Origin of the sequence: Clostridium sp. UBA4548, from assembly GCF_002387895.1 — a bacterium.
GTDB lineage: Bacteria > Bacillota > Clostridia > Clostridiales > Clostridiaceae > Clostridium_J.
The window spans coordinates 1-57671 of record NZ_DGLI01000014.1 but is presented as its reverse complement, the minus strand read 5'-3'; the positions used below and the strand labels follow the sequence as shown (position 1 = coordinate 57671).

The window sequence follows — 57671 nt, the reverse complement described above, 5'->3', positions numbered from 1 at the left end:
ACCCTAAAAAATTCTCTGCAAATTTAACCATTTGCTTTTTTCTTTCAATTTCTTTTTTTAGCATTTCTGTACCCTTGTCTGTAATTTTGTATACTTTTTTACTTTCATCAGTGTCGGCACTTAATTCCACTAACTCCGCTGCTAAAAGTTTTTTTAACGTGGTGTAAAGTGATGCAGGGCCAATACTAACCTCATTATTAGTAAACTTTTCAATAGTTTTCATAATTAGATAGCCATGCTTTTCTTCAATAACACTAGATAAAATGTAAAAAGCTGAATCTGTTAATTCCCCAATATCAATTGAATCTTTTCTTGGCATAAAATTCTCCTTAATCTTTTTATATCATTAAATGATATATCCTTAAATATAATATATCATTTAATGATATATTTGTCAATTGCTTGCATACTTGTCTTATTATTATAATTAAAGATTTTTTACAAAGATTTATTTATTTTTATAGGTTAAAAAACATTCATATGATACTTTGGTTTTTTACAGAAAGTTTATCTATAAATTCAATCTACATTGAATTTATATGAGTTTTTAAATCCAAAGTAATTTCATCCAGGTATTTGTATCCCCTAGAGTCACTTTATAGCAATTTACCTCCACCCCTTTGTTCCCTTGCATTTATTACTAACTTTTTTCATGTTATAAATTTATAAAAACTAAATTCAATACTTACCTATACCTAATCCTGTCTTAGTTTTCTTAAAACTTTTTGAGGATGAAGAAAATATTTTTTTCCCGTGGAAGGCTTTACAGCTGAAAAAAAAATGTGGTAAAATTAAATTAGATATCTAACTATTAGATACTTAACTATTTGAAGTCTAAGTATTAAATATTATTTTTGGAGGTAATTATGAAAGAATTACATAAAGCAATTATAAAACTATCAAAAACTCATAGAAAGCTTGCTTTCAGGGAGTTTGCTAAGATTGACTTAACTGAAGGACAGCCTAAAATACTTAGTTTTCTTGCAAAGAATAATGGATGCATTCAAAAGGATATTGCGGACAATTGTAGGATTAAACCAGCAACTGTAACTAGTGTGCTTGCTAACATGGAAAAAGCAGAACTTATTTATAGAAGTCAAAATAGCGAAAACCGAAGAATTTTAAACGTCTTTTTAACTGATAAGGGAGTAAAGGCTCAAAAACAGGTAGGAGTCATATTTAACAAAATAGATGATCTTTGTTTTAAGGGTTTTTCAGAAGAAGAAAAGCTTCAGGCTATTGAATTATTAGATAGAATTCAAAGTAACTTAGATGGAAAGGAAGATGATAATGCTTAAGCTATTAAGATTTTTAAAAGGTAGTGCAATTCTTTGCGCAATTATTGCACCTTTAATGATGCTCCTAGAGGTTTCTATGGATTTAATGCAGCCAACTTTTATGTCCCAAATAATAGATGTTGGTGTAGCTGGTGGCAACACACCCTATATTTTATCTATAGGAGGTAAAATGCTTTTAGCTGCATTTCTTGGATTAATAGGTGGCAGTGGCTGCTCCTTTTTTGCCTCCATTGCTACCATGAAGCTAGGTGAAAATTTAAGACAAGGATTATTTAATAAAATCCAAACCTTATCCTTTCATGAAATTGATGCCTTAAAAACTTCCTCACTAATTACAATGTTAACTAATGATGTAACACAAGTTCAAAACATGATGCTCACTGCCTTAAGAATAATGGTTAGAGCCCCCTTCCTTTGCATAGGCAGTATTATAATGTCCTATTACCTTAGCCCAAAACTTGCAACCATATATTTAATTGCCTTACCTATAATAATTCTTGCAATAATTTTCATACTAAAGTATTCTTACCCCCTTTTTCTACTGCTTCAAAGCAAACTTGATAACATAAATCTTGTTATGAGGGAAAATATCTTAGGAGTAAAGGTAATAAAAGTATTCAATATTATAGATAAACAGCTTCATAGGTTTAACCTAGCTAATGAGGAGCTAAAAAATGCAAACATTAAAGCACAAAATGTAAATATGATTCTTTGGCCAATAGTGTCTTTTGTAATGAACCTTACTGTAATAGCTGTTATTTGGTTTGGGGGTATTATGGTGAGTAAAGACCTTCTTCAAGTAGGTATTATAATGGCTTTTATAAATTATATTACTCAAACCATGAATTCTCTTATAGCCTTAATAACCATAGTAATTAACTATTCTCGTGCAAAGGCCTCTGCAGATAGAATCAATAAAGTGTTTTCTATGGTTCCCTCTATTGAGAATAAGGAACAAGCTAGAAACTTTGATAACTATGAAATAGAATTTAAAAATGTTTCCTTTAAGTATAACGAGACCAGTGAATACGTATTAAAACACATTAACTTTAACATTAACCAAGGAGAAAAGGTTGGTATAATTGGAAGCACAGGTTCTGGTAAAAGCACTTTAGTAAGCCTCATTGCAAGGTTATACGATGCTACAGAGGGGGAAGTACTAATAGGTGGAATGAATATAAAAGATATAAACCTAAAACAACTTAGAGAAAATATAAGTCTAGTTTCTCAGGAAAACACTATCTTCTCTGGAACCATAGAGGATAACATAAAGTTTGGTAACTTATCAGCTGATGAAAATATGCTCATTGAAACTTCCAAGGATGCAGAAGCTTATGACTTTATAATGAAGAAAGAAAAGGATTTTCAAAGTAATATTGAACAAAGAGGTCACAATCTTTCAGGTGGTCAAAAGCAGCGTATTTGCATAGCTAGAGCATTGATAAAAAATAGTAAAATCTTCATCATGGATGATTCAACTAGTGCACTAGACATGGCAACAGAAGCAAGACTTCAAAACTCCATAAAGAAAAGACTTAAGAATAAAACTATGATTGTTATTGCTCAAAGGATTTCAGGAGTTATGGATGCAGATAAAATTATTGTAATTGATAATGGTGAAATTAGTGCCATTGGTGCCCATGACTATTTAATGAATAACAATGAAATTTATAGAAGTATAGCTATTTCACAGCTAGGAGAGGATGTGAAGAAAATTGGCTAGTCAAAAGGAATTTTCAATACAAAGACCTGGAGTTGACCACAGCAGTAGATTCAATAGAAAAAAAGAAAAACTAAAGGATCCTGTAGGAACTACCTGGCGAATTCTTCGATATTTAGGTAGTAAAAAGTGGGCTCTAGCTATTATCTTTACCCTTTCTTTCATAGTAACCATAACTTCCATTGTGGGAACAAGGATTAATGGCTATGCCATAGACAAATATATTCAAAATAAAGATTTAACTGGTCTTGCCTATATTTGCTTGGTTTTAGGTATCATATACCTTATAAACATTGCAGCTACCTTCTTCCAAAATAGATTAATGGTTTATATTTCTCAACTTACCTCTTCAAATATTAGAAAGGATTTATTTGTAAGTATTCAAAGTCTTCCTTTAAAATATTTTGATACCCATTCTAGTGGGGATATTATGAGTAGGTTAACTAATGATGTAGACAATATTAGTATGACCCTATCCCAAAGTGTAACTCAATTTTTCTCAGGGATTATAAATATAGTGGGCATGCTTATTGCTATGCTTATACTAAGTCCTTCTCTTACTGTGGTTACCCTTATTACCACTCCACTTATGCTGATTATTACAAAAGTTCTTGTAACAAAAACTCAACCTTTCTTTGTAAAACAGCAAAGGGAGCTAGGTAATCTTAATGGCTATATTGAAGAAATAATTTCAGCACAAAAAACTGTAATTTTATTTTCAGAAGAGGAAAGAGTAAAGGATCAATTTGCAGAGATAAATAAAAGGCTGACTAATAGTGCAATTTTTGCTCAAGGCTTTTCTGGATTTATGGGGCCAGTAAATAACTTTATAAATAATTTATCCTATCTTATAGTAGCAGTTTTTGGTGGATACCTAGCTATCTCTGGTAAGGGTGGTTTAACTGTAGGAATCATTCTAACCTTTATTATTTATATGAGAAGCTTTACTAGACCAATCAATGAAATATTAAACTTGTTTAATACTATACAAAGTGCCTTAGCCGGTGGGGAAAGAGTTTTTGACATTATAGATGAGGACAAGGAAAAAGATGCTTTAAATGCTGAAGACATTAAATCTCTTGAAGGTAATGTGAAATTTGAAAAGGTAAATTTCTCTTATACTAAGGATAAAAAAATCTTAGAAAACTTGAGCTTAGAAGCAGAAAAAGGCATCTTAGTTGCGGTGGTAGGACCTACTGGTTCTGGTAAAACCACTATAATAAACTTATTAACCAACTTTTATCACATCGATAGCGGAAGAATATCTATTGATGGTAAGGATATAAACACTATAAAAAAGGAAAGCCTACGACAAAACGTATCCATGGTACTCCAAGACACTTTCCTATTTTCAGAAACTGTTATGGAAAACATAAGATATGGAAATATTACAGCAAGTGATGAACAGGTTATAGAAGCAGCCAAGCTAGCAAATGCTCATAATTTTATTATGCAGCTGCCTAATGGATATAACACCGTCTTATCTGACAATGGTAATGATTTATCCCATGGCCAAAGACAGCTTTTAGCTATTGCAAGAGCAAGTCTAGCTAAGTCCTCTATATTAATATTAGATGAAGCCACCTCTTCCATCGACACTCGTACAGAGATGGAAATTCAAAAGGCTTTACTAAATCTAATGAAGGGGAAAACTACTTTTGTTATAGCTCATAGGTTGAGTACTATTAAAAGTGCTAATAAGATAATAGTTTTAATGGATGGAAAAATTGTTGAAATAGGAACTCATAATGTGCTTATTGAAAAGGGTGGTTTCTATGCAGATTTATATAATAGTCAGTTTAGAACAGGGTTAGCATAGAAAGTAGCCACACTTATATTCAGAATAAACTCTATATACTAGTGAAAACTTCTGCACTACTTAGTGTAAATAAACTTAAAGGAGAAATATGTATGACTGAATTTTGGGAAGCAAGTTTTATAGAAAAACAAATGATGTGGGGCCTTGAGCCTTCACACTCAGCTATCTTAGCAAAAGACCTTTTTCTTAAGGAAAATGCTAAAGATATATTAATACCAGGCATTGGTTATGGAAGAAATGCAAAGATTTTCTCTGACAATGGAATTAATGTAACTGGTATTGAAATATCAAAAACAGCCATTGATTTAGCAGAACAAAATGGACTTGACGCTAAGATTTATCATGGTTCAGTAACAGATATGCCTTTTGATGACAAACTTTATGATGGCATCTTCTGTTATGGGCTTATCCACTTATTAAATGAAGATGAAAGAAGCAAATTAATAAAAGACTGCTTTAACCAGCTAAAACCAAATGGGTATATGATATTCACAGCAGTTTCAAAAAAAGCTCCAATGTACGGAAAAGGTACACAATTAGCTAAAGATTATTTTGAGACCACCTATGGGGTAAAACTATTTTTTTATGATGCTGACTCAGTAAAACAAGAATTTGAAAAGTATGGATTAGTAGAAGTTTCAGAAATTGACGAGCAGGATGGCCATAAAAATGATAAGCCTCCAATGACTTTTACTTTTATAAAATGTAAAAAATAATATTAAAGATAGTTAAATAAAAACTAATAGCAATATTAATGAGTATTGCTGTTAGTTTTTTTAATACTTCTGATATTCTACTAACTTATCAGTAAATCTCTTATCTCAAATTCTGTACCTTCTGGTGCTTTAATTTTAAATAGATAACCGTCTTCAACTTTATACACTATTTCTCCATCTTTTATCTTGAAGCTGTTGTATCCTAATTTCTTTATTCTATCAAGCTCCTCTAAAACATTATCCACTAAAAAACACATATGTACTATTCCTTCATTTGATGAACTCCAGCTATTTAATTTCTCTTCTTTTTTACCAGTCTGCAACTCAATCATAAATTCTCCTAGCCTTAACCAGGTATTAAACGCTCGGTTATGAAAATTTGGTGTTTCTGAAACTAATTCAAATCCCAAAATTTTAGTGTAAAATTCAAGTGATTCATTATATTTTTCAGTTTGGATACAAACATGATGCATCATCTTTATGCTCATAATAATCCCTCCTAAAATAAATTAATAGATAAATATTTTGCTTATTTATTGTAAATGCACCCTAGCATTATACTTCAATGACATTACAAATACAATTTACCAAAGCAAATAAAAAGTAGCAGTAATCCTCAACGAATATATTCTGACAGTGCTACACTACTGATAAAAGAAAACATTCTCTGAAAGTGATATACCAACCACTTTCTTATTACCTCTTTATTGCAGATACAAGCAACATCATTGGTCTGCGTAATTCATCCAACATTCCAGGAATAGTATAAATCAAATCCTCAGTTGGTTTTGGTTCAATAATCCTTGTTATTTCAAATCCTGCTTTTATAAGGCTATTTAAGTATGTTGTCAAAGTTCTATGATATTTTATAACGTCCTCACCTAAGAAATTTGCATTACGGACACCTTCAGTAAAATATTTGTCAACTGGCCAATGCATGATATTACCTTTGTCATCATAATACCAATCTTGTGTCCCTTGTGCAGTAAAAATCGGATGTTCCACAGAGAAAATAATTTCTCCGCCATTTGAAATGCACTTGCTTATTTTGCTTAAAACATCATCAAAGGATTGAATATAATGAAGTGCTAATGAACTTATAATAACATCAAAGGAACTGTCCGGAAAATCAATATTCTCTATTGGCATACATATATACTGGATTTTTTCTGATTTTGTTTTGCTTCTTGCCTCATTTAACATCTTTTGTGAAATATCAATTCCAATGACCGACTTTGCACCATTTTCTATTGCATATCTGCAATGCCATCCAAAACCACAACCTAAATCTAAAACTCTTTTGCCTTGAAAATCTGGTAGCATTTTCTTAAGCTCATGCCACTCTCCAGCACCTTCAAGTCCACTTTTTGAACGCTCCATATTACTATATTTATCAAAAAAACTTTTATCATCATATTTGTTTTGTTTCATTTTTATAACCTCCATTCTTACTCTATTCTATTGTTTTAATATAGCTCATTCAAGATCAAACATGTTTCTGTATCATTTATAGAAATAGGGTTACCAATTGGTAACCCTATTTAATCACTTTTTATAAATTATATGTTTTATTGAATGAATAGGAATATAATATTCATCTTCTATCTCTTAAAAGTCAACTAATATATATGCTATTTCTTATACTATTTTAGTCGTCCATTTCTTATACCTTTATGACAGAATAATAAGCAAAAAAATTAATCAAGATTATATACAGCTTTAATATCTTTTTTTCCACCTATCAATATTTTTTCTACTTTATCTAGCCATTCTGTACGAGTTAATTCCTTGTCATGAGCCATTAGTAATTCACCTTTTAATTTTGAAATTTTATGGTTGATATCCCTAATGTGCTTTTCCTTATCTGTATTTATAAGTTTTAATCTTTCTATTTCTTCATCTTTTGATTGAATCCTTACCTCAAGTTCTTTTATTTTCTTTTCTATAACACTTTGCATAGTTTTAGATGTTGAAATGAAGTTCTCAATTAAGCTTTCTAATTTAGACTTTAGCCTTTCCAGTTCCATTTCTTCCTCTTGGATTTTAAAGACTATATTAGAATTGTTATCATCATTTAAATTGCTTAATTCATCTTGTAGACTTATAATTTTTAGCTGAATTTGTAGTTGTATATTCTTGTAGTAAACTTTCCTTTGTTTCTCAATATAGTTATCTAGGACTTCTATATTAATGTTTTCAGCACTACAATATGTCTTAGTATATTTTTTCTTATGAGAACAGATAAGATAATGCAGTTGATTAGCCTTATCAGATACTTTAGTTTCTACACATCTAACATATGATGCTCCACATTTTGCACATTTGAGCTTACCCCTAGTATCATAAATTCTAGCATTTTGTCCTTTATTACCTGCAATACATCTATTGGATAAAGCTTTTTGAACATCTTCCCATAATTCCGCTGTAACCAAGGGTTCTATTCTATCATTTTGCTGAACTATCCAATTTTCCTTTTTAACATACTTAGTTTTACTTTCAGTAAATAAATTTACATTATTAAATTTATTTCTTACATTATGCCCTTTGTACTTTGGGTTCACAATCATCGTTTTTATTGTGCTATCTGTCCATAGGTTACCTTTCTTTGTTCTGTAACCCATTTGATTAGCTAGTTTTGCAGTCATTTTTAGTCCATTATTTAAAGATGCCTTAAAGATAAATTCAACTACTTTTGCTTCATTTTCATTCCTTAGGAGTGAATTTGTTTTCCTATCGAAATCCCACCCAAATATAGAATTATTTCTAATCCTATTTTGAAGAATAGTCGTTTTATTACCTCTTTTAGTTCTTACTGATGTTTCTTTAACTTCATTCTCTGCCATAGCAAAGAACATTTGAAGCAAAATCATATCATTAACATCACTACTATTTTTTTGAACATCAAGAAATTTAACATTAACTTTTTTATGATTCCATAGAACCCTTAAAACATCAATAATAGCAATATTTCTAGCAAATCTTGAAGTATTAATAACTACAATTTCATTAAATAAAGGTTCTCTTTCAGAATCAACTTCAAATACCATTCTGCTATCTTTTAATTGCCTTGAGTTAAGTCCAGCATCATACATAAGTTGCTGAAATCCTGCTCTTTTAAAGCTTGTTCCAGTTCCTGTATCAGAATAGATTAATATTTCTCTATCCTTATATTGTTCTTCTAATAAAACTCTTTGTTGTTCTAAAGACTTTTGTTGGTCACTTTTTTCCGTACTTACGCGAATATAACAAGCAATTTTATTACTCATTATGCCACCTCTCTTAATTCTCTTAAAATTTTATTTAAGATATTAAGTTGATAAGCATCTTGAATAAGTCTTATAGCTTTTTCTAACAGTCGATTTATTTCATTATAGCAGTTACCCTCAATTATTAAAACTCCATCATTGTAGACTTTTATTTTTCCTTCAACTTTTATGTCAATCACAGAACAACACCTCATATCTTTTCATTTACTTATTCTTATATAAATAAAATTTGAAAAGTACACGAGGTATTGCTATAATTTAATTAGTAATCACTGGGATATGTAGATTCTAAATATTCTATTAGTGATTTACTATGTTCTGAAAGCTTTCCAGTGTTTTCGTCTATGGGGATAGTGAACACCACTGGTGAAGCTTTTTCTTTTGTTTTATGAGAATATTTTCTCTGAACATAAATATACCCTTTATCCTCTAAGCCTTGCATTAATTTTCTTAATGTTGGTTTGCTTATTGATAATTCATCACATATCGTAGCTTGATTTTGAAAACATTTCTCTCCAAATCCTTGAAGATAAATAAAGAAAGTTTTTTCTTGGATATTTAATTCTGCATTTCTCATAAAAGCATTGAAAACTGGAGTATAGAAATTGTCTTTGTTATATTCCTTCTTTTTCTTATATAGTGCAAAATCCGTTAAATTATCCGTCATTTAATCACCTCCTTATATGTAGGTTTTAAAACCATATATTATGGTTTATATTACCATTATATCAAATAAATGGAAGTAAGTAAATTAACGTATGAAACAGATTTTCCAACGTTTAAAAAAGTTTTTTATACCATTAACTATCTTTTTTAATGGTAGTAAACAGAATTTTTAAGGATTAAAACAGAGTTTCAAGATAAAAATACAACTATAAACTACAACATAAGAACTACAAAACTATAACTACAAAGAAAGAGATAGAGCATTCCACTCTATCCCCCTTTTATTAAAAAGAACTTGTCTTTAAATATTAAATACTTTACTAATCAATAATAATTTTTCTGACTTACTAAAAAGCTCATTATTTCCAATTAAATAGTCTTCATCAAAAATAATATCACTAATAAGTCCATTAATTTTATTGTACTCATGCTTGGTGCGGTTAATTCCACCTTTTATGAAATTTAACTCATCTAAAAGTTCTCTTTGCCCTAAATACTTCAGTTGCAAGACTTCAACATAACGGTCAAGCTTAGATAATCTTTCTTCAATATTTTTAAATGAATATACATAGCTATCACTCTCTGTTCCATCAATTGAAATCATTTTTCTTGATAAAATTTCCATAATCATTTCTGTTGCTCTCTGCTTTCTATTTACTTCTTTCCTTGATATTGGTTGTTTTTCCATTCCTAGATTCCTCCTAAAATTACGATTTAATTTTCATGCTTACACTTATGGTTATATAAATGAATTTTAGGAAGTACACTTTTAAATAAAATTTTATTTTTATTTAAGTAATTACTTCTTATAATAGATATTGTCAGATAGAATAATACTATATATTTTGTAAGGAGAGTTTATATGAATTTATTATTGGATAAAGTAATAGAGCTAAATAGTTGTAATGATAGAGATTCACTTCTCTCATTAGGTAAAAAAAATATAAAAAAAGTAGCGAACCCGTTCTATATTGGCCCTAATTTAAATGTGATTTATATTTATAGTCTTGTAGATATTACTATACCCTACCCCAAGAAAAATGGTAAAGTTCTTTATATCGGTGAAGCTAAAAGAGCTGATGCAACTGGGAAGAGATTTTCTCAACACATCTCTAATAGTTCATCTACTGGCTCAAATAATAATGGTAACTACTGTTTAAATTGTTATTATTGGGGTGGATATAAATTAAATCTTAAAATCTATGATATTGGTAATATTACAAAGTCCCAAAGAAAAGATTATGAATCTTTTTTAATTAAGTGCCATGTGAAAAAATATGGGTCAACTCCAATTGCTCAAGGCACAAGTGGTAAGCACTATAGAGTTAGCCACATAAATGAACTAGATGAAACTGAAATCAACTCCATATTTTAGTAAATCTATTCTGCTGTAATATTCTGCAGAACTAAAATATATACTTTTCATTTAATTAAAAAATAAACTATAAAAGTAACCAATTGTATTGTTTATATATATAATAGTGGTTTTTTATCGATTATATATAATAAATATATTATTTATATATTCAATACAAAAGGTTACTTTTTGATATCGCAATTATTTAATCTCTGTAATGTACTGCTATGTAGAGATTTATATAATTAAAATATATACACTAAATGATTCTAAAATTTTTTCAAAAATATTATGTATTATATATACAATTGTATATATATAAATTATAGGTTAATAAAACATATCAAAAGGAGTACGATAACATGCAACAAAATGAAATGATACAATTACAAAGAGTTTTTAATATTCAAATTGCCAGTAAATTATTGTCAGAAGGATTTAAACTTTATGATACTCACCCTAATAGAAAAAATCCTCAAGTAACAGTTTTTAGGTTTTATGATAATAGTAAACTTCAAAATAGATTAACTGAATTAAGAACACCTTATAAAAAAGTAGCTAATTAAAAGATAGTTACTTTTTTTTATATCAACAAAATAAATCTTTTGCAAAAGGAGACTTTTATATGTCAACAATTTTAGAATCAAGAAAATATAAGAAAAAAGAACTACATATATTATTTAATTACCCCTCCCCAATAAAAAGCACAGGAACTAGGAAATCTTTTGAAAGAAAGTTATCAGAGTGTTGTAATTGGAATACTGAAAACTGCAAGACAACAGAAATCAATGTTGTTGAAGTCTATAAACAACCATTAGTAACAAATTTTGAACATGGTAACAAGGGTAATAAAAATGCAGAAGGTTGGAATGAAAACTCTAATTCTAAATTTGTTGGAGCTGTACTTTTAAACAAACTTTCTTACTTTAACAGACTTGAAAAGAATGAGTTTATTACAATAAAAACACTTTCAGAAAGATGTGGTTTTAAAACTGAAAGTTCAGAAACTGCCAATAGCATTTATATTGAAATAAAGAGAAACATTGAAAAGTTAGAAAAATTAAAGCTTATTAAAATTGAAAAGAGATATAATGCTTACATAAATAAAAACTATGTAGACATATCGGAAGAAAGATTCAATGACTTCAAAGAAACTTCTAAAAAAGTTTGGAGTAACTTACAATTGCCACAAACTAAAAAGTTTAAAAGCTTCTCCCAATTTAAGGCATTAATCAATGATTCTTATATTGAAAGTATATTTTTAGAGGAACTTTCAAAAGAAACATCAATACAATTTGTATTTGAAAGCTATAAAATTGAAACAGTTGAGAATGATGAAAACTCCGAAAAATTAACTGATTTTGCTGGAATGCTTTTAGATGAAGATATAACTATTCAAGAAAAAATCTTTAACTATATTGATGAAAAGGAAGAATACTTTAGATTAAGATTTGAAGAAAAGCAAGAAAAGGAACAACATAATCCTACTGGATTTGGTAAAGGGTTCTTATTCTTTACAGAAAAAATATATCAAAGACTTTATTCAGCTACAAATAATGTAGCTGTTTTTTAATGTGAAAAAATAGGAGGAATTTAATATGTCAATAAATAAATGCAATAAATTAGTATACTTTAACTTAAGTAATGAGGAAGATGTTGAAATACTCAACTACTTCAAAAATAAGAACTTCAGTAAATGGGTTAAACGAAAAGCAGAAGAAGAAATAAGAAAAGTTAAGAATGAGGAAAAGTGATATGAAACTTGAGATAATAAAAAACTATGAAATGAAAAAATTCATATGTAAATTAATTGACTCAAAAACTGGTGTGCTAATATCAATTGAGCATGGTAAAACCCCTACTGAGGTTATTAAGAAAATCAATACTAATATTGAAAATTGTACAAATCTTAAAGCTAAATATATATGGACTCAATTTAAAAAATTAGTGCTTAATGTTCCAATTTCACTATGGTTCGAATAGGAGGATATTTAATATGACAGATAAAGAAAGAATTAATCAAATAGACATTATACTAAAACAAATTAAAGAACATGGCTCATCTACCTGTGTTAATGTATATGAAAATAATCCTTCAATCGGTGTTCTATATTATAGTAATGCTGATATAAAAAGTCTCAAAGGGTTAAAGAAAAACCTAATAGCTTTTCAAAACTTAGAAAAACTCAATACAGTTAAAACTGTAACTGGACAATCTACAGACAATAGATTGGAAATAGATAAACCTAGAAGACCAACATTAAAGCACATTGATTTAAACTCAATTATTTAATAATAAAATAATTTAAAAATTATTATGTACAACTTTTAATGAAGTGTATATATCTTATAGGTACAAATAAACTTAATAAAAAAGCTCTCCTGCTTCTTTTCTTAAGTACTGTGCGGTACCTGTGATTTCTAATTTTAAACCTCCTATTTTAGTGGAGAGGTCTTATCCCCCTCTCTACTATTTAAGTAATTATAAATAAGCAATTAATAAACTATCTTAATTGTTTATTTATGAGTATTTTCTTCACACAATTCTTGTAAAATAAATTGATTAATAGATGTACATTGATAGGCAATATATAAAGAATACTATTTTAAGCATTTCACAAGAAAATAATATAATTGAAGCTACTAAGAAACTGGAAAAAATATATGGTGTGCCTTGGTACACTCTTTATAATTTCACAAGAAACTCTATTCCAACAGAAAAAAACCTTTTGAAAATTATTAAGTGTCTTAACATAGATGCTAATAAATTATTTGTAGTAACTTAATGTTCAAATTAAATATTAAATATAAATTTTTAAGAAGTAGTTAGGATTGATGATTAATCCTAGCTACTTTTTTTATTGTCCCAAATTTTATTTATTAAATAAAAAAATTATTTTATTTTAGGAGGTCTCTTACATGACTAAGAAACAACTTTTGGAAAAGAAAAATGAAGTTATCGAAAAGATGGAATCCCTTTTAAATTCTGCTGAATTGGAACAAAGAAGTTTAACTGATAATGAAAAATCAGATTGCACATCTTTGGAAAACGAATTAAGAGAATTAAATGCAATGCTTCTAGAAACAGAAAAAAAAGAAAATATCGGAGGTAATAATGATATGGAGAAGCGAGAATTCGCACAACAAATATTACATGGAGAAATCAGATCTGACTCAACAACTCATTCTAATGCTATCCCAACAAATATAGCTAATGAAATAATTGAGAAATTATATGAAGTTTCAAATGTCGTGGCAAATGCTCAATATGTGCAAGCTAACGGAGATTTAGAATTCCTTGTTGAGAAGGAAGATGGATTTGCTCAAGTATTAGGTGAAACAGATGAAATAACACCAGTTGATATCAAAACACTTGACAAAGTAGTTTTAAAAGATAAGAGAATTGGTGATTTAGTTTTAGTATCTAAAAGACTATTAATGAATGCTCCATCTGTGGGAATTGATTATGTAATCAGCACCCTAGCTAAAAGAATGGGAAAAACTTTAGAGAAAGAGATATTTCAAGCTGATGGTACTTCAACACATTTAACTTCTGGCTTACTTAAAGGTGATGTTGTAAATTTATCTGTTGTTGATACTATTACAATTGATGATTTACAGAACTTAATTCTATCAATGAATCCAGTGTTATTAAATTGTGCTAAATTCTATACGAATAGAGAAACTTTTAATAAGATTGCACTATTAAAAGATGCTGATGGAAAATTTTATGTAACTAGAGATATGATAAATGATAAGCCTAGCTATAAAGTTTTAGGTGTTGAGATTGAAACAACTCCATCTGTTGTAGGTTTATCAGTTGTATTAGCTAATATAAATTCTGCAATAAAAATGAAATTAGCTGAAAACACTTCTATCCAAGTTTTAACGGAACGATATGCAACTTCGGGCCAAATTGGTGTATTAGCTGAATTCTATGGTGATGTTGCTTTAGTTAACAAACAAGCTGTTAAGGTACTAAAATAAGTATCTTTTTTTATTGGGTAGCTTTATTGCTGCCCAATTTTTTTAGCATTTTTTAAGGAGGACTAATATGAAATTTTTCGATAGGAAAAAAGAAGAAGTTGAAGACCGTTCTTTTAAAATGGCTCTAAGCCAAATGTTTTCAACCTCTAATATATACATTAATGACTCAATCATAGAAAAAATTCCATCTGTTGCTGAAAATATTAATCTTATATCTGGCACAATAGCACAAATGCCAATTTATTTATATGATGAAAATAAATCACTACAAGTAACTAGAAAAAATGATGATTATAGAGAGTTTTTACTTAATGGTGAAAGCTCTGAATTTGAAACATCATTTAACTGGAAATATAGTGTAGTAAGAGATTTGCTTTTATATGGTAAGAGTTATTCTTATATTGAAAGAAAAAACTCTAAAATAATATCACTTCATCGAGTGGAGCCTAAAGTAGTAACTAAGAAAGAATTCATTGATGACAAAGGCATTATTAAAGATATAGAAATTCACTATACTCTTAATAATAAAGCTTGTGTATCAACTATATTTGATTTCTTAATTATTGAAAAAGGTACTGGGATATTAAATAGTACAAACCTTTTAGAGTTGCTTATGGAATATGATAATACAGTTAAAACTGCTTTAAAAAATGTAGTAATTCCTAGTGGAGTGCTTAAGGCAAGTGGTAGATTAACTCAAACTGCTATTGATAGACTTAAATCTTCATGGCAAACCATGTATAGTGGAGGAATTAATGCAGGTAAAACTATTGTTTTAGAGGAAGGTCTTGAATATGAAAGTTTAGATATTTCAGTTGAAAAACTACAACTTCCACAAATTAAATCTAACTTTGTAGAAGACGTTGAAAGATTGTTTAATATTCATAATGTAGATACTGATGAAAAATTCTTAAAAAGAGTATTATCTCCTATCATTTGTTGCATTGAAAATGCTATTGATAAGCATATCTTATTAGAGAAAGAAAAAAAGCAAAATTACTTCTTTCGCTTTAATACTAAAGAACTTTTAAGACCAAGCATTTCTGAACAAGCTAATGCAGTTGTACAATTAGTTAAGAATGGATTATTAACTATTAACGAAGGCAGAGCATGGCTTGATGAGAAACCTTTCTTTAATGAAGAAAATGATAAGTTGTTATTATCATTAGGTAATTGTTTAGCAAATAAAGAAATGGAGATTCAAATACTGAACTTAGGAAGAACTATAGATAAAGATGGACAGAATATAACTGAAGGTAATAGTAATGATATTAAGCTTACCAATTCCAACGAGGAATAGCATTATTAGTATTTGCATTTATATTCTTTTATTATTTTATTTGCTATATCTATACAAAGACTTAAACAATAGAAAATAGTTTCATTAGTAAATGTATTGTAATAGTTTAATATTTATTTACTTTATAGTATTAGTTACTATTATAATTCATTTACTAAGACTTTAGTTTTACTAATTCTTATAGGAATTTTGAGATATAAAACTCGTTTTAAATGGCAGTTTATAAAGGCAGTTTATTCTTGCGATTTATTTTATGAGAATAATTGTAATCAAAATCAACTATAAATGAATGTCTATTAACTGTAAGTACTATTTAGCATCAACTTCTAAACTAAAAAATAAATTTAATTTTATTTAGATATTTGTATTGGAATGATTTAAGTATATTTAGAAACAAAAATGATACTAAAACCAATTAAACTATAGAAAAAGAATATAGATATCTATCATCTAAACTAATGTTGACAAAGGTATAGCCCCTATACGGACAATAATTTTGGTTTAAAAATGTGTAATACAATAACCTATTTTATTTTTATATGCGGTAACTTTATTTTATTTTCAGAGTGTACAGGGAACACGAAAGGTATCTTTTAATATGATTATATTAAAAACACACAGAAGTTCTTAAATGCAAAACTAGAGCATTTAAGGGCTTATTTTTTATCGAAAGGAATGATTTTATGCCTAGAAGAAGAATGGCAGTTGCTAACTTATCTGAATCAACTAAGAGAAATAAGTTTAGCCAATCTCAATTAGAAGAAAGAGAAAAACAAGAAAAGGAAATCGTTGAATTGTTCAATGATGGATTTGAAGATATAAGAGATTTTAATGAAGCTGGACTAGATAACTCTCAAAAATTATTTTACAGAGCAATTAAAAAAGTTCTTGAAAAACAAGGAACTTATACTAATTATGACACTACAAAAATGAGAAGTTTAGCAATTTCATATTGGGTAGTTAGACAAGCAGAAGATATGATTTTAAAAGACCCTTTTAACAGTATTATTGCAAGTCAACATAAATCTTATATAAGAATTGTTAAAGAGTTAGAAGTTGAATTGCAAATCTCACTATCAGAAAGGCAAAAATTAAGAGAAACTACTCTAGATGGTGAATTTTTAGATACTCCATCAGAAGAAGAAGTAACCTCATTACTTGCTCAGTATTACGGAGGTAATAATTAATGATTTACAAAGAAATTGAAAGCTATTCTACCAATGAACAAGATAGAGTTAGACATGCTTTAACTCTAAGCATTATATTATCACCAGTAGAATGTGTCCTATCATCAATTAATCCTAAAGTTTACTATACAATTTTCAAAGCTATACATCGTGGTAAAACTAAAAGAATTAAAGAATTAGAGGACAACTTTAAGGAGTTTCCTTTTAGTTTATTTTAAGGAGGAAAAACTTATGGAAAAACAATACTTAAACAACAAAATAGAAGTTAGAGAGCTTGAATGTGGTTACCAACTAGAAATCTTAGTTAATGATTATAGAGATAGTAGAATGCTAAAAGGTAAAAATGGACAATTCATTGAAAATGTACCTCAAGAAACTTGGAAGAAAGCTATTGAGGAAAATAGAGAAATACAACTATTTATAGACCATTTACCTTACGTTGATGTAGCCGAAACTATGAAATTCGAAGTTAGAGAAGATGGGGTTTATGCAATAGCTACTTTAACTGAAAAAGCTAAGAATCTATATCATAGTATTAAAGAAAATGGTGCTAATGGAGTTTCTTTTGGATTTAAAGCTATTAAGGACACTTGGAGTGGAATTAAAAGGACAATTAATGAAATGCAACTATTTGAAATTAGTATTCTTATGACTAAGCAACCAGCTTATTTTGGAACTCTAGCAGAAGTTCGAAATGTTGAAGTTCCATATAATAAAGTTGAAATTTTAAAAAGAAGACTAGCTTTGTATAAGCTAAGATAATAAGAAGTTTTCCTTGAATTACTTCTTGAAGTGCAACTGACTTACCTCTAAGCTTATCTTTCTCATTCAAATTGCTAATTTCTATAATCGTTATACCTCTGTAAAGACAAAAAACTCTTACCTCATTTTAAGGTAAGAGTTATATTGTAATATTGTAAATTTCAAAATGACTTCATCATTTTAATACTATTTGCCAGATTTCCTTCGATTACAATCTTTACATAACATTTGACAATTATCAGCAGTTGTTTTACCACCCAAATGCCATGGAGTAATGTGGTCGCCTTCCATTCCCTTTAATTCAAAATGTTCATGACAATGAACACAAATACCATTTTGTCGTTCGTATGCAGAACGCTTTTGACTTTCTGAAAAAGCACGAACATTTAAATATTTCTCATTTTTTGTCAAAATATACATATAGATACCTTTTTTATTAGTAACATCATCATCAATCATGAGTTCTTTGATTTCTTTCTCTAATTCTGATGTATCATATAACTTATCTTTAAATTCATCATATAAACTTCCCCAGTTGACCCCCTTCATTTCTTTGCGTTGTACCGGGAAAGTTAGTTTAACCCACTCAATAACATTTCTAAAATAAGTCCATAATTCATTTGCATTAGGGTCATGTTGGTGAATTCTCATATACTCTTCTATCTCACCTTTATTTATCCAACTAAGTGCAGTTTGCAAAATTTCTTGGCGTATAGGAGAACCAACAACATAATCTTTCGATAAGAGGTATGCAGCACAATTTGATTTGCTGAAAATAGACTTTGCATTTGTAAGCCAAGTTCCTGTATATGTTGCATTACGTAACTCTTGGTCGGTAAGGCGTTCTCCAGCAATGTTGATAACCCTAAACCACGCTAATTTTTCTGAATCTGTTCCTTCACAAAAATACACCATTAGCTTATAGTTAAGAATTTGCTCCTTTTCATCTGGTGTAAGGTTAGCAAAAGACTTTGGATAACCATTAATATTTACTGAAAAACCATTTTTCACATACTGACAAAAGCTGATAGTACGCTGTTGACCATCAAGTACTTCAAATGAGCCATCGTCATTCTTTACCCAATACATAATATTAAGAGGAAAGCTGTTGCGAATAGTATCTATTACAGCATTTCGTTTATTTTCATCATATACAAATTCACGTTGATACTTTGGGCGGATATTTAAACGTCCATTATAACCAACAACACCCTCTTCTGCATTATCAATATAGTTTTCCGATATTTCACGAATGGATATTTCTTGTAATTCTATTTTCATTTTGTCAACCCCCATTAAAGAGTCTTATTTCGGATTAAAATTCTTCCGAAAGGACACTTATTTTTACCATCTATGGTATATGCTAAATCGGTACGCCCTCTGTAGTTCTTTGTTATTCCAAGCTCTTTAGCGAAATCACCTGAACCTACTCCCAATAGTTCAAATTGTTCTGGATTCAATTTATCTAAAAATGTAATTGGTACTCCCATTATTCCATCGTAATCGCAAGGAATATCTGTATATGTGCCGATATCAATTGCATCATAATTATCATATTTTATATAAGCATTAGGAGAATATCTCTTGTATAGCGTTATAAATTCTTTGTGTTTTTTTACTGGCAATGTGGTAATCCAACACGAAGAAGCCACTCTTGCAATTTTTTTTCCGTTTTCAATATGATGGTATACTTCATAATAGTCTGGAATTTCAAAAAACATACCTGTATTAAAGTTTGTATATCCCGTTCTTGCTTTATCTGCTCGTATTAGCGGGAATAATTCTTTGTATGTAAGGGAATTAGTATTTCCTATGATGATGAAATCTTTTTCATATTGTGTTAATGTTGTTATAAAAGCACGGAACAAACTAAAAGGTGGATTAGTGACTACAATGTCACACTCTTTTAATAGTTCTATACATTCATCACTTCTAAAATCGCCATCACCATTTAGCATTGTTAAAACATTTTTATTGTTTCTTAATAGTTGTTCCACATCTGTTAAGTCAATAGCACCGTCAGCATTAAGGTCTTCTACTTCAGTTATCTCAATTTTATATGCCTTTTTACCATCCGATACTGTAGATATAATTTCTTCTTCGCCAAAAACGTTTAATTGTGTATAAACAATAGGAGAAGTTCCATAACAAGTAGCGATTAATTTTTTCAATCCTAAATAGTTGAAATTCATTGAGAAATACTTGAAGAAATTACTCTCGTACGGGTCATCACAGTTACAAAGGACTACTTTCTCCTTGAAAAAATCCTTGTAATGATTCATTTCTAACTCAATATCTGCTAGCCTTGTGTAAAACTCATCATTTTTATTAGCTTTTGCTTTGTTCAAATCTTTAAAACTATTTGCCATAATAAACCTCCGTTATCGGAACAGGGGGAGAGTATCCATCTTGATGAAGAATTGCCCTCTTAAATCCGAGTTTATATTTAAATATTACAATATCTATTCCACAGAAACAACCCTAAATTTACCATTGACACAACCTATACACATTCAAGTTTCTACAAAACATGTGTCGATATGTTTCTATATACTCAAAATAAATTTTAGGTTGAGTAGTAAGACTAGATGTCAAAAAACATTTTATTTTTAATGGGTACAGCATGACCTTAATACTACTATCTCCACATGACTATTTCAATAAAATAAATTCTATTTGAGCATATTTGGTTTTTCTACAAAAATAAGAGAAGTGAAAATACTCACTATTGATAAGTACTTATATATAGCAAAAAAAGATAAAATCCTCGACATTTGTCGAGGATATGTGTACTGGATGCGAAGTAACCCAAACTGCTATACTTCAAAAAGTCTATGCCATGGTACTCTTTATTATTAATAATCCTAGTTTTTTACTGAATAACCTTATTCAATTAAATCACCATTTATCAGCTAATAAACACTGTCCATTTCCTATATATTCTACTAGTAATCCATTATGCTCCCAATCAATAAGCATTTGTTCATAGTCAATATAATTTTCTAAATGCATTGGAATCTCAACTAAATCATATTCATTTATATATTCCTCGAAAGCATCAACTTTGCTATTACTTTCAATAATAGTATAGAGTTTCCCATGTTCTAATATCTCAATTACTTCATCAGCTGTAAAACAATGCAATAATGCTCCAACATCTTCAATTCTTGTTTTATGTTCCTCTGATATTTTAAATAATGTATTCAAATCATTTACTTTAAAATCATAGGGATGGTCTAGTATTCCAATCTCATAGTCATTCATTCCATGATTAGTAGCTTTAAATATTTCTTCTTCTAATTCATCTAAATTAGTAACAGTAGTATAAATAGTGTTGTAATTCCCTAGATTATATATGTAAATATCAAACATATTAATGAACCTCCTTGAATTTTTTTAAATCTTTCCAATTTGGTTCAAAACCATATCTGTTGCATATCTCTATATATTTTTGTAATATCTTTATACTCATTTTTTCCTCCTTGAATTTACCAAGAAGAAATGATACAATCTAATTGCGAGTTAGGGAGTGTACCATATCTTTTGGTATGCTCTTTTTATTTATAATCATCTCTTACAAATAAGCCTTCTGATAAATCAAGCTTTATGCTTTCTGATAAAAAATAGTAGCATCTTCCGTTATGTTCAACTCTACCTTTAACCCATCTGTTTTTAATCTTTATTGATATTGGATATCCACAAGAAAGCTCATTATTACCAATGCACCATCTTCCTTTTGTCCATTTTGAAGGACTTAAAAAATCTTTAACCAAAACATCCACCTCCTTTTGAAATCGTTTACAAAGCTAGATATATGAATTCATTTATCCGCTCCTTTCTACTAATAATAAAGTTATTCAATTGAATAAACTTATTCAGCAATTAAAATCATCCCTGAATAAAGTGAATAAATTTATTTAATTGATTATATTAATATTATATCAAATACTATCTAATTTGTAAATATATGTAAGTTCATGTCGAATATTTTTTATTAAAATAGAGAGTACCATAATAAATATGATACTCTCTAATCTTAAAATCGACTGTTTTAATTCTGTCATTATATTATTTTAGTTGTCCAATCTTCACAGTTCCACACTTCAGTTACTACATCTCTATAGAATTCTGGTTCGTGGCAAACGATTAATATTGAGCCTTTATATTCTTTTAATGCTCTTTTTAGTTCATCCTTAGCATCTACGTCTAGGTGGTTAGTAGGCTCGTCAAGAATTAGGATGTTTGTTTCATTGTTTATAAGCTTTGCAAGTCTAACTTTTGCAGCTTCTCCTCCTGAAAGCACCATTACCATACTTTCAATATGCTTAGTAGTAAGACCACATTTAGCTAAAGCTGCACGAACTTCGTATTGAGTATATCCAGGGAACTCCTTCCAGAATTCATCAATACAAGTGTTATTGTTTCCTTCTCTGCTTTCTTGTTCGAAGTAACCAATATGTTGGTAATCTCCAAGTTCTACTTCTCCGCTTATTGGTTTTATTTGTCCCATTAAGCTCTTAAGAAGTGTAGTTTTTCCTAGACCATTTGAACCTACAAGGGCAATCTTTTGACCTCTTTCCATGTAAAGGTTAAGAGGCTTTGTAAGTGGATTATCATATCCTATAACTAAATCCTTAGTTTCAAATATCATCTTTCCTGAAGCTCTTGCTGGCTTAAAGTTAAAGGTTGGTTTTGGTTTTTCTTTTGAAAGCTCTATTCTATCTATTTTATCCAGTTTCTTTTGTCTTGATTTGGCCATGTTAGCTGTTGCAACGTTGGCTTTATTTCTAGCAACGAAATCTTCAAGTCTTGCAATTTCTGCTTGCTGTCTATCATAGGCAATTTCTAGCTGTTTTTTCTTAACTTCATATATTCTTTCAAATTCTTCATAGTTTCCAACATATCTTGTAAGCTGTCTATTTTCTACATGATATATTAGGTTAATTACTGAATTTAAGAAAGGAATATCGTGTGATATTAGTATGAAAGCATTCTCGTAAGCATTTAAAAATCTCTTAAGCCACTCAATATGAGCCTCATCTAAATAGTTTGTAGGCTCATCTAGAAGTAATATATCTGGAGTTTCAAGAAGAAGCTTTGCAAGTAAAACTTTAGTTCTTTGTCCTCCACTTAAGTCTGTAACATCTCTATCTAATCCTACATCTAAAATACCTAAACCTTTAGCTGTTTCTTCAATCTTTGCATCAATAACATAAAAACCATTATGATCAAGCATATCTTGAATTATTGCTGTTCTCTCAAGCATTTTCTCAAGTTCTTCTGGAGTTACATCTCCCATTTTTCCATAAAGCTCATTCATTTCTGCTTCAACATCAAATAAATACTGGAAAGCACCTCTTAAAACGTCTCTAATAGTAGCACCTTTTTCAAGAACAGCATGCTGATCCATGTAGCCTACTCTCACATTATTTGACCAAATTACTTGACCTTCATCTGGCATAAGCTTACTCGTGATAATGTTCATGAAGGTAGACTTACCTTCTCCGTTAGCTCCAATTAGTCCAACGTGCTCTCCCTTTAATAATCTAAATGAAACATCTTCAAATATTGCTCTATCTCCAAAGCCATGGCTTATGTTTTTAACGGTTAAAATACTCATTGGTTATCCCCCTATCTTCTTTCTTTGTTGATTTCTAAGGTAAAGCTTTGATATGTTTAGCTTTAAAAGCCTTAGATAAATTGAGTTGTGTTCCTATATAAGCAGAATTATACTTAACTGCTACAAAAAAGTTTTTGTATAACTAACCTTAATTCTAACTATTAAATTTAAACTATTTTTTCATAATTCTAATAGTCAAATTTTAAAAATCTAATTTTAAGATTTTCTAACTATGAAATTAGCTTGTATTAAAAAATCAAAACAATAATATTATACTTTATCATAGGACTTTTTTCTATTAGAAATTTTATGTATATAGAATACGCTAAAGATACTGTTCAATCATATTTAATTTTATTTTACATTTTTTTCAATGTAAGTTGTTTAAAATCATCCTATAATATAGAAATAACTTAGCAACTTAAATATTAATCTTAGCCTTATATACTTTTATAAATTAAAAAGGAGAAGCCTTTAATCTAAGACTTCTCCTTTTTAATTTTATAACATTATATTAACATATCATTTGAAGTAAGTTCATTATAGGTGCAAAGCCCTTTATTTATTGCATTTTCTTTTAACACTAAATATAACTCTGCTTCTGTAGCATTTTTATATGGATTAACAAATAAACCACCAAGTCCAAAAACTAAGGCACCTAATAGATACCAACCTAAAAATGAAAGACCCAATACAAATATATTAAACTTTTCACCATCAGTCATTTGCACACTTAACTCTACTGCACGCTTATAACCTATATTAGGGTTATCAGCTAAAATATATGGCACCATGCTATAAGCGTAGGCTTTTACAATTCCAGGAATAATAAGTAGTAAAAACCATAAAAAATTAAGAAAATCCTTCCACAACATGGTTAACACTATTCCTTTATATCTTCCTCTGTTAAAGGCAAACCCTATATTATTCATATCAGCTCTATTCTGAGCACTTTCAACAAAGTAACGTCTTCCCCCAACTTCAAGTGGAGATCCAAGAAAAATTCTAAAAGCTGCTACAATTAAGAAAATAATAAGTACAACAATTAAAATAATAGCAATTACAACTATCATGTCACTGTTAAAATCCATATTAAGGTTATAGTCACCATTAAAGTTCGTAAATTCATTAAACTCATTTCTACGAAATGGCCTCTTAAAGTTTGCTCTCATATTATAACTGCTATCACCACCAGCAACAATTGCAATAATCAAGCTGACTAAGAAAGCCTTCCAATAGGAAATCTTCAAAACTGACTTCGCCCTATTTTTTAATTCTGCTCTAATCCACATTATAATCCTCCCCATATTTTTATGTATATATAAACTATTTACAGTCTATATCTTTCTTTATCGTTACAAATACCACTAATATTAATATTCAGAAAAGCATAGAAAAATTCTTGAAACATATTATACTTCAATTGGAATTTAATTGCATTTCCTCAAAACACATTGCTTAACCATATATTAGCAAACTTGAATTTTAGTATATGAAACTTCTCTATTTATGTTAACTCTAAGTCTTGGAGCTCCTCTTTTAGAATAGAGTAACAATAGTCATCATATACTTCTCCACTGAAATGAGTGCTTGCCTTTCTTAAAATCCCTTCAAATTTAAATCCACTTTTTTCAATGACTCTTTTAGAACGCAAATTAAAAGGATAGTGATAGCAAGAAACCACTTTAACCTCTGTTTCAGTAAATAAATACTGAAGAGCTCTTTTTACTGCCTCCACCATAAGACCTTTGCCCCAGAAATTCTTTGATAGTACATAACCTATCATTTTACTATTTACCCCTTTTCGCTTTGAATCATCGTGGTGTCCTAAGGAACCAATTACCTTGCCACTTTCCTTATCTACTATGGCCCACACTTCTTTTTTTTCAATGAAGCTTTTAAGTATGGTTAATGTGAAGTCCTTATTTTCATGAGGCTTCCATCCTGCACTTGGCCCAACTTCAGGATCTTTTGCATATTCATAAAAATCCTCTAAATCTTCTAATTTCCACTGCCTTAAAATCAATCTATTAGTTTCTAATGTTTTCATAAAACTTCCCACTCCTTTCTTAGCTATGCTTAAAAACACATCACTCCACTATTAGTTTGAATAATACTTCCTCGACTGTAAATATCTCCCGAGGTAATATTTATTCATCCTTTTATTTTTTATTTTTTATTTCATGAGACTTAAACACTACATAGGGTAGTAATGCCAATAGGAAAATAAATTCCTTATTCATATAGGAATTTACCTTGCCATCTAAGCCAAATTGCCTTGGTATTTGTGGTGGTAAAAATCCATAAGCTATAGCTGCAATTACTATTGGTATAGCTAGTACAAATATATCCCTTTTATTAAATTTCAAAATATTTACCTCCAATGCTTTTATATAATATTCACCATATTCAAAAATGTATATTAATAATCTGTAAATTCCGTAATTTATATAAAATTATGTACATTATACCATAAATTAACAATAAGTGCACTAAAATCTCATTAAATCCACCTATTCTACAAAATTTTCTTTATGAATTTACAGGTAACTCTTTTCACACTTCCAAACTTAATAAAGAAAACCCTAGGTAAAGGTATGGTTTCTAGGATTTTCACTTTGTAAGTCTTAATTCAACTGCACTATTATTATAAATTAAAATATTACTATCGTAGCTTTAGCTTTTTCCTCTTGATTCTGAGTACAAAGTATTGGAAATTAGTCCTTTAAAGTCAGCTGAACTTTTTTCGTTGTTCTAGAAGTTCCTTAAATTTTTCATCTAATTCTTCATACTCTTTAGAACCAAATGCATACTTAGAAAACTCCCCCAAAACAAAGGCTATCTCATTTTCAATAATAAGCTTTTTCTCTTTAATTTTCCTCTCTTTAAGGATGTTTTCTTCTTGATTTTCCTTACTTATTTTATTTTCCTCAACTTCTGAGTTACCTTTTGCAGCTTTATCTAATCCTTCTAAATACTCCTTAGCACTTCCATTAACTCTAACTATTTTATTATCCTTAAACACTAAAAGTACATCACAGAGATTTTGCAGCATGTATCTATCATGGGATACTACAAGAATAGTTCCATTGTAATCTAATAGTGCTTCTTCAAGCTTTTCTCTGCTATAAATATCTAAGTGGTTTAATGGTTCATCTAGAATTAGCAACTCCTCATTGTTTAAAATAAGCTTTGTCATTCGAACTCTAGTAAGTTCTCCAAGACTTAAAGTTCCAATAGGCTTATTTATCATTTTTTCATCAAAGCCCATGTTAGCTAAAAGGATCCTTATTTTGCCCTGCTCTTCTCTTGATATAAAGTTGAATAAGTCTATAACCTTCATTGATTTATCTACATCAAGAGTCTCCTGACTTAAATATCCTTTCCCTACTGAGGAGCTTATAAAAAGCTCTCCCTTATCTAAGGTTTCTTCTCCTAATAAAATCTTTAAAAAGGTGGTCTTTCCACAGCCATTATCTCCAAAAATACCTACCTTTTCTCCTCTTTTCACATAAAAAGAACTGTGGCTAAAAAGCTGTCTATTTCCATAAGCTTTTTCCATGGACTTACCTTCTATTATTCTTCTCCCCTTTAGACTAGCCTCTTGAAAGCCAAAGTTGATTTTCTTATCTTCCTTAGGTTTATCAATTCCAGTTACATCTATTTTCTCTAATCTTTTAATTTTGGATTTTATCTGCTTATCTTTTTTCTTAGCCTTCTTTCTAAAATACTCTTTCTTTCCAATTCCTAATTGTTCTTTTTTTCTAGAATCTCTATGAGCCTTATCTGACCAATTGCTTAATCTATCAATTTCTTCCCTAATTGCCTCCTTCGTACTTTCTTGGATTTGATACTGATGAAGCTGACTTTCATATCTTCTCTGCTTTTCTTCTCTATAAAAACTGTAGTTTCCCTTATAGATTTCTACTTTTCCATCCTTTACTTCAATTATCTTATTTACGCTCTCATCAAGAAAGTATCTATCATGAGATATGATTAAAATGGTTCCTCTATACTTTTTAAGCTCCTGAATAAGCCACTGAACTCCTCTATAATCTAAATGGTTAGTAGGCTCATCAAGAATAAGAAAGTCCGGATTCAAGGCCCAAATATTAGCTAGGGCAATCTTCATTTTCTCTCCACCGCTTAAATTAGAAAGTCTTTCTTCTTCCCACTGACTTACCTTTTCCATTCCAAGTTCACTGGATATTTGATAGAAATCTTCTTTGAAATTTATTTCGTCACCCTTATAGCTGAAATTTTCCTTCTTAGTGTCTTCATGGCCCTTATAAGCAAATTCTAAATAGTCTACTTTGCTACATTGACTTTTGCTGGCATTTACTTTGCCTTCTAAGGACTCATTTTGTTGTTCTTTAATCCCCTCATTTTTAGTCTTTTTATCTTGTGGTCTCCCCTGAAAGGCTTTATGGGAATAATTACCCTGTTGATGTAAATATCCAATTTCTATATCCTTCTTATACCAAAGAATACTTCCTCCATCCATGTTTAAAGTTCCATATATAATATTAGCCATAGTGGTTTTTCCTGCTCCATTTATTCCAACTATAGCTACTCTATCCCCTTCCACAACTTCAAAATTTATATCTTTTAAAATAGTATTTTCTCCAAACTCTTTTTTAACCTTACTGCAACTAAATAGTACTGTCATATATATCACGCTCCATTATTCATTAAAAATTAAGATTTTATAGGCTTTCATGATAAAAGCTTATTTTATTAACCTTAAGAAAGTCTTGCGGAAACCATTGTAGACTCCACCTATAGATTAAGTCTTAGATTAGGCTCCCTATAGTTAAGAACTCGCCTAAAAATCTACGCAAAAAGGCTGTCAATGAACATAGTCCACTAACAGCCTAAAAAAGTGCATAAAAAAACTGTGACAACACACAGTAAACTAAAGGTTATTCAGACTTTACTATTGTTCTTAACTAATACCAAGTTTAAAAGACAACAAAAATACAAATAATTTCCTTGGAAATTATTTTACATATTTATCCTCTAAACTCCCATATTCAATTAGGTTATTTAGTTAAAAACAAATTATACATGTCTTTCTCCCTTCAAAAACTATTTTATAGTAGCATTAAATAAATATTATCATACTATTTTGTTAATTTCAACTACTTAGTTAAAAAAGATTTAAAATCATTTCAAGCAGCTGTTTTAATGGATTCTTAGATTTGTACAGAACACCTGCACCTATAAATATAAGACCTACAAGTATGGTAAGCCACCCTAAAGTACCATCAAACTCAAAAATAGTTTCTATCAAAATAATAGCTACCCCAAGCAACATAAGTATAATGTTAGGTAATATATCTCTCATAATAAATTCCCCCTTTCTCAGTAAGTATACCCTCTAATTTAATTATATACCTTTTTTATTTACTTTATTTCTACTTTCGTATAAATACTAGTTAACAATATTTTATTATAGTTCGCTTCTCATCTTTCTAATTATCTTATTATAGATTTCTTCCACATAAGGCTCACTGCAATGACTGCTAATTTCCTCAAGAGGAATCCATTTAACTCCACTATTTTCATCCTCTTTGATTGCTAAAGCTTCAGATTCATCTCCTTGAAGCAAATAAGTAACATTTAAGTGCAGGTGAGCAGACACATATTTCCCTTTTTTCATATGACCTAGCACTGGCATAATATCTAAAGAAAAAATATCCTTAACTATTGGTTCCACACTTTTAATTCCCGTTTCTTCCTTTGTCTCTTTTAAAGCAACCCCTAACAAGTCTTCCTCTCCATCGGCATGACCACCTGTCCATGCCCAAGAATCGTATATATTGTGATATATCATGAGGACTTTATCCCGACTTTTATTTAGTACAAAGGAAGAACTTGTAATGTGGGCAAGCCCATTTTCTCTAGTTAGTATATTTTTAAATCTATCTATTGTTTCTAAAATTATTTCCCTATCTCTTTCTTCTTGTTCAGTATAGGGTTTATAGTTTTTTATTTCTTCAATCCAGTTCATTTTATCACTCCAATTCATCCGTAAGTAACATTACATACTCACATCACTTGCACTATGTTTACATTGAGAACATAGTGTGCTTTAGTTTAACCTTTTTAAGCTTTTTCACTTTCACTTTTCTTCTCTTCATTATGCTTCTTCCACTCATATTGCTCTATGGTTTCATTGGCAACCTCTCTCATCATTTTCTTTAGCTCATCTGAGCTTTCTTTTATAGCACGCTTTACCGTAAACTTTATAAAAAGATAAAATACATAAATAGGTATTGCAATGACTATAACATTCATAATAAAACCCATGATTCCCCATCCCCCATTAAAATTATTAATCCTACTATTTTAAATAATCGCCAATATCTCTAGGTAGTTTATAGTAGCCTAATTTATATACATCACATGAACCCTTAAGCATTTCTTCTTTAACTTCTAGTGGCTCCTTGTAAACTAAAAACTTTGGTCTATACAATTTTACACGAGTATGATGCCACCCAACAGGAACCACTTCAATGATTAATATTTTATTGTTAACCACTTCGTAATGCTCATAGTAAGTTCCCCACCAAACAATAAAATCTCCAAAACATAGTATAAGTGCTATTGCTATAGTAATGACTCCCTTAGTCAATATGGTACCATTTTTTTTAATAACCTTATAAATAAAGATAAAACCCATTATATTACAATACATAACAAAGGCTATATTTATTAAATGTAACACTCCGTAACCTAATATTCCTGCAATTATATAATATAAAGTAAAAATTCCTAATACTATTAAGCCCAGATATCTTTGTTTTATCAATGAACCCAACCCCACTTACTTATACTATTCAATAATGAGAAAATTTTTCAAATTTTATTACTAATTTTCCTATTTGCTACATATATTGTAACATACTTTTTTAATTTGAGGTAAAATCAATTTACTTTTTCTAGTGTATTTAATAAATTTATATCTCTAATTACGAAAGCAATTAAACTTATTGCTTATTACAACTGAAATACCTTTATATAAGTTTATTTGTTAAATCTATAGAATTTTACAACATTTTTCCTTACAAATATTGTAAAACTATTACCAACATGTAATAATATTATTAATACTCCATTTTTCTAGTATAAATCTATGGGTTTCTTGTTGCTAATGTAATTTTTATCCATAATTCAAATGGATTTTTCAATATATTTAGTCTAACTTCTGAGGGGAGAATTTTATGAGTAAGAATACAAGAAATTTAATTATTGGTTTTTTGGTGGTAATACTTGGGGGATTGCTTATTTGGAAGGCTTATGATTTTGGTTCCAATGACCTTTTAGGTATTATCGAAAATAAAAAAGCAGAAACTAAAACTACAGAACAGCAAAGTTCAGAGCCACCTGTAGAGTCTTCTACTGAATCCCAAAGCATGTCAGCGCTTAAAAGCGAAGAGGAAATTCTTAATGCTATGCATTCCATGGCTAACACTTTAATAGTACCTGTAGATGGTCAAATATGGGGAAAAGAGAAAATTACTAAAGACAAAATAACTGGGCTTATTAGTGCTATTAATAATTGCGCTTCCTCTCATAAGGAAGAACTTTTAGCAATTTTAAACAAGTGGAATGGCGGGGACTTTAGTACCGCTGTTGAGGATCATAATAAAGTTTGGAAACTTCTTGGCGGCACTATAGGAAAAGCCGCAAGCGTTAATGAAGACGCAGTAAAAGAAACTATTGCAAGTATGAATCCTAGTTAAAAAGCCTTTTCTAGGCTTTTTTTACTTTAAGAAACAAAAACTCTGTTTTACTGATAAAACTTTAAAGATCCTATGCCAAAAAATTTTATTTGCAATATAACCTTCATATCATTATACTAGAATAAGTCAAAATAGTTAAAAATACTAACAGGTATTTCATATATATTCAGGAGGCGCTACAATGGCATGTAAATTTTATTTATACAAAGGAAAAGGAAAAAATGCAGAGAACGGACATCTTTGGATTTATACTACAGAAATAGAGCAGTATGACGGTGAATACCAGAATGGTGATATAGTTGAAGTTTATAACTTTAGAGGAGATTTCATAGGAAAAGGTTACATAAATGATGTTTCTAAGATTACTATAAGAATCATGACTAGAGATATCAATGAAGAAATAGATGAAGATTTTTTTAGAAAAAGACTTCACGCAGCTTGGGAGTATAGGAAAAAGGTAGTGGATACTTCTAGCTGTAGATTTCTATTTGGAGAAGCAGACTTTGTTCCCGGTCTTATCATTGATAAATTCGAAGACTACTATGTTATTCAATCTCTAGCTCTTGGAATAGATAAATACAAAGATATAGTAGTTAAGCTTCTTGTAGAGGACTTTGGCGCTAAGGGTGTTTATGAGAGAAGTGATGCTAAAGTTAGAGAACTTGAGGGTATGGAACAATCAAAAGGATTCTTAACAGAGCCTTTTGATACCATGGTTACAATCGCTGAAAATGGAGTTAAATATTATGTAGATATCGAAAATGGCCAAAAGACAGGATTCTTCCTTGATCAAAAGGAAAACAGAGCAGCTATTCACAAACTTTGTAAGGATGCTACTGTTCTAGATTGCTTTACTCACACTGGTTCCTTTGCACTAAATGCCGGGGTTGCTGGAGCAAAAGCTGTCCTTGGCGTAGATATTTCTGAACATGCAGTGGATTTTTGCAGAAAAAATGCAGAGCTTAATGGACTTCAAGATACAGTAAAATTTGAGTGTCACAATGCCTTTGATGTACTTAGAGAATGGTCAAAGGAAGGCAAAGAGTTTGATGTGGTTATTCTTGACCCACCAGCCTTCACAAAATCTCGCTCTACAGTACAAAGCGCTACAAGAGGATACAAAGAAATTAATCTTAGAGGAATGAAGCTAGTTAAAAGAGGTGGGTACTTTATAACTTGTTCTTGCTCTCACTTTATGAATCCAGATTTATTCAAGGAGACCATTGCAGATGCTGCAAGGGACGCAAGAGTTTCCTTAAGACAAGTAGAATTTAAAACTCAGTCACCAGACCATCCAATTCTTTGGAACAGTGATGAATCTTACTACTTAAAGTTTTACATATTCCAAGTGGTTTAGTTTAATTATAGGCTTTCTTAGTGAAAGTTTAATTTATTCAGGTTCAAAAAGCCTTAAGGGAACCAGGGTAGGACTCATGTATAAGGTAAGTTTTAACTCTGGTTCCCTATAATATATAAGTGAACTTTTAACTTGTATATTAATCTATGTCAGTTCCTTATATTTTTGTAGAATTAAACTATACTTTTACTTTGAAAGCCAAAATAAAGCCCCTGCTAGTTTTAATTATTCTAGCAGGGGCTTCTACCTTATATTCGCCAGTATCTATTAGCTCAATTCTAAATTTAAATCCAAATTACATAATCATATCAAACTTGTTAAATTCGTTAACTTTCCACTGATTACCTTCCTTTGACAGAAAGAATCTCTTAGTAATGGTTTTCTCAAACTCTTCGTTTTCTTTTCTATTCTTTGTAACTATAGTAAAAGTAACATCATAGCTTAGTATACCGTCGTCTTGTATCTTTATAAATTTAGGTTTAATATTTTTTACCTGAACAAGAGTATCCATTGAGGCTGGTTTTATAGTGGTAGCAAAACGCATTCTCTCCTGAGTATAAAAATTAAAACCTCCTTTTGTAAAAAGGCCTTTCATGTCCTCAGCTTCTTTATCGAACTGCTCCAAATATTCTTCAGTAATTCCCTGTTCTTGATATTTATTAAATCTATCTATGTCTTCACTAGTAACAGTATAATGACTATTAATGAACTTAATTAAATTTTTCTCCCCTGGGTCTTTTCTTGCTATAGACATAAGTGTTAGTGACGAAAGCAAAATTAACCCTATAATAATTATTGACAGCTTAGCTTTCATGTTAAATTGTAATTTCCCCATAATTAATGTAACTCCTTTCTGTTAATGATTATCTTCTCACAGTTATAACAATAATAAGAGATAATTGCACTGTTAACTATCCATGCTTGAGCTAAAACTATGCAATCTCTTTTCATTATTTTAGAAATTAGTCCTCTTTCCTTATCTTTTTCCACCCAAATTACGCTCTTCCTTCCATCTGCTTCAATAATACCTTCCTTCATTTCTTGGTTGCAATATGGACATATCATAACCGCACCCCCAATATAATTAACTTCTTCTTAAGCTTACTCATCTTATTTATTAATGCTCATGGACCTTATTATAATTTTCCTACACATAATATTGAGCTTGAGCAGAATACATAAGTTCATACTGGCTTCCACTTTGGTTTATAAGCTCCTCATGGGTTCCTACTTGGATAAGCTCTCCCTTATGAAACACCGCAATTCTATCACAGAACTTACAACTAGATAGCCTGTGAGAAATATATATGGTAGTTTTATACCCTATAAGCTCATTGAATTTACTATAAATTTCAAACTCTGCAAGAGGGTCAAGGGCTGCTGTTGGTTCATCTAAAATTACTATAGGTGCATCCTTAAAGATTGCCCTAGCTATAGCAATCTTTTGAGCTTGCCCTCCTGAGAATTCTATTCCCTTTTCATCAAAGGTTTTATAAATTGAAGTTTTTATTCCTAAAGGAAACTTTTCTATATCTTCCTCAAGCCCTGCTTTGCAAAGAGCTCCTAAAACTCTATTATCTTCAATTTCCTCATGATGCTCTAAGGCTATATTTTCCTTTACAGAGAAAGCCATAAGCTTAAAGTCTTGGAAAACCACAGATAAAAGCTTCATGTATTCCTCATAATCATATTCCTTCACATTTACTCCATTAAGAAGAATTTCACCTTCCGTAGGCTCATATAATCTGGCTAACAGCTTAATGAAGGTAGTTTTTCCCGCCCCATTAAGTCCAACTACTGAAAGTTTTTCTCCTTTATTTATGTTCATAGATATATTTTTAAGAGTATACTCCTGACTTCTTGGATATTTAAAAGAAACACCTTTAAATTCCACTGTGCAATGCTCTAAATCCTCGATGGTTCTTCCACCTACAGGCTTTGAAGATTTTATTGCTTCTAGCTCTAAATATAAATCTAAGTATCTACACATAGCTCTAAATTCAACATATGTTTTTAAAAAGCCGGCTATAGCATTGCTAAAACTAGTAGCAGCACTTACATACATAGTAAAACTTCCAATACCAATGTGATTTCTCAAGACCTTATAGGTCATGTAGGCATAAACCACTACCATCTGCACCTGCACACTTATGGAATTTAACCCCTCAAACTTTCCTATGGTTCCAAATAACTTTCCAAAGCCTCCAATGCTTACTTTATTGTAATCATCTATCTTGTCCATGATGAGAGGGCTTATATCATAAATTCTAATATCCTTTGCCATGGAGAAATCTAAGGTTAGTTCACCATAATACATAAACTGTCTATTTAAGGGTGTCAACTCTTGATAAAACTTATATTGAACTTGTTGAGATTTTTTATATATAAAGGAGTTTAAGAAAACTATGCCTACAATAACAAGAATTATTAAGATATTTAGGGTGGATATTACCGCCACTAGACCTATTATTGTGATAACTTGAGATACTGCATCTATAACACTTCTTATCATCCGCTCTAAAACGCCTTGATTTCTTATTGGAAATAAGGCCCTATCCTTTAAATCCAGCACCTGTGGATCTTCAATTTTTTCAAAGTCCATGTCCATAATTCTTTTCCCGAGATGGAGTTCAAAGCCATTTACTACTTCAATATTTTTTATTTCAACCACAGTATCTAACCACTTATTAATCAAATTCATTACTCCATTAGTTGCTACAATTATAGTAACTAAAAGAATAAACTTATCTATTCTTTGCTGCCCCATTAGCTCATCTATTATAAACTTTGGCATGATGATATTAATAAAAGGAGCTATGGCTTTTAAAATTGAGGATAGAAACAAAAGTGGAATATAGGCTTTTGATATCTTTGAAGCGATTCTTAAAAAGTGAACAGCTATTTTAAAATCCCCTTTTAATCCCTTTGCATCTTCCACTTAAACCACCTCCTGTTCAGCTTCTTCTTGATAATAATGAGCTTGAATATTAAACATTTCTGCATACCTTCCACTCTTAGCTAAAAGCTCCTCGTGGGTACCATACTCTTTTACTTCTCCATCCTCAAAGAAGGCAATCACATCACAAAAGCGAGTGCTAGCAAGCCTATGAGAAATATAAATTGCAGTTTTTTCTCCAACTAAATCATTAAAACCCTTATAAATGTTATATTCCGCTAAAGCATCAAGGGCTGCGGTAGGCTCATCTAAAACTATAATATCTCCATCTTTGTAAATAGCTCTAGCTAGGGCCAACTTTTGATTTTCTCCCCCTGAAAGCTCCACTCCCTCAGTATCAAGAAACTTTAATAAAGTGGTGTGAATTCCCTTTTTAAGACTTCTAACCTTGTCCCCCATCCCTGCTTTTTCTATGGCCTCCATAACCCTTTCTTCATCAAGGTTATCCTTTGTAGTTAGAGCTATATTTTCAGCCACAGAGAATGCAAACATCCTTATTTCTTGAAATACAACTGAAAACAGCCTATTGTACTCCTTTTTATTAAACTCTTTAATATTAATTCCATTTATAAGTATCTCTCCCTCAGTAGGGTCATAAAGCCTTGTTAGAAGCTTTACAAAAGTAGTCTTCCCAGCTCCGTTTACCCCTACAATAGCAAGTCTTTGTCCTGCCTTTATAGTAAAACTAAGATTTTTGTAGATATATCTATCACTGTGTGGATACTTAAAGGAAACATTTCTAAACTCTATTTCATAAGAGTTATTTTTAGGAATTTCCACAGGGTTTGGATTTTCTTTTTCATCATCTAATTCTAAGAAGTCACGGAAATCATTAAGATATAAATTTTGTGACCTGATAAAAGCTAAATCTGCCATCACCTTCTGCATCCACATAGCAAAGCCACTAATGGTAGCAAAATACATGGTGAAATCTCCAATGGTCATATCACCTCTTACAACTCTATAAATTAAATATCCATAAATTATTCCTTCACGGAGTAGAAGTAGTAGCACCTCTACTACTCCTACTTTAAAATACTTGTACTTAATCTTTCTTTGAATTTCTACTCCTTCATTCTTAAAATGTTGAAATTTCCTTGAAAACCATGCCCCTAGCTTGTATATTCTTATATCCTTCCCATAAGAAAAATCATACATGGTTTTATAAATGTACTCAGCTCTTCTATCCTTGTCCGAAATCTCATCCTTTTTACTATGTTCAAAAGTCTTAACCTTTAAGGTTAAAAAGTAAGTTACTAAAACATTAAAAATTAAATATAAAAGTACCAAGGGATTTAGCACGGCAACAATTGCCACATAGCCTAAAAAGGAAACTCCAGCCCCTAATAATCCAAAGAGCTTATGGTAAATCCCCTCAATTCCTGTGCCACTACTGCTAATTGCTCTCTCTGCACTCTCCATATGATTTAAGGTTTCAGGATTTTCTGTATGCCTAAAGTCCATATTCATACATTTTTCCTGCATCATATTAATAAACTTAAACCTTGTTACTATCACCTTAGGATAGTAAGCTCCATAAAAGTATGCTGTTAGGTAATTTATAATAGCTGATAAAAGAAAAAATCCTCCAAGGATTAAAATTAAAACTTCTGTTCTTTTAGACCCCATTAATTCATCAATTAAAAACTTAGGTATAAAAATTCCTATAAAAGGTGCTACTGCAGTCATCAATGTATAGCAACCAAAGTCCCAAAATAAGGATTTATCAGTAGTCCATGCTTTTGAGATTAGGAATTTTAAATTAGTAAAAGTACTTCTTTTCTTCGCTTCTTTGTTTTTCCTAAACTTGTCTTCCCCCATATAATATCCCCCCATTTAATACTGCTTGTAATCTCAAGGTAATCTATCTACTTATTATGCTAAGCTGCTTTCCTTAGCAAGCCTAAAATATTAAATGCTACATTTACCATCTAATCAATTATTAAGCTAAGCTGTGTTCCCCAAACAAAGTGCTTAACCTCCTAATTACAACTATAGACTTTCAAGTGTAACTCTAAAATTATTAGGCAATAGTCCCCAAGAGTAACTTTTAATAATTTACATATAAGCTTAAATTCCACCTTTACCCATAGTAAAATTATACCATCTTTGTAATAATTATAGAACCCCTTTAGTACTTTGAACCACAGTCCTTCTCTGTGTCTTCATCTTAATACTTAAGATATATTTCACATTTTTCTATAACTAAAAAGCTGAAGCTCCATTATACGTGTTAACGTAAACCTGGTTCTTCAGCTCTTCTTAATTTACTTTGCTATAACTGATAATAAAGTAGTGCTATTTTCTTAAGATACTACACTTGCAATAATAATTCCTATTGCTATCATAAATCCAGCAATAACTATAGCTACAGCTACGTTCTTATTTTTTAGCTCTTCATTGAAGTCTATGGATTTTAATATTACATCAAATAATACATAGCCCCCAATTAGTAATACCATTCCTAAAATACCGTAAACTACACTTAAAACTATCCCATTTAATAAACCTTCCATGATTTATACCTCCTAAAATAATTAATATTTATATATAAATAGCTTTTCTTTATGCTCTACTGCTGTTGTTCGTAATTTATGAAAAGTGCGCCGTACTTTATAACGAGCATACTCAACATTATATTGGACTCCTTATATCATGAAAATCAATCTCATAGCAAGCAAAGTAAGAATAAAATCAATGCCACTAAAATACACCCAAATAAAGTATTACGTTCTGTCCCCTGTTCTTTCCTAACTTTTTTCATTGTAGAAACTATATTAATGTACAATAATACTCCAGCAAAAATTAATACAAGTATAAATGCACCCAAAATATTTCCCCCTCTCGATTATTAGAATCACATTTAGTTCGTTCCAAACTACTCTTATGACATAACGTTCTTACATAACAGTTGGTCATTAATTACTTTATTCATTCATATAAGTTGCCATAAACTTAGCTGAGGAATTAGTTACAAAGTGCCCAATTCTTGTATATATTCCTGAAGGCTTCATCCCTGTAACATAAACCCCTACCACAGGAAATCCATAGGCCTTCTCCTTCTTTAGGTAAGAATATTTATTAATCTCCACAGGTGAAATATTTACCCTATCTTGAAAAATTATATCTTCTATGGTCTTTTCAATGCCTTCATAGCTTAAAATTACTCCCTTTCCCTCTCTAGCTAGGTAAGGTTTAACTACGCAATCCCTTGAAAGGTTTTCATTAGGTTCTAGACAAGTGTAGGGGATATATCTAACTATAAACTCTTCTTCCTCTGGTGTGTAAAAACCTTTTCCCATTAGCTCATAAATCACAGCAAACATTGCCTTGGATTGAGTTATAAGAGTATGTGTTGGATTTATTACAAAGGTGTTTTTATTTAAAGCCTTAATGCAAGGTTTTAACTCCTCTTCCTCTTCAAACCAATCTAAAGGAAAGTATCTATAAATTGCATCCAAAGGGGTTCCATAAAGATATAACTTCTCACCCTTAACTTCTAAATCATATATATTTCCTGTTATAACCTTATATTCTCCTAGTTCCTTACAAAACTCACTTACAATATTTGTAGTATATAAATCTTCATAATAGCTACTGCTTAAAAATCCAATATTTTTAATAGGCTTTTTCTTAGAAAAGTCCCCTAAAATTTTACTAAGAATATTTTTAATATCCTCTTTAAAGTTAGAGTTTGGGTCTTTGTAAGAAAGCTTTAGTTCCTCTTTTATTATGTTGCTGATTCCTATGCTCTCCACAAGACCTGCTGGGGTTTCAGAGTTAAATTCAAAGATTTTAAGTCTTCCATCATTATCAATGGCAAAGTCTATTCTTCCTATGGCACAAAACTCCTCTGTTTCTGAGTTTAAAACCACTTCCTTTAAGCCTTCACGGATACCAAGAAGTTCAAAAAACATGTGAAAGTTTCCCTTTATAAGCTTTGAAGTTTTATCTAAAACCTTGCAAAACTTAATAGATGCCTGTTGAAGCTCTTCATAGACAGCCTTTTCTAAAATAAAGTTATCTAATGATATATACTCCTCAGTATTATCATAAGCTCCTGTGAAGTTATATTCAAAGGTAGCTCTTTCAATAACCTTATCCCATAGAGGCTTTCTATTATTCCCCTTATAGTACTCCATATGGGTCCTAGAAGGTTTAATTCCAATGGGGCACATCCAAGTGCTACTGTTATCTGTTAAGAAATCTGAGCTCCATCTAACACATAGTCCTGCCAAAGTCTCATTAATGATATAAGCCCCAAAATTTCCATAGGCCTTGATTGGCACATTCATGTTATTTTCATCCACATAATAGGTGTACTCTTGTTTTATGTGGATTACCTGCTGAAGAATATGTAGCTTATCAGACTTTAATACTTCTTGAACTTGCTTTTTCCACTGCTCCACAGTATATAATTTCCCAATATAAACTTCTCCACTGTATCTTCCAAAGGAAGCCTTAACTACATATTTGTCCTTATTGTTTATTACTTCCTCATAATAATCTTTTGTAAATATAACTGTATATGGTATGGACTTTCGCATGATTTCCTTTTCTTCTTTAGATAACCAGGGGGAATCTCCCTCCACCAGCTCCCAAAGATAAGCAAAAAAACTCTTTGCCTGAATAGCAATAACTCTAGGGTCATTTATTAAAATCACAGTTCCCTTTTCAAAACACTGAAGAATTTTCTCAAAGTCATTTACTTCATAAAGGTATTCTGTAGGAAAAAGTCTTAAAATAATGTGGGCTTCTATTTCCTCAAAGGCATAAACTTTATTATCCCTTACTGAAAAGTTCTTAGGCCCTGCTTCAATTATTTTAATGTTACTATCTTTAAATAGGCTGTTAAAATAAAAAGCTAAGTGAAACTCCTCATAGTGGCAAGGGTCCATAAGTACCGCCACATTAACTTTTTCCTCTGTGCCCTTTAAGTCTTCAGCTATTTTTTTAAGTTCCCTTACAAAATTTTCTTCAAAGTTTTCATTTACATTATTTTTAATATCAGCAGCTCCTGCAAGCCCTATTTCCTTTTGAGCACAAGGCTTATCATAATTAAACTCTGCAAAAAACACCCTATTGTCTTCATCCCTAAAGGTATCAAACCTAGTCCAAAACAGAGGTGAAACTCCACAACTTAAACTTAAAATTTCTTCCTTAAAAGGAAAATCATCAATATAAGAAATAAAGCTTTTATGATGACTATTTATATCTGCTAACACCTTCAAGGCAATTTTATTAACCTGCTCAGAGTAATAAACCATGTCATCGTAGCATTGTTTTTCAATATAAAATGGTATCTGACAATGAACACTTTCTTCTGAATTGTTGCTAACCATATAATAATTAAATAATACCTCTTCAGTAAATTTTTTTTGGTCTATCATATAACTTCTCTTTTCCTTTTAGTAATGAACAAGTTCATTTTGAACAAGTTCATTTTAAACAAACTCATTTCGAATAAATTCATTTTCTTTGACAACTTGGGAAGTAGATTTTAACTTCCACAAAAATTACTTTCTTAGTATGAGTATCTACCATTAAGTAATTTCAGTTAAGCTTCCTAACTAGAGGAACTTCCTCCTTTAGCTCCTGAATAGCCTGACCCACCTTTAGAAGGAGCCGAGAAACCACTTCCTTTGCTACTCTTTGAAGACCCACTGCCTATATTGGTATCTCCTGTGGATCTAGTGTTGTTTCTAAAAAACCACCATCCAGAGCTTCTACCATAGTAATGCCCCCCTGAAGAACCTCCATATCCTCCAGTGCTTCCTCCTTGTTGTTGCTGCTCTTCTTCCTCTTCTTCTGTAAGCACCTTCTTTTTGCATCCTGTCATACCAAGAGGATTAGTCACTACAAAGGCTGTGGCCACGGCAATTGCCAAAGCTCTTTTTTTATTTCCTTTTATTAAGTTTTTAAAACTCTCCATAAATTTCACCCCCTATCCCAATGATTTTAATGTTCCATAAATTTTAAAATTATAGATAAATTGCTTCTTTATCTTACACTTAAATAATCATAAGTTGCTTTGTTAAACCCTAGTAACTTTTCTAGCCTTAATAGTTGCTCTCTTTATAAAAGCCACAAGTTTAAAGCTCTTAAAGTCCTGATAAAATCTCAACCTGAAGCTCCTCTTTTAGGTAATTTGCATAGTAATGAATATCCTCTTTAAGTGTGTCCTTCGTAATAATAACTATCCTATTAAGCCCTAACTCCTTTAGAGTTTCAAGGTTTGGTACATCTTCTTCCGTCAGCTCATACTGGTTATTTAGCTTTTTCTTATAAACTTCTGGAGAAAAATCCTTATACCTTCCATAATCTAAGAAGAACACGTAGCCTTTTGGTGTTATATGCTGAAGCTTATGTCCTATGGTAACTAATGCTTCTATTTGACCTTTATCTCCAATTAACCCATAGGGATGAAAGAGAAAATTACAGTTAAGCACAGGTTTTATAGAAAACTTATTATTTAGCACATAAGCTATTTCTAAATCCTCTATTAATTCTAAATCTGCAACAACAAAGGTACTTTTTAAATCCTGTCCCAGTATTTTATCTATTACAATCTTGTGTTTTTTATGAAGTTCTTCTTCTTGAGGACTATAGCATATTTCAAAATCCCCATAATTTTGTAGGGACACAAAGGGTCCACTTCTCATAAAGGGTTCAAAGAACTCTAAATTACTTTTCCACTTTCTATAAACATATCTTAAGTCTACAGCCTTTAAATTCATCCAATCTACTACCTTTCATAGGTTACAGCAAAGACCTTATTTAGAGAAATTATTTGCTTATACCCCTCTGTAGTTATAAAAGTCACATAACCAGCAGTACACTGATCCTCACAAATTTCTCCCTCAAAGGTAACCTGTGGATTTGACTCTTTCCAAGCTTCCATAGTTTCATAAACATTTATTTCCCTATGGAAAGTCATAAAACCTGATGGCATTTGATAGACAATAGCAAAAATCTTTTCCATAGATAGTATTTGTCTATAACTTCTATACTCATAGGTGGTATCAATAACTACTGTTCCGTTTCTCAAAAACTCCACGGTGCCTTCTAAAACCTCTGAAGGATTATCACTGTTCCACTCTGAATAATCCTTATAAATATAAACCTCCATATTCTCACCCTTTTCTTAGTTAATTCTTTAACTTATTATATCATCCTTTACTCACTAAACTCCATATCATTAAATATTCCAACTCCACTAAAAAAGAACAAAGCACCTGCTCCAAAGCTATATACTAAGTATAAGAAATATATGAAATAACCATTAAAGTCAGTGAAGAGCTTTGTGCCTAGCATTAGTATTATAATTATTGGAAGTGCTAGGAAAAGCTGAAAGAAGGCAAAAAATACACCCTTGGAAATTTGACTTGTAAATCCTAAAAATTGAGCAACTCTGAAGGCACAAAGTCCGCTAAAGGATAACATTCCACCTAGTGCCACATAGCAAACAATACAAAGTAGTATCTCAACTATTGAGGCTCTTGTTAAAATGCCTAAGGGTAAAAATAGAATTAAACTATCTGTAAAAAGCTTTATAAATGATGAAGCTGAGCCGTAAAGCAATTTCTTGCTTGAACTATCGGGAAGTAAAAAAATATAAGGCTTATCAATTTCAGTATAAAGTTTTCCTCCCATACCAACTGAGAAAATTAAAAACCCACTAAATATTATAAATATAAATTTTATACCTGCTTCCTTTAGGAACACTCCTGCTAATATAGATACTGCTAATAAAAGCAAGGAATAGGTGTTTATAAAAAATAGTAAGCTTCTTTTTCTGTATTCATTTATATGTTTTAAAAATAGCACCTTAGCCCCATAGCTTCCTTTAAGGTTTAATCTAACTTCTTTAAATACCTTAGTGAAGATGCTTTTCTGTGCTCCCTCTTTAGGAGTTACTTTAATTCCCGCCTTGGCATCCTTTATAACCTCATTGGTTTCTGCTGAGGAAAGCATATCCTCATAGAAATCCATATCCATAGTATAGGTTATATATAATATTAGTCCGCTGGTAGCTAAAATCATAAACATATAAAGTCCATAAGCTACATTGATTCCTATTAAAGTTTGGTGTGCAATTTCTTTTAGCCATCCAAACACCGGAATGAATTTAACATAACTACTATAAGTTAAATCCTGAGTAAATTTAGTTAAAGCTTCTAATCCATTGCCTTTCATAAATAATGCTGCTATCCCCACAGCTGTTAGTAATAACAAGGCTTTTATAAGACTTCTTATTATGGTTCCAAGCCTTTCAAACTTAAAGCACAAAGCAAAGATGAACAGTTTCAATATATTACAAAACAACACTTGGAAGATAATAAGATTTACCATAAGGAGTACTTGGTTTACCATTGGTACATTATTTCCTGAAAGTAAATTCGGGATCTGATAGAGAATATACAAAGAAGCTAAAACTTCTACTGCCACCTTCTTTACAATTCCATATATCATTATGGTTTGTGGTCTTATGGGTGATACAAAGAGTAAATTCACATCACTCATGTCGAACTTAGAAGTCACTGACTTAGACCCACTATAAAGGGCATAAAGAAACATCCCCATAATAACAATTAGAAATATACTAACAAAAACTTCTACTGGCATTCCATCACCATCTGTAACTTTTCTTCCTTTTGGAAGGAACATTATCACAAGCCAAATTATTACAAAAACTGGCCCTATGGCCTTTTGTGGCTTCTCCTTAAGCCTTTTAATAGAATTTATTAAGGTTCTTTTCATTACATAAATTAATGCTTTCATATCCTACTCCTCCGTGAACTGGAAGAATATATCTTCTAAGGATTTACCCTCATTATCAAAGTCGGCTCTTTCTTTTGTTAACACAAATTGTCCTGTTTTCATTATAAGTATTTTATCCCACAAATCCTGAACAGAATCTAGAAGATGGGTGCTAAGTACAATGGCTGTACCTTTACCTTTTAGTTCCATTAAAATTTCCTTTACACTTCTTATAGCCTTCGGATCAAGTCCAATCATAGGTTCATCTATTAAAAGTACCTTAGGCTCTGTGATAAGAGCACAACAAATACTTACCTTTTGCTGCATCCCCTTAGATAGCTCACTACCATATTTATTTTTCTTATCTTCTAAGTCAAATAACTTTAATAGTTCTTCAGCTCTTTTTTCATAATCCTTAATTCCAAAGCTATGAGCCATAAGTATAATATGCTCATTTACTGTGAGTAGTGGAAATAAAGAAGGCATTTCTGGAATATATCCTAGATGTTTTTTTCCTTCCACAGTCTTATTATAAGCTCCACATATTTTTATATTTCCCTCATATCTAAGCAGCCCTGCAATGGATTTTATTATAGTGGATTTTCCTGCCCCATTAGGCCCTGCCAAAACCGCAATTTTTCCTGGCTCCACAGTAAAGCTTACATCACTTACTGCCTTAGTCTTACTATAGTATTTACTTAAATTAGAAACCTCTAACATACTTCCTGTCCCCCTAAGAATAGCTGCTTAACACTTTTAGCAACTCTAAAAATTTAAGTGCTTAATAATTTAATTCTGCTCTAATGAACTTCACTCATAAGTTCATTATTGCTTTTATTTTATGTATGTATAATTATATTACAATTATACAATAAAAAGTAGTTTATGATAATTTTATCCATTACATTTTACATATTTATCATTAAACTTCATTAATTTTACATTGCAAACTAGTTTTTAACATTGAAGTATTCCTAGTTTATGACTAATTTCCATAATATCGAAATATTATAACTACTTTACTTTAAAAGTTGGAAGCATGATTTGAGAATTAGTTGAAAGCATTAAAAATTTATTTACATTTGACTGTTTTTAAGAATTGAAAGATAAATATGACTCCTGAGTTATATACATATTTATCCAAAAATAATATAATTATTTTATATTGTAGTTTTACATCCTTATAGTAGGTAAAAGTTAATAACAGAAGGAAGGTGGAGTTATGACATACTTCTGGGGAACTCTAATAATTCAAAGTGTATGTTATATTTTAATTTTGTTTAAAGTCATTTCTTTAATAATAAATCTAAAAAAGAAAAAAACTGAAAAGAGATGGTTGCTGGTAATCATAGCTTTAATTCCACTATTAAGCTTTTGTGTATATACCTTCTTCATAACCCCGTGTATGGATTTAAAATATGCTATTAGTGGTAAGACAATCACCACTGAAGGAAAAGTTGAAAAAGTATATATATCAGGTGTAACAAATTCTTTTATACTAGATGGGAATGAATTTAGAAGAAGTCCTTGGAGTTTTACCCCCAAAGAAGGAAAGTTCTACAGACTAAATTATCTTCCAAATAGTAAATACGTAATTAGCTACGAGTTAATATCTAATTAATCATACTGCTTTCTGTCTTATATACTCCCTTATAGCATGTGCCTGAAATTCTTCCTGCATTTTTTCTGCGGCTTCCCTAATAGGAACCCAAACAAGTTCATGGTCTTCCTCAACTTTTAAACTGTTACTATCTAGTAAATTTGCTATATGGACATGTCCAACTAATTTTAAGTATTCCTCACGTCTAATAGCTTTAGTATAATGAGATAACTTTCCAACATACTGGGCTACCTCTATATTATATCCTAGCTCCTCTGAGCATTCTCTTTTTAAACACTCCTCATAAGTCTCATCCTTCTCAACCCCACCCCCTGGTAGGAAATAGTTGTTATCTCTTCTTACCAAAGCAATTTCACCCTCTGAGTTAACAATTAGTGCATATGCCCCTATTCTCTCTCTGTATTCAATACCTTCAATTCTATTGCCACATTCTACTTCTTCAATGAACATTCATTTTCATCCTCTCAAATAATAATTTTAGAGCTTGGACAATTCTTCTTATTTATCACTATTCATTTATCTCATACTTGTGATAGATGAGTAAGGTATGAAATTTGTGAAACAACTTCACATCAGATAATTCTTATTTGGTACATAGTCCCTTCCTCATTTCAGCTATAAACCATCGATACTCTTCTTCACTTTCATAAGGAGTTGGTTCAGAAATAAAGATTAAATTTTAATTCCAATGCTAAATTAATTGGAATATTATGAATCATCTTGTGACAAAGGATTATAACTTAAAAATATTTTCAATGACTCCCGGCAATATATCATATATAGATTTTCCTATCTTACTCTCAAAATAATCCTTTATTTCAAAGGTAGCTTTCCATTTTGGTACAATATAATCATTAAGACCATGTCGTAATGCTACATCAATCATTCTTTTTTCCATCAGTGTAAATCCACTTGGTAATGCTATTGAGTCACATAATTGAATTAATTTGTCATAATCATCGTATTTTGCTGTATGTAAAAAATTTTCAACAAACTCATATTCTTCATTACTACAATCCCACTTACCAAAAGCCTCCTTAACATTTCCTGTAGGATGTGAGTGCGTTAAACAAATTTTACCCACAAAATCATACCCTTTTTCAATTAAGTAGTTATATCCATCTATACTATGACGCATATTTGTTACCCCAAATCTTCTACCTATATCATGAAGAAGTCCTACTATATAAGCTGCCTCGGCATCCATTCCCTCACACTGGAGCGCTATCAGTTTTGCACCTTAGGCAACAAATAGTGAATGATCCACCCATGGTCCTGGATTTAATTGCTCTGCTTCTCTTAAAATTTCATCAGCTTCCTTCAATGAAGGTAAACTTCCTACCCTAATGTTAATCATAACTTTAACCCCCTTCTTATAAATTAACCTTATTTAATTCTACAACTGTGCCACAAAAATTTACAATTATATAATTGATTATTGTTAACATATGTTGTAATTATATCATGATTTCCACTCATAAAGAATTACACTTAAGTAATTATATGGTAAGCTTTAATTACATAAACATTTTAGAGTTTGCTAGCAAAGTATCTTTCATTTAAAAGGAATCTAACTAAATCTAAAATTGTCATGTGAAATGATGTTACACATAAAATAATGGTACTTATATTTACCGTCTCAATTTGGAGGTGAAGGTGTTTTTGAAAATAAGAAAAGCAGTTGGTGCAGTTGTATTTCGAAACGATGAATACTTATTAGTTCATAAAGTTAAAAGTATTAGCGATAATGAAAGCATTGATGGATATTGGGATTTTCCCAAGGGTGGCATAGGAGAACTAGATGAAAGCTTAGAAAAAGCAATTTTGAGGGAATTAAAAGAAGAAACAGGCTCTTCTAATTATAGAATTGTCCATATGTTTGATAAAAAAATTTGTTTTTCATTTCCCCAGGCTCATAAGTATGATGCCCAAGAAACTATAATGTTTTATATTGAGTATTTAGGTAATGGAGACGATTTAGAGCCCCAAGATGAGGAAATTGACGATATAAGATTCTTTTCTAAGGAAGACTTAATGAAAACTTTATGTCATGAAGAAACTTATGAATTTTTTCAAGAAATATTTGATGCAACTTTTTAATGCTAAACTTATCCTTTTATATATGTGCTTTTATAAAGCTATACTTTTCTAGCCATATTTACTATCCATAAATATAGGCTTTACCAAGTTTATTTATAATTTATTAGTTTATTTTTAAAACTAATATGATATAATATAAATAAGAAAAGCTTAGTGCAGCGAACACTAAGCTAATCCTAGAACGTTTTTAGTTTTAGGGCTATTTGGATTAAATTAAATTTTTGATTAAGAGACGAGCACTAGTCTTTGCTGGATGGGTGCTTTTTCTCTTTGCTTTTAATTTCTATATCTAAACCAAGAAATCTAACTTTGATTTTTATAGTTGAAATAAAAAGATTATGTTTTAATATCATTCTAATAAGATAAAGAACAACAATACTTTTTACTACTAATTCTAACATATCCAATACCACCCCCTTAAGCTATGATGAATTTCACCAATAGCCCAAGGTGGGAAAACGCACAACCACCGCAGCCATCCACTTCTACGGCCTATTTTACCAACATATTATAGCATAGGGATTACCTAATTAGTAGTAAATATGTTCCATAAACCTAGTATTCCATGAAAAAGTATTACTTATTTTATTAAAGAAATTTTAAAGCTTTAAGAATACTGTCACTTTACCCTTAATTTAGGTTTTGATTTTATTCTTGATATGATAATCCAAATTTCATATCCAATAATTGTTCCTAAGGTATTCATTAACATATCCTCTAGTTGCACAAACCTCCCCGTAAATGTTTGAAGAAACTCAATTACTACAGAAAATATAACTCCAATTAAAACTCCATAAATTCTTTTATGTTGAAGTTCACTAAAAACAATAGGTGAAAGGAATCCAAATGGAATAAATAAAGTAATGTTAAGCAAGGTTGCCATTGATAAACCTTCTTGAAAAATACTGTAAGAAAAATATACATCTCCATTTAATATTGAAGTGGTATTGAAATCCCCACCTATAATTCCTGTAATTTTTAAAATTGCTAAAACAGTAAGTATCCAACCAAACTCACATAATATCTTCATGGGTATAAATTCAAATCTTCTCTTAAGCAAAAACTTTATCCCAATAAAAGCGCAAAGAATAATAGCAGCTACTGGTGTAAGATAAAGGAATGTGATTATCCCCTCTCTCAAATAGTTCATTAACATATTTACCCCCCATTTAATTTTCAACTTATTACAACTTACGAAAAATAAATTCCTCTTTATGAAAACTTTATAATTCATGAACTTTATACTTTTTATGCTAATGAATGAATCACATTTTACATTTATGTAATAAGTTACAACTACTGTATGTTTTAATTATAACATTATCTCCATTATAAATAACACCATTTAAGTAACTATATGGTAAAATGTAAATATAAAAAATATATTAGCTAAGTAAACTTATTTTATGTAACAAATCCTATGAAACTCGCATGAATACTATATCTTCTTATCTTTTAAGGAAGATATAAAGATATCACTTTGTCTTTTTATAGAGATATCTTGCTGCAAAAACAGCTTTTCCCATAGACATTAGGTGAGGATTTATCAATAATAGAAGAAAGAGTATTAAATAGAAAGAGGGGAATTTTGGTGAGACTTCTTGGCTTTTTATGCCCTCTCATTAAAGTGAATATATGATTAATATTATGATAATTGAAGATAACCAGCAACTCCAAAATGAGATAGGAGTTCTTTTAACCCGTAATGGATATTCTGTTATAAAGGTTAATGAATTTGATAGTATACCTAAACTAGTTAAAGAAAGTAGCCCCCATCTAATTCTACTTGATATTAATTTACCTTATGATGATGGCTTTAAAATTTGTACTGAAATACGCAGCTTTTCAAGGGTGCCAATTATATTTGTTACAAGTAGGGCCACTAATATTGATGAGCTAATGAGCATAACCCTAGGTGGAGACGACTTTATTACAAAACCCTATAATCCTCAAATTCTTTTAGCTAGAATAAACTCTGTGTTAAAGAGAGTTTATCCAAGTGAAAAAACAAATGACTTTATAGTGCATAACGGTGTTACATTAAATGTACTGTCTAGCAACATAAAATATGAAGATAAAGAGATAGAGCTTACGAAAAATGAACTTAAAATACTTTATTATTTAATGATTAATAAAGAGAAGATAGTATCAAGAGTAGATATTATGGAATACTTATGGGACAGTGCTATGTTTGTAAATGACAATACTCTCACAGTAAATATAACTAGACTTAGAAGTAAGTTTGAAGAAATAGGAATTAGTGATTTTATAAAAACTAAAAGAGGACAAGGGTATATAATATGAGCTTAGGAGATTATTTAAGAGAAAGAGCTAAAGCTATAATACTGAACTTTATAGGATTAATTACTCTAAGCACCTTTCTTTTCAGTGTAGGAAATACCTTTGACACCTTAGTAACGGTATCATTATCTTGGATTGTAGTTTATAGCATATTTTTAATATACGAATATAGAAAAAGAAAGATATACTATAATGATCTTTTAAGTACTTTTAATGAATTAGATAAAAAATCTCTTATAGGTGAAGTAATTGATACTCCTCCCTTTATGGACGCAGTTCCTTATTACTTATTGATGAAAAAATCAGGGAAATCCATGCTTGAAGAAATAAATAAAGTTAAGAGTCAACGTAAGGAATATAAGGAGTATATAGAGCAGTGGATTCATGAAGTAAAAACCCCTATATCAGCTATTAAACTCATTGAGGAAAATAACAAGACAGCTACTTCAAGAGTTATCTTAGAGGAGCTTGAAAATATAGATAGATATGTTGAACAAGCTTTATTTTACGCTAGATGTGAAGAAGCTCACAAGGACTATCTTATAAAAGAAATTTCACTAGAGCAGTGCGTAAATCAGGTGCTTATAAGAAATAAACAGATGTTTATTCTAAATAGCATCGATATAGACTTAGCTGACCTTGATAAAAATATTTACTGTGACAGTAAGTGGCTGGAGTTTATAATAAATCAAATAATAGTTAATGCAGTAAAGTATAGAAAAAAAGACTTTCCTATGATTAAGATTTACACTAAAGAAATTAAAAATGGTACTCAACTTATTATTGAAGACAATGGCATTGGAATACCAGATAATGAAGTTAATCGTGTGTTTGAAAAAGGCTTTACTGGAAATAAGGGCAGACAAAATAATAAATCCACAGGAATAGGTCTATACCTTTGTAAAAAGTTATGTGATAAACTGGGTTTATTAATTGCAGTGGATTCAAAGGAAAATGTATATACTAAGGTTGTAATTACCTTTCCTAAGGGAAGCTTTTGTAAGAATGGAGCCATATAGGCTCTTTTCTACTTTTCTAGTGGAAGAAGTTCATTTTGTGGTGCTACCATCGAATACCAAGGTGGTTTCTCTACAAGGTGACAAAGTTGTAACTTTAAAGTAAGGTTAGTCAAAACCAACAAGGTACATAATCTTGTACAATATTATTGAGGTGATGATATTGGATAAAATATTAGATATAAAAAACTTAGAAAAATACTATGGAAATAAAGGAAATGTGGTAAAGGCTGTTGATGATATAAGCTTTCAAGTTTATAAGGGAGAATTTGTTGGAGTTATGGGACCTTCTGGTTCTGGAAAAACAACTTTACTTAATGTGATATCCACTATTGATGAAGCAAGTTCAGGACATGTTTACATAGATGGGAAAGACTTAACGGAAATCAATCAAAAGGATATTGCAAAGTTTAGAAGGGAAAATCTTGGATTTATCTTTCAGGATTTCAATCTCTTAGATACATTAACAATTCATGAAAATATAGCTTTAGCACTAACCATCAACAGGCATAAAAAAGAAGATATTGATCATAAAATAAAAGCCATAGCAGAAAACTTAGGTATAGAAGATATTCTTTTAAAATATCCTTATGAGGTTTCGGGGGGACAAAAACAAAGATGTGCCTGTGCAAGAGCCTTAGTTACAAATCCTAAGCTTATTCTAGCTGATGAGCCCACTGGTGCCTTAGATTCAAGGTCAGCTCAGATGCTTATTGAAATGATTTCCCAACTAAATAAAGAAATAGGAGCAACCATCTTAATGGTAACTCATGATTCCTTTACCGCAAGCTATTGCAGCAGAATTTTATTTATTAAAGATGGTAAAATTTTTACAGAACTAGTAAGAGGCCAAAATACTCGAAAGCAGTTTTTTAATCAAATCTTAGATGTTGTTGCATTGTTGGGAGGCGATGTTAGGGATGTACGCTAAACTGGCCTTAAGCAACTCAAAACGTTCTATAAAGGATTATGTAATTTATTTTGTTACTCTAACTATCTGTGTAAGCCTATTTTATGCTTTTATGTCCTTATCAAGTTCCCATTATGAACTAATAACAGAGGACTCTTATAACTTTGAAATGCTGAAAAATATAATGAAGTACGCCACATATATGATAACTGCCTTAGAAGTAGTGCTTATCGGCTATGTAAATAAGTACATGATAAGAAGAAGAAAAAGGGAATTTGCAACTTATATATTACTAGGTGTTCCACAAAAAAATGTGGCCTTTATGTTTTTCATTGAAACCTTGGTAATGGGAGTTATTTCAATAGCTTTAGGTATTTTTCTAGGAACTTTGTTTTCGCAGCTTGTTACTGCGTTGATTCTTATGACTGCAGAGCAAAAGATCATATTCTCCTTCAAACTATACCTAGATACTGTGATGATAACCTTGTTATTCTTTACAGCAATGTTTTGTATAATTGGGCTTTTAAATATAAGAGCTTTAAATAAAATAAAACTTATTAATATGATTAATGCTGGCAAAAAAACAGAGTATCAATTTAAGCATGGTAAAGCTGTTTATATTAGTGCATTAGTTTCAGCTATTCTACTTTATATTTTTTGTGGTTATTCAGTTCACAAAATTTTACTTGTAGTTAGGGATCTTTCTCTTAAGACGGGAAATGAAATGACTTATGCAGGGATAGCCTTAGTAAGCTTTATTGGCGGAACTTACGCACTGTTTTACTCCTTAGCTTATATAATAATTACAATTAAGGAACGATGGACAAACTTTAAATATGAGAACACAAACTTATTTTTAATTGGAACAGTAGTTTCTAAAATAAAGACAGCACCTATCTTAATGGCTACAATCTCATTAACGTTTTTAGGTGCGGCCTTAAGTCTTGTTTTTACACTGCTACTATCCCAATGGAGCTTGGGATACTTAGATAGTAGAATTCCTTTTGATGCAGTTGTAACTAGCAAGCTAAACATCATGACTAAAGCAGAGGATGTATCTAAAATTGATTATAGTGAAATTGCTCAGTACTTTGACAATGAAGCTTATGGACTAAAAGATTATTGCGAGGTAGAACAATACTTTATTTACGATTTGGAGCTATATAAGAAAGGTAGAAAAAATATGCCTTTATTAGCAATAGGCTTAAGTGATTATAATCACCTAAGAAAAATCCTTGGTTATAGTGAGGTTCAGCTAGGATTTAATGAATTCACACTTCAATGGGATAAGTCTGTAGATAATAATTCCATAAAGGAGTACATTGCTAAAAACCCCACTATTAAAATAAAGGATAGTGAACTAAAGCTTAGTTCACTGCCATATTATACAGAATCTATTGGGGAATATATTTATCAGTCATATGAAGGTGGAGTGGTAGTTTTACCCGATGAGTGGTGTGAAAATCTAACATTAGCTAGCAAAGACTTCTATGCAAATACAAAGAAAAAAATGAGTTTTGATGATGCACTTAACCTGGAAGGTGAATATATTCCAAATTGGTTTATGAAAAATTACAGCGATATGCTTAATAAAAATAATGGCAGCAACCCTACTATAATTAGGTTTAAGGTGGCAGAAAAAAGTGAGGTATTAAATGCTACCTTAGGCATGAGAATCCTTGGAATATATGTAGGTACTGTGCTACTAATGATTAGTTTAACAGTTCTCGCCTTGCAGCAACTATCTGACTCAATTGAGCATAAAGACAGATTTAACACTTTAAGGCGTTTAGGTATAGATAAAAGTGAAATTCGTAAATTAATATCAAAGCAAATATCCATATACTTTATAATACCAATCTTTGTAGCGGTCATTGGCTTCTCTGTATTATTAAATATTTTCATGTCGGTAGGGAGCAAATTAATTGATATTTATATTGGAGATAAAGCTTTTATATTCAATATTGGCATGGGGTTATTATTGATGCTAGTTATTTACATGTGCTACTTTGCAGCTACTTACTACTCCTTTAAAAGAAATGTTGAAAGTAAATAAATTGGCAGGTTAGTATAAATTATTATCTTTATGAATAAGTAATAACTGTTACCTTTTCATTTTTAATTCTTAACTCCTCTATAATTTACTGGTTTATTTTCAAACACAATATGGTATAATATAAATAAGAAAAGCTTAGTGCTGCGAACACTAAGCTAATCCTAGAACGTTTTTAGTTTTAGGGCTATTGGATTTAATTTAACAGTTAAACAGAAAAAGTGCTAATCTTTGTGGGATGGAGCACTTTTTTCTCTTGTCTCTATCTTCAACTTGAAGCCTTTAATACCGAAATTAAATTCTAGGGATTTTATGTAAACACCCAAGAAAATATAGACAACAGATACTATTAGTAAAACTACTAAGGTACTTATTATCAGTATCATATCCAATACCACCCCCTTAAGCTATGATGAATTTCACCAATAGCCCAAGGTGGGAAAACGTACAACCACCGCAGCCATCCACTTCTACGGCCTCTTTTACCAACATATTATAGCATAGGGATTATCTAATTAGTAGTAAATACATTCCATAAACCTAATATTTTTAAGAATAGATATGATTTATTAACAAGATTACAAACTAACTTAATCCATGCTTATGACTATAATCCACTTGCAGCACTATGTTTAACTTTTTCATTTCTCCATTGATTTAATAGTTTATTCATCTCTCTTCTACCATTAATAATGAAGAATTGTTTAGCTGGATATTTTTTATGTAAATTTATTATAGTATGCTTACGTGTTTTAGAGAAACTCCATAACCCCTTACAAAGAAATAAAAATTCCTTGTCAAACTTTTGTTCTAGATACTGTGGTGTATCTGAACGCTTTTTACCCTGCCTTAACAAAACACTAACCAAGCATGTAAGCCGATTAACGTCAAGAAATATAATAAGGTCAGTCTCTTTAAATCTCAACTCCATTGTGCCAGTATGATTCCCCTCAATTATCCACTTTTCCTTTGATGTAAGCTCCTTTTGCTTCTTTATCCATTCTTCTTCCGGTGGCTTTTCCCAATTAGGTCGCCAAAACTCAACATCAAGATGAACCAGTGGTAGTCCAGTTATATGAGCTAATTTTTTAGCTAAAAAGCTTTTGCCGCTACCATTATTGCCCACGATAATTATGCGATTGTACGCAAATATATTCAATGCTATCCCCCTATTTAATTCATAATTAAAATTTTCTTCATACTCATTATAGTTAAGCAAATCTTATTAATGCTAAATTTACTGTGGATAAACCACTTGAAAATTTTATTGGTTTATTTTTAAAGACAATATCTGTTTAGTTCTGTGAACACTAAGCTAATCCTAGAACATTTTTAGTTTTAGGGCTATTAGATTTTGCTTACTAGTTTAAGAAAAAAGCATTAATCTTTGATAGATGGATGCTTTTTCTATAAGTTTAACTAATTTTATCAATGATACTTAAGCCATCTTCTTCTGTAATTCCTACATGACTATTTGTTCTAATTAAATGTTCATTAATTTCCTCATTTTCTAAGTCCAAGTCATCAAGAACAGCATACTTTTCAACATTTCTATGTTCATTTAACCAAGCAATAATCTCCTTAGCCTTTACATGACTAAAGGTTTTATTTGTGCGTATTTCATCTGTGCTGAAATCGGGTGTTTTATCGATTATTTTTATATTAAACTCACATAAGATATCATATAAGTATTGAGAATATCCTTCCTTTGGCATCATATTGTCATCAAACCATAATTTCCAACCAGAAGACATAACAATAGCTGCATTTGTTTTATCGATTACTGTTTTTAAAACCTCCACGTTTTTCCTATCAATTGGTTCAGTGGGATTATTCTTTAGAAAATCCTCTGAATTAAGGACTCCATCAATATCCAAAAATATAACCTTCATAAATTCCCTCCCATTTGTGCAATTAGTTATAATAGTTAATATGTATTTTTATTATAACATTAGTTTGAATATAAGTAATACTATCCCAGTAATTATGTGGTAAAATTAAGTTATAAAACAACATACTGGTGAAGTTTTGGGGATATAGACAAACTCGACTAAATAGCAGGGGGATAGGCAAATGTACATAGAAATGAGTGATAAAGTCAATCTATATGTAAAACAATCAGGTGAAGGGATTCCGTGTCTGTTTATTCATGGTGGACCTGGAGAAGGAAGCCTTGATTTTGAAGCATTGGGTGGAAACTCTTTAGAGAGCTTCATGCAGATGATATATTTTGACCAAAGAGGATGTGCAAGGTCAGGTGGTAACTCTAGTGATGATTATTCCATTGAAAGAATAATTGATGACATTGAAGAGATAAGAAAAACCCTAGGAATATCTAAGTGGATAGTAATGGCTCATTCCTTTGGAGGGATTATAGCTGCTAATTACGCTTACAAATACGAGGAATTTGTGGATAAGCTTATTTTGTTAAATTGTACTCTTTCCATGGAGCATTCTTTTACTAGTCAACTAGATTATGGGATTACGCTGCTATCTAAGGAAGACTTACAATACTCAGAAGAAAGTTCTACTTTTGAGAAGTGGCAACATGTAGTTGGTAAGCTTCTTGAAAAGGATATATTTTATAAGTTACAGTATAATGATTATAAAAACTTCTTAAAGGTAAATGCTAAAAGCGGCGAAATAGAAAACTTTAATGCAGTTATGGCTAATCAAGCTTTTAGTAACAAACAGTATTTTGCAAATTATTTTTATCTAACAGAAAAAATTACAGTTCCTGTATTAATCATAATTGGCAATGAAGATTATGCTATTGGACCAAATCACCATGAAAATTTCATGTTTCCTAATAAGAAAGTAAGAGTACTTCAAGGCAAACATATGCTATATCTTGAAAATAATGAAGAATTCAAATCAGTTATTCAAGAGTTTGTTGAGTAAACTTTGATGATATGATTTGTTACTTCACTGGAGCATTCTTCAATTGCTTATTTACTATAAGTATGAAATTAGTGAATAAACTTCTTTTCAAATTCATTAATTCTAAATCTGTAATGTTTTAATTGGTTATATGGAGGGTTTTATAAAGTGAAAAAAGTATTATTTTTGTGACTTTCAAGGAACCTTAGCTTATAATGATTGGATGTTTAGCAAAGCGCTACATAAAGTATTAGAGTGTGTAAATAAGTCT

The 57671-nt window shown here is 30.6% G+C and carries 63 protein-coding genes (1 of these 63 running past the window's edge); 24 read left to right on the top strand and 39 right to left on the bottom strand.

The window, feature by feature from the left end:
• Positions 1 to 319, bottom strand: partial view of a PadR family transcriptional regulator gene (locus B3040_RS05140; RefSeq protein ID WP_291570871.1) — the 5' portion only. The gene continues 2 nt to the left of window position 1, outside the view; only the first 319 of its 321 coding nucleotides appear in the window; the start codon lies at positions 317 to 319; its stop codon straddles the left edge of the window (only 1 of its three bases is visible, at position 1).
• A 547-nt stretch (positions 320 to 866) separates the two neighbouring features.
• Between B3040_RS05140 and B3040_RS05135 the strand changes: the two genes are divergently transcribed.
• The 4 genes from B3040_RS05135 to B3040_RS05120 all read left to right on the top strand — a co-directional run bounded on the left by B3040_RS05135 (position 867) and on the right by B3040_RS05120 (position 5553).
• Positions 867 to 1298 carry a MarR family winged helix-turn-helix transcriptional regulator gene (locus tag B3040_RS05135; protein WP_291570869.1) on the top strand — a complete coding sequence of 144 codons (432 nt, stop codon included), beginning with the start codon at positions 867 to 869 and terminating at the stop codon, positions 1296 to 1298.
• Positions 1291 to 3021, top strand: a complete 1731-nt coding sequence (locus B3040_RS05130; protein ID WP_291570867.1) for an ABC transporter ATP-binding protein — start codon at positions 1291 to 1293, stop codon at positions 3019 to 3021. Before B3040_RS05135 ends, B3040_RS05130 begins: the two co-directional genes overlap by 8 nt.
• A complete protein-coding gene (locus B3040_RS05125) occupies positions 3014 to 4837 on the top strand; it encodes an ABC transporter ATP-binding protein (protein ID WP_291570865.1) in 1824 nt (607 codons plus the stop codon). The genes B3040_RS05130 and B3040_RS05125 overlap by 8 nt, the downstream gene beginning before the upstream one ends.
• Before the next feature lie 92 nt (positions 4838 to 4929).
• Positions 4930 to 5553 carry a class I SAM-dependent methyltransferase gene (locus tag B3040_RS05120; RefSeq protein ID WP_291570863.1) on the top strand — a complete coding sequence of 208 codons (624 nt, stop codon included), beginning with the start codon at positions 4930 to 4932 and terminating at the stop codon, positions 5551 to 5553.
• Between the two features lie 80 nt (positions 5554 to 5633).
• Here the strand turns inward: B3040_RS05120 and B3040_RS05115 are convergent, their stop codons facing one another.
• From B3040_RS05115 to B3040_RS05090, 6 genes are all read right to left on the bottom strand, one after another.
• Positions 5634 to 6041 (bottom strand): VOC family protein, encoded by a 408-nt coding sequence (locus tag B3040_RS05115; RefSeq protein ID WP_291570861.1) that lies wholly within the window; start codon positions 6039 to 6041, stop codon positions 5634 to 5636.
• A gap of 208 nt (positions 6042 to 6249) precedes the next feature.
• The gene (locus B3040_RS05110; protein ID WP_291570859.1) at positions 6250 to 6984 is read right to left on the bottom strand and encodes a class I SAM-dependent methyltransferase; all 735 of its coding nucleotides are present in this window, start codon (positions 6982 to 6984) and stop codon (positions 6250 to 6252) included.
• A 266-nt stretch (positions 6985 to 7250) separates the two neighbouring features.
• A complete protein-coding gene (locus B3040_RS05105) occupies positions 7251 to 8819 on the bottom strand; it encodes a recombinase family protein (protein WP_291570857.1) in 1569 nt (522 codons plus the stop codon).
• Positions 8819 to 8998 carry a hypothetical protein gene (locus B3040_RS05100; RefSeq protein WP_291570855.1) on the bottom strand — a complete coding sequence of 60 codons (180 nt, stop codon included), beginning with the start codon at positions 8996 to 8998 and terminating at the stop codon, positions 8819 to 8821. Before B3040_RS05100 ends, B3040_RS05105 begins: the two co-directional genes overlap by 1 nt.
• Positions 8999 to 9081: 83 nt before the next feature.
• Positions 9082 to 9486 carry a helix-turn-helix domain-containing protein gene (locus B3040_RS05095; RefSeq protein ID WP_291570853.1) on the bottom strand — a complete coding sequence of 135 codons (405 nt, stop codon included), beginning with the start codon at positions 9484 to 9486 and terminating at the stop codon, positions 9082 to 9084.
• Positions 9487 to 9786: 300 nt separating this feature from the next.
• Positions 9787 to 10173, bottom strand: a complete 387-nt coding sequence (locus B3040_RS05090; RefSeq protein WP_291570851.1) for a hypothetical protein — start codon at positions 10171 to 10173, stop codon at positions 9787 to 9789.
• 174 nt (positions 10174 to 10347) lie between these two features.
• Between B3040_RS05090 and B3040_RS05085 the strand changes: the two genes are divergently transcribed.
• From B3040_RS05085 to B3040_RS05035, 11 genes are all read left to right on the top strand, one after another.
• Positions 10348 to 10860, top strand: a complete 513-nt coding sequence (locus B3040_RS05085; RefSeq protein WP_291570849.1) for a hypothetical protein — start codon at positions 10348 to 10350, stop codon at positions 10858 to 10860.
• Positions 10861 to 11204: 344 nt separating this feature from the next.
• Positions 11205 to 11408, top strand: coding sequence for a hypothetical protein (locus B3040_RS05080; RefSeq protein WP_291570847.1), 204 nt, complete (start codon positions 11205 to 11207; stop codon positions 11406 to 11408).
• Between the two features lie 59 nt (positions 11409 to 11467).
• Positions 11468 to 12415, top strand: coding sequence for a hypothetical protein (locus tag B3040_RS05075; protein WP_291570845.1), 948 nt, complete (start codon positions 11468 to 11470; stop codon positions 12413 to 12415).
• A 25-nt stretch (positions 12416 to 12440) separates the two neighbouring features.
• On the top strand, positions 12441 to 12596 hold the full coding sequence (locus B3040_RS05070) for a hypothetical protein (protein WP_291570843.1): 156 nt from the start codon (positions 12441 to 12443) through the stop codon (positions 12594 to 12596).
• Position 12597: 1 nt separating this feature from the next.
• The gene (locus B3040_RS05065; protein WP_291570841.1) at positions 12598 to 12825 is read left to right on the top strand and encodes a hypothetical protein; all 228 of its coding nucleotides are present in this window, start codon (positions 12598 to 12600) and stop codon (positions 12823 to 12825) included.
• A gap of 13 nt (positions 12826 to 12838) precedes the next feature.
• Complete coding sequence (locus B3040_RS05060) at positions 12839 to 13135, top strand: hypothetical protein (RefSeq protein WP_291570839.1); 297 nt, start codon at positions 12839 to 12841, stop codon at positions 13133 to 13135.
• A gap of 626 nt (positions 13136 to 13761) precedes the next feature.
• Positions 13762 to 14829, top strand: a complete 1068-nt coding sequence (locus B3040_RS05055) for a phage major capsid protein (RefSeq protein WP_291570837.1) — start codon at positions 13762 to 13764, stop codon at positions 14827 to 14829.
• Between the two features lie 67 nt (positions 14830 to 14896).
• Positions 14897 to 16129, top strand: coding sequence for a phage portal protein (locus B3040_RS05050; RefSeq protein ID WP_291570835.1), 1233 nt, complete (start codon positions 14897 to 14899; stop codon positions 16127 to 16129).
• 683 nt (positions 16130 to 16812) lie between these two features.
• Positions 16813 to 17316: a hypothetical protein gene (locus B3040_RS05045; RefSeq protein ID WP_291570833.1), complete on the top strand. Its 504-nt coding sequence runs from the start codon at positions 16813 to 16815 to the stop codon at positions 17314 to 17316.
• Positions 17316 to 17534: a hypothetical protein gene (locus tag B3040_RS05040; protein ID WP_291570831.1), complete on the top strand. Its 219-nt coding sequence runs from the start codon at positions 17316 to 17318 to the stop codon at positions 17532 to 17534. The genes B3040_RS05045 and B3040_RS05040 overlap by 1 nt, the downstream gene beginning before the upstream one ends.
• Before the next feature lie 13 nt (positions 17535 to 17547).
• Positions 17548 to 18078 (top strand): HK97 family phage prohead protease, encoded by a 531-nt coding sequence (locus tag B3040_RS05035; RefSeq protein WP_291570829.1) that lies wholly within the window; start codon positions 17548 to 17550, stop codon positions 18076 to 18078.
• A gap of 186 nt (positions 18079 to 18264) precedes the next feature.
• On the opposite strand, the gene B3040_RS05030 is transcribed toward B3040_RS05035, so the two are convergent.
• From B3040_RS05030 to B3040_RS04970, 13 genes are all read right to left on the bottom strand, one after another.
• Complete coding sequence (locus B3040_RS05030) at positions 18265 to 19359, bottom strand: HNH endonuclease family protein (RefSeq protein ID WP_291570827.1); 1095 nt, start codon at positions 19357 to 19359, stop codon at positions 18265 to 18267.
• A gap of 14 nt (positions 19360 to 19373) precedes the next feature.
• Positions 19374 to 20447: an adenine-specific methyltransferase EcoRI family protein gene (locus B3040_RS05025; protein WP_291570825.1), complete on the bottom strand. Its 1074-nt coding sequence runs from the start codon at positions 20445 to 20447 to the stop codon at positions 19374 to 19376.
• Between the two features lie 529 nt (positions 20448 to 20976).
• The gene (locus tag B3040_RS05020; RefSeq protein WP_291570823.1) at positions 20977 to 21450 is read right to left on the bottom strand and encodes a hypothetical protein; all 474 of its coding nucleotides are present in this window, start codon (positions 21448 to 21450) and stop codon (positions 20977 to 20979) included.
• Between the two features lie 185 nt (positions 21451 to 21635).
• Positions 21636 to 21851, bottom strand: a complete 216-nt coding sequence (locus B3040_RS05015; protein WP_291570822.1) for a DUF5348 domain-containing protein — start codon at positions 21849 to 21851, stop codon at positions 21636 to 21638.
• A 290-nt stretch (positions 21852 to 22141) separates the two neighbouring features.
• Positions 22142 to 23698 carry an ABC-F family ATP-binding cassette domain-containing protein gene (locus B3040_RS05010; RefSeq protein ID WP_291570820.1) on the bottom strand — a complete coding sequence of 519 codons (1557 nt, stop codon included), beginning with the start codon at positions 23696 to 23698 and terminating at the stop codon, positions 22142 to 22144.
• Between the two features lie 509 nt (positions 23699 to 24207).
• The gene (locus tag B3040_RS05005) at positions 24208 to 24990 is read right to left on the bottom strand and encodes a DUF975 family protein (protein ID WP_291570818.1); all 783 of its coding nucleotides are present in this window, start codon (positions 24988 to 24990) and stop codon (positions 24208 to 24210) included.
• Between the two features lie 215 nt (positions 24991 to 25205).
• Positions 25206 to 25748 (bottom strand): GNAT family N-acetyltransferase, encoded by a 543-nt coding sequence (locus B3040_RS05000; protein WP_291570816.1) that lies wholly within the window; start codon positions 25746 to 25748, stop codon positions 25206 to 25208.
• Between the two features lie 112 nt (positions 25749 to 25860).
• Positions 25861 to 26067, bottom strand: a complete 207-nt coding sequence (locus tag B3040_RS04995; protein ID WP_291570814.1) for a DUF1648 domain-containing protein — start codon at positions 26065 to 26067, stop codon at positions 25861 to 25863.
• Between the two features lie 362 nt (positions 26068 to 26429).
• On the bottom strand, positions 26430 to 28367 hold the full coding sequence (gene abc-f, locus B3040_RS04990) for a ribosomal protection-like ABC-F family protein (RefSeq protein WP_291570812.1): 1938 nt from the start codon (positions 28365 to 28367) through the stop codon (positions 26430 to 26432).
• Positions 28368 to 28847: 480 nt separating this feature from the next.
• Positions 28848 to 29045 (bottom strand): hypothetical protein, encoded by a 198-nt coding sequence (locus tag B3040_RS04985; RefSeq protein ID WP_291570811.1) that lies wholly within the window; start codon positions 29043 to 29045, stop codon positions 28848 to 28850.
• A gap of 105 nt (positions 29046 to 29150) precedes the next feature.
• Positions 29151 to 29711, bottom strand: a complete 561-nt coding sequence (locus B3040_RS04980) for an NUDIX hydrolase (protein ID WP_291570809.1) — start codon at positions 29709 to 29711, stop codon at positions 29151 to 29153.
• Positions 29712 to 29806: 95 nt separating this feature from the next.
• Complete coding sequence (locus B3040_RS04975) at positions 29807 to 30010, bottom strand: hypothetical protein (protein ID WP_291570807.1); 204 nt, start codon at positions 30008 to 30010, stop codon at positions 29807 to 29809.
• A 34-nt stretch (positions 30011 to 30044) separates the two neighbouring features.
• Positions 30045 to 30512: a hypothetical protein gene (locus tag B3040_RS04970; RefSeq protein ID WP_291570804.1), complete on the bottom strand. Its 468-nt coding sequence runs from the start codon at positions 30510 to 30512 to the stop codon at positions 30045 to 30047.
• Between the two features lie 412 nt (positions 30513 to 30924).
• On the opposite strand from B3040_RS04970, the gene B3040_RS04965 reads away from it, so the two are divergent.
• Together B3040_RS04965 and B3040_RS04960 are read left to right on the top strand one after the other, a co-directional pair.
• Entirely contained in the window at positions 30925 to 31446 is a 522-nt protein-coding gene (locus B3040_RS04965) for a DUF6241 domain-containing protein (RefSeq protein ID WP_291570803.1), read from the top strand.
• A 181-nt stretch (positions 31447 to 31627) separates the two neighbouring features.
• Positions 31628 to 32803, top strand: coding sequence for a class I SAM-dependent rRNA methyltransferase (locus tag B3040_RS04960; RefSeq protein ID WP_291570800.1), 1176 nt, complete (start codon positions 31628 to 31630; stop codon positions 32801 to 32803).
• Positions 32804 to 33098: 295 nt separating this feature from the next.
• Here B3040_RS04960 and B3040_RS04955 read toward each other — a convergent pair whose 3' ends face one another.
• The 12 genes from B3040_RS04955 to B3040_RS04900 form a co-directional block, all read right to left on the bottom strand.
• Entirely contained in the window at positions 33099 to 33638 is a 540-nt protein-coding gene (locus B3040_RS04955) for a hypothetical protein (protein ID WP_291570799.1), read from the bottom strand.
• Positions 33639 to 33640: 2 nt separating this feature from the next.
• Positions 33641 to 33868: a PF20097 family protein gene (locus B3040_RS04950; RefSeq protein ID WP_291570797.1), complete on the bottom strand. Its 228-nt coding sequence runs from the start codon at positions 33866 to 33868 to the stop codon at positions 33641 to 33643.
• An 82-nt stretch (positions 33869 to 33950) separates the two neighbouring features.
• Positions 33951 to 35741, bottom strand: a complete 1791-nt coding sequence (locus B3040_RS04945) for an ABC transporter ATP-binding protein (protein ID WP_291570795.1) — start codon at positions 35739 to 35741, stop codon at positions 33951 to 33953.
• Complete coding sequence (locus B3040_RS04940; protein WP_291570793.1) at positions 35742 to 37580, bottom strand: ABC transporter ATP-binding protein; 1839 nt, start codon at positions 37578 to 37580, stop codon at positions 35742 to 35744. It lies immediately after the preceding gene.
• 485 nt (positions 37581 to 38065) lie between these two features.
• The gene (locus B3040_RS04935; protein ID WP_017414861.1) at positions 38066 to 38275 is read right to left on the bottom strand and encodes a DUF350 domain-containing protein; all 210 of its coding nucleotides are present in this window, start codon (positions 38273 to 38275) and stop codon (positions 38066 to 38068) included.
• Between the two features lie 152 nt (positions 38276 to 38427).
• Positions 38428 to 38589 (bottom strand): hypothetical protein, encoded by a 162-nt coding sequence (locus B3040_RS04930; protein ID WP_291570792.1) that lies wholly within the window; start codon positions 38587 to 38589, stop codon positions 38428 to 38430.
• Between the two features lie 97 nt (positions 38590 to 38686).
• Positions 38687 to 41149 (bottom strand): glutathionylspermidine synthase family protein, encoded by a 2463-nt coding sequence (locus B3040_RS04925; protein WP_291570791.1) that lies wholly within the window; start codon positions 41147 to 41149, stop codon positions 38687 to 38689.
• 176 nt (positions 41150 to 41325) lie between these two features.
• Entirely contained in the window at positions 41326 to 41691 is a 366-nt protein-coding gene (locus B3040_RS04920) for a hypothetical protein (RefSeq protein ID WP_291570790.1), read from the bottom strand.
• Positions 41692 to 41860: 169 nt separating this feature from the next.
• Positions 41861 to 42496 carry a normocyte-binding protein gene (locus tag B3040_RS04915; protein WP_291570789.1) on the bottom strand — a complete coding sequence of 212 codons (636 nt, stop codon included), beginning with the start codon at positions 42494 to 42496 and terminating at the stop codon, positions 41861 to 41863.
• A gap of 8 nt (positions 42497 to 42504) precedes the next feature.
• Positions 42505 to 42888 (bottom strand): hypothetical protein, encoded by a 384-nt coding sequence (locus B3040_RS04910; protein ID WP_291570788.1) that lies wholly within the window; start codon positions 42886 to 42888, stop codon positions 42505 to 42507.
• Between the two features lie 47 nt (positions 42889 to 42935).
• Complete coding sequence (locus tag B3040_RS04905) at positions 42936 to 44540, bottom strand: putative ABC exporter domain-containing protein (protein WP_291570787.1); 1605 nt, start codon at positions 44538 to 44540, stop codon at positions 42936 to 42938.
• A gap of 3 nt (positions 44541 to 44543) precedes the next feature.
• Positions 44544 to 45239, bottom strand: coding sequence for an ABC transporter ATP-binding protein (locus tag B3040_RS04900; protein ID WP_291570786.1), 696 nt, complete (start codon positions 45237 to 45239; stop codon positions 44544 to 44546).
• Positions 45240 to 45741: 502 nt separating this feature from the next.
• Between B3040_RS04900 and B3040_RS04895 the strand changes: the two genes are divergently transcribed.
• Positions 45742 to 46140: a hypothetical protein gene (locus B3040_RS04895; RefSeq protein WP_291570785.1), complete on the top strand. Its 399-nt coding sequence runs from the start codon at positions 45742 to 45744 to the stop codon at positions 46138 to 46140.
• Here B3040_RS04895 and B3040_RS04890 read toward each other — a convergent pair whose 3' ends face one another.
• Positions 46141 to 46590: an NUDIX domain-containing protein gene (locus B3040_RS04890; protein ID WP_291570784.1), complete on the bottom strand. Its 450-nt coding sequence runs from the start codon at positions 46588 to 46590 to the stop codon at positions 46141 to 46143.
• A gap of 283 nt (positions 46591 to 46873) precedes the next feature.
• Positions 46874 to 47347: a phosphohydrolase gene (locus B3040_RS04885; RefSeq protein WP_414632522.1), complete on the bottom strand. Its 474-nt coding sequence runs from the start codon at positions 47345 to 47347 to the stop codon at positions 46874 to 46876.
• Between the two features lie 455 nt (positions 47348 to 47802).
• Between B3040_RS04885 and B3040_RS04880 the strand changes: the two genes are divergently transcribed.
• Positions 47803 to 48240 (top strand): NUDIX hydrolase, encoded by a 438-nt coding sequence (locus tag B3040_RS04880; RefSeq protein WP_291570783.1) that lies wholly within the window; start codon positions 47803 to 47805, stop codon positions 48238 to 48240.
• A 239-nt stretch (positions 48241 to 48479) separates the two neighbouring features.
• Here the strand turns inward: B3040_RS04880 and B3040_RS04875 are convergent, their stop codons facing one another.
• Together B3040_RS04875 and B3040_RS04870 are read right to left on the bottom strand one after the other, a co-directional pair.
• A complete protein-coding gene (locus B3040_RS04875) occupies positions 48480 to 48641 on the bottom strand; it encodes a hypothetical protein (protein ID WP_291571070.1) in 162 nt (53 codons plus the stop codon).
• A 218-nt stretch (positions 48642 to 48859) separates the two neighbouring features.
• Positions 48860 to 49396 carry a VanZ family protein gene (locus B3040_RS04870; protein ID WP_291570782.1) on the bottom strand — a complete coding sequence of 179 codons (537 nt, stop codon included), beginning with the start codon at positions 49394 to 49396 and terminating at the stop codon, positions 48860 to 48862.
• Between the two features lie 479 nt (positions 49397 to 49875).
• Here B3040_RS04870 and B3040_RS04865 point away from each other — a divergent pair, with 479 nt between their 5' ends.
• The 4 genes from B3040_RS04865 to B3040_RS04850 all read left to right on the top strand — a co-directional run bounded on the left by B3040_RS04865 (position 49876) and on the right by B3040_RS04850 (position 54523).
• Positions 49876 to 50544: a response regulator transcription factor gene (locus B3040_RS04865; protein WP_291570781.1), complete on the top strand. Its 669-nt coding sequence runs from the start codon at positions 49876 to 49878 to the stop codon at positions 50542 to 50544.
• Complete coding sequence (locus tag B3040_RS04860) at positions 50541 to 51560, top strand: sensor histidine kinase (protein ID WP_291570780.1); 1020 nt, start codon at positions 50541 to 50543, stop codon at positions 51558 to 51560. Before B3040_RS04865 ends, B3040_RS04860 begins: the two co-directional genes overlap by 4 nt.
• Positions 51561 to 51720: 160 nt before the next feature.
• The gene (locus B3040_RS04855; protein ID WP_291570779.1) at positions 51721 to 52488 is read left to right on the top strand and encodes an ABC transporter ATP-binding protein; all 768 of its coding nucleotides are present in this window, start codon (positions 51721 to 51723) and stop codon (positions 52486 to 52488) included.
• Positions 52478 to 54523 carry an ABC transporter permease gene (locus tag B3040_RS04850; protein ID WP_291570778.1) on the top strand — a complete coding sequence of 682 codons (2046 nt, stop codon included), beginning with the start codon at positions 52478 to 52480 and terminating at the stop codon, positions 54521 to 54523. Before B3040_RS04855 ends, B3040_RS04850 begins: the two co-directional genes overlap by 11 nt.
• Positions 54524 to 54744: 221 nt before the next feature.
• Here the strand turns inward: B3040_RS04850 and B3040_RS04845 are convergent, their stop codons facing one another.
• The 3 genes from B3040_RS04845 to B3040_RS04835 all read right to left on the bottom strand — a co-directional run bounded on the left by B3040_RS04845 (position 54745) and on the right by B3040_RS04835 (position 56412).
• A complete protein-coding gene (locus B3040_RS04845; RefSeq protein ID WP_291570777.1) occupies positions 54745 to 54906 on the bottom strand; it encodes a hypothetical protein in 162 nt (53 codons plus the stop codon).
• 221 nt (positions 54907 to 55127) lie between these two features.
• Complete coding sequence (locus B3040_RS04840; RefSeq protein WP_291570776.1) at positions 55128 to 55679, bottom strand: topology modulation protein; 552 nt, start codon at positions 55677 to 55679, stop codon at positions 55128 to 55130.
• Between the two features lie 256 nt (positions 55680 to 55935).
• Positions 55936 to 56412, bottom strand: coding sequence for an HAD domain-containing protein (locus B3040_RS04835; RefSeq protein WP_291570775.1), 477 nt, complete (start codon positions 56410 to 56412; stop codon positions 55936 to 55938).
• Between the two features lie 181 nt (positions 56413 to 56593).
• Between B3040_RS04835 and B3040_RS04830 the strand changes: the two genes are divergently transcribed.
• Positions 56594 to 57421, top strand: a complete 828-nt coding sequence (locus B3040_RS04830; protein ID WP_291570774.1) for an alpha/beta fold hydrolase — start codon at positions 56594 to 56596, stop codon at positions 57419 to 57421.
• Positions 57422 to 57671: the final 250 nt, after the last annotated feature.

What these genes read in the sequence shown, in the direction of transcription:
- B3040_RS05025 (WP_291570825.1), bottom strand. Translation starts at nt 20,447, where the DNA reads ATGGCAAATAGTTTTAAAGATTTGAACAAAGCAAAAGCTAATAAAAAT.
- B3040_RS04915 (WP_291570789.1), bottom strand. Translation starts at nt 42,496, where the DNA reads ATGAATTTAAAGGCTGTAGACTTAAGATATGTTTATAGAAAGTGGAAA.
- B3040_RS04940 (WP_291570793.1), bottom strand. Translation starts at nt 37,580, where the DNA reads ATGGGGGAAGACAAGTTTAGGAAAAACAAAGAAGCGAAGAAAAGAAGT.
- B3040_RS05115 (WP_291570861.1), bottom strand. Translation starts at nt 6,041, where the DNA reads ATGAGCATAAAGATGATGCATCATGTTTGTATCCAAACTGAAAAATAT.
- B3040_RS04890 (WP_291570784.1), bottom strand. Translation starts at nt 46,590, where the DNA reads ATGTTCATTGAAGAAGTAGAATGTGGCAATAGAATTGAAGGTATTGAA.
- B3040_RS05075 (WP_291570845.1), top strand. Translation starts at nt 11,468, where the DNA reads ATGTCAACAATTTTAGAATCAAGAAAATATAAGAAAAAAGAACTACAT.
- B3040_RS04865 (WP_291570781.1), top strand. Translation starts at nt 49,876, where the DNA reads ATGATTAATATTATGATAATTGAAGATAACCAGCAACTCCAAAATGAG.
- B3040_RS04905 (WP_291570787.1), bottom strand. Translation starts at nt 44,540, where the DNA reads ATGAAAGCATTAATTTATGTAATGAAAAGAACCTTAATAAATTCTATT.
- B3040_RS04845 (WP_291570777.1), bottom strand. Translation starts at nt 54,906, where the DNA reads ATGATACTGATAATAAGTACCTTAGTAGTTTTACTAATAGTATCTGTT.
- B3040_RS05060 (WP_291570839.1), top strand. Translation starts at nt 12,839, where the DNA reads ATGACAGATAAAGAAAGAATTAATCAAATAGACATTATACTAAAACAA.
- B3040_RS05110 (WP_291570859.1), bottom strand. Translation starts at nt 6,984, where the DNA reads ATGAAACAAAACAAATATGATGATAAAAGTTTTTTTGATAAATATAGT.
- B3040_RS05040 (WP_291570831.1), top strand. Translation starts at nt 17,316, where the DNA reads ATGATTTACAAAGAAATTGAAAGCTATTCTACCAATGAACAAGATAGA.
- B3040_RS04950 (WP_291570797.1), bottom strand. Translation starts at nt 33,868, where the DNA reads ATGATATGTCCATATTGCAACCAAGAAATGAAGGAAGGTATTATTGAA.
- B3040_RS04895 (WP_291570785.1), top strand. Translation starts at nt 45,742, where the DNA reads ATGACATACTTCTGGGGAACTCTAATAATTCAAAGTGTATGTTATATT.
- B3040_RS05030 (WP_291570827.1), bottom strand. Translation starts at nt 19,359, where the DNA reads ATGAAAATAGAATTACAAGAAATATCCATTCGTGAAATATCGGAAAAC.
- B3040_RS05010 (WP_291570820.1), bottom strand. Translation starts at nt 23,698, where the DNA reads ATGAGTATTTTAACCGTTAAAAACATAAGCCATGGCTTTGGAGATAGA.
- B3040_RS05130 (WP_291570867.1), top strand. Translation starts at nt 1,291, where the DNA reads ATGCTTAAGCTATTAAGATTTTTAAAAGGTAGTGCAATTCTTTGCGCA.
- B3040_RS04885 (WP_414632522.1), bottom strand. Translation starts at nt 47,347, where the DNA reads ATGGATGCCGAGGCAGCTTATATAGTAGGACTTCTTCATGATATAGGT.
- B3040_RS05055 (WP_291570837.1), top strand. Translation starts at nt 13,762, where the DNA reads ATGACTAAGAAACAACTTTTGGAAAAGAAAAATGAAGTTATCGAAAAG.
- B3040_RS05045 (WP_291570833.1), top strand. Translation starts at nt 16,813, where the DNA reads ATGCCTAGAAGAAGAATGGCAGTTGCTAACTTATCTGAATCAACTAAG.
- B3040_RS04910 (WP_291570788.1), bottom strand. Translation starts at nt 42,888, where the DNA reads ATGGAGGTTTATATTTATAAGGATTATTCAGAGTGGAACAGTGATAAT.
- B3040_RS05000 (WP_291570816.1), bottom strand. Translation starts at nt 25,748, where the DNA reads ATGAAAACATTAGAAACTAATAGATTGATTTTAAGGCAGTGGAAATTA.
- B3040_RS05080 (WP_291570847.1), top strand. Translation starts at nt 11,205, where the DNA reads ATGCAACAAAATGAAATGATACAATTACAAAGAGTTTTTAATATTCAA.
- B3040_RS04835 (WP_291570775.1), bottom strand. Translation starts at nt 56,412, where the DNA reads ATGAAGGTTATATTTTTGGATATTGATGGAGTCCTTAATTCAGAGGAT.
- B3040_RS05065 (WP_291570841.1), top strand. Translation starts at nt 12,598, where the DNA reads ATGAAACTTGAGATAATAAAAAACTATGAAATGAAAAAATTCATATGT.
- B3040_RS04860 (WP_291570780.1), top strand. Translation starts at nt 50,541, where the DNA reads ATGAGCTTAGGAGATTATTTAAGAGAAAGAGCTAAAGCTATAATACTG.
- B3040_RS05070 (WP_291570843.1), top strand. Translation starts at nt 12,441, where the DNA reads ATGTCAATAAATAAATGCAATAAATTAGTATACTTTAACTTAAGTAAT.
- B3040_RS05095 (WP_291570853.1), bottom strand. Translation starts at nt 9,486, where the DNA reads ATGACGGATAATTTAACGGATTTTGCACTATATAAGAAAAAGAAGGAA.
- B3040_RS05005 (WP_291570818.1), bottom strand. Translation starts at nt 24,990, where the DNA reads ATGTGGATTAGAGCAGAATTAAAAAATAGGGCGAAGTCAGTTTTGAAG.
- B3040_RS04875 (WP_291571070.1), bottom strand. Translation starts at nt 48,641, where the DNA reads ATGTTAGAATTAGTAGTAAAAAGTATTGTTGTTCTTTATCTTATTAGA.
- B3040_RS05135 (WP_291570869.1), top strand. Translation starts at nt 867, where the DNA reads ATGAAAGAATTACATAAAGCAATTATAAAACTATCAAAAACTCATAGA.
- B3040_RS04830 (WP_291570774.1), top strand. Translation starts at nt 56,594, where the DNA reads ATGTACATAGAAATGAGTGATAAAGTCAATCTATATGTAAAACAATCA.
- B3040_RS04935 (WP_017414861.1), bottom strand. Translation starts at nt 38,275, where the DNA reads ATGGAAGGTTTATTAAATGGGATAGTTTTAAGTGTAGTTTACGGTATT.
- B3040_RS05035 (WP_291570829.1), top strand. Translation starts at nt 17,548, where the DNA reads ATGGAAAAACAATACTTAAACAACAAAATAGAAGTTAGAGAGCTTGAA.
- B3040_RS04850 (WP_291570778.1), top strand. Translation starts at nt 52,478, where the DNA reads ATGTACGCTAAACTGGCCTTAAGCAACTCAAAACGTTCTATAAAGGAT.
- B3040_RS05020 (WP_291570823.1), bottom strand. Translation starts at nt 21,450, where the DNA reads ATGTTTGATATTTACATATATAATCTAGGGAATTACAACACTATTTAT.
- B3040_RS04920 (WP_291570790.1), bottom strand. Translation starts at nt 41,691, where the DNA reads ATGGAGAGTTTTAAAAACTTAATAAAAGGAAATAAAAAAAGAGCTTTG.
- B3040_RS04985 (WP_291570811.1), bottom strand. Translation starts at nt 29,045, where the DNA reads ATGAGAGATATATTACCTAACATTATACTTATGTTGCTTGGGGTAGCT.
- B3040_RS04870 (WP_291570782.1), bottom strand. Translation starts at nt 49,396, where the DNA reads ATGTTAATGAACTATTTGAGAGAGGGGATAATCACATTCCTTTATCTT.
- B3040_RS05050 (WP_291570835.1), top strand. Translation starts at nt 14,897, where the DNA reads ATGAAATTTTTCGATAGGAAAAAAGAAGAAGTTGAAGACCGTTCTTTT.
- B3040_RS04925 (WP_291570791.1), bottom strand. Translation starts at nt 41,149, where the DNA reads ATGATAGACCAAAAAAAATTTACTGAAGAGGTATTATTTAATTATTAT.
- B3040_RS04975 (WP_291570807.1), bottom strand. Translation starts at nt 30,010, where the DNA reads ATGGGTTTTATTATGAATGTTATAGTCATTGCAATACCTATTTATGTA.
- B3040_RS04965 (WP_291570803.1), top strand. Translation starts at nt 30,925, where the DNA reads ATGAGTAAGAATACAAGAAATTTAATTATTGGTTTTTTGGTGGTAATA.
- abc-f (WP_291570812.1), bottom strand. Translation starts at nt 28,367, where the DNA reads ATGACAGTACTATTTAGTTGCAGTAAGGTTAAAAAAGAGTTTGGAGAA.
- B3040_RS05105 (WP_291570857.1), bottom strand. Translation starts at nt 8,819, where the DNA reads ATGAGTAATAAAATTGCTTGTTATATTCGCGTAAGTACGGAAAAAAGT.
- B3040_RS04955 (WP_291570799.1), bottom strand. Translation starts at nt 33,638, where the DNA reads ATGGGGAAATTACAATTTAACATGAAAGCTAAGCTGTCAATAATTATT.
- B3040_RS04960 (WP_291570800.1), top strand. Translation starts at nt 31,628, where the DNA reads ATGGCATGTAAATTTTATTTATACAAAGGAAAAGGAAAAAATGCAGAG.
- B3040_RS04900 (WP_291570786.1), bottom strand. Translation starts at nt 45,239, where the DNA reads ATGTTAGAGGTTTCTAATTTAAGTAAATACTATAGTAAGACTAAGGCA.
- B3040_RS05085 (WP_291570849.1), top strand. Translation starts at nt 10,348, where the DNA reads ATGAATTTATTATTGGATAAAGTAATAGAGCTAAATAGTTGTAATGAT.
- B3040_RS04980 (WP_291570809.1), bottom strand. Translation starts at nt 29,711, where the DNA reads ATGAACTGGATTGAAGAAATAAAAAACTATAAACCCTATACTGAACAA.
- B3040_RS05120 (WP_291570863.1), top strand. Translation starts at nt 4,930, where the DNA reads ATGACTGAATTTTGGGAAGCAAGTTTTATAGAAAAACAAATGATGTGG.
- B3040_RS05090 (WP_291570851.1), bottom strand. Translation starts at nt 10,173, where the DNA reads ATGGAAAAACAACCAATATCAAGGAAAGAAGTAAATAGAAAGCAGAGA.